The following is a 55,633-nucleotide window of genomic DNA, read 5'->3' as shown; positions in this document are numbered from 1 at the left end:
GCGGTGCGGGGGAGCGCCGTCCTCCTCGTCGTCGCGGAGGACTAGCGACGACTGGCGTTCCTTCAGTTCGTGGGACTTCCCGGCGGACAGCGTGGCGTGCAGCTGCTCGAAGCCGGTGGCCGATATCTGCCCGGCGCGCGCCGGATTCCGCCACGGCAGCAGTCCGGCCCGGCCGGCGCGCAGCAGCGCCTGGTCCAGGAACGCGACGGCGGTCAGCGCGATGACCAGCCCCGGCAGAGTCATGAAGACGGCGAACCCCATGCCCTCAGTGTCCCCGCACGCCGTCCGCCGGGAAAGCGCCGGGGGGCGGAGCCGGCACGGTCCGCGCGGCGACGACCCCGTCCTGTGCCGCGCGGGCAGGACCCTGGTGGACGCGGCCGGACCGGGCCGGGCGTTGTCAGCGGGCCAGGCCCGACTCCCAGGCCCAGGCGGCTATCTCGACCCTGTTCCGCAGTCCCAGCTTGGCCTGGATGTTGGTGAGGTGGGTCTTCACCGTGCCCGCGCTGATGTGCAGGGCGGCCGCGACCTCCGTGTTGGTGTGCCCGCGGGAGACGAGGACGGCGACCTCCGTCTCCCGCCGGGAGAGCGGTGACGGAGGGGCCGGGGCGGCCGCCGCGGCCGGGCGGGCGAACTGCCGGAGCAGCCGGACCGTGATGGACGGGCTGATCAGGGCCTCGCCGGAGGCGGCGGAGCGGACCGCCTCGGCCAGCAGCCGCGGGCCCGCGTCCTTGAGCAGGAAGCCGCAGGCGCCGTGGTGCAGGGCCTGGTGGACGTACTCGTCGTCGTCGAAGGTCGTCACCATGACGACCGCCGGGGTGTGCGCGGTCCCGGGACGGTGCAGGTGCCGCAGCGCCTCGATGCCGTTCAGGCGCGGCATGCGGATGTCCATCAGGACGACGTCCGGACGGTGCGACTCGGTCTGCTGGACGGCCTCGACCCCGTCGGCGGCCTGGGCGACGACCTCGATGTCGTCCTCGGCCGCCAGGATCATGGCCATGCCGGTGCGGACGATCGCCTGGTCGTCCGCGAGAAGGACACGGATGGTCACCGGTGCACCTGCCGCAGGGGGAGAGGGAGCCGGAGCGCGACCTGCCAGCCGCCCCCGGTGCCCGGCGCGCCGCCGTCGGGAGCCGGGTTCGCGGTCAGTGTGCCACCGGCCGCGTCGGCCACCTCGCGCAGGCCCCGCAGTCCGAAGCCGCCGCCCGTCCGGGCGGCCTGCCCCGGCCCGCCCGGCCGTCCGTCGTCGGTGATCCGGGCGGTCACCCGGCGGCGCGAGACGTCCAGGGCCACCTGGACGGCGGTGCAGTCACGGGCGTGCTTGCGGACGTTCGTCAGCGCCTCCATGACCACGCGCTCCACGAGGTGCGCCGCGTCCGCGGGCAGGTGGGCGGCGGGGCCGCTCTCGGTGTACTCCACCCGGGCGCCGGGCAGCAGGGCGCCCTCGGCCAGGGCGCGTATCGCCTCCGCGCCCGGGACGCCGGTGCGCGGGCCGGTGTCCTCGCGGAGGGCGCCGACCATCTCGCGCATCGCGGCCAGCGCCTGTGCCCCGGTGTCCTCGATCAGCGCCAGGGCGCCCGCCACGGCCTGCGGCTTCCTGTCGGCGATCGCCCGCGCGCCCTGCGCCTGCACCACGATGCCCGAGATGTGGTGGGCGACGAAGTCGTGCAGGTCGCGCGCGAAGGCGAGCCGCTGTTCGAGCCGGACCTGCTCCTCCCGCTGCCGCCGGGACGCGGTGACCAGCCGTCCGGTGAGGCCGGCGGCCAGGGCGCCGCTGGCCACCAGGGTCAGGACGAGGGCGACGATGCTGCTGCCCTCGTCCACGTCGATCGCCAGCGGACGCAGGACGACCGCCGTCATCAGCAGCGGCAGGCCGACGACGGTGCCGGTCCGGCTGCCGCGCCGCGCCGTCACGTACAGCAGCGTGATCAGGGCCGTCGGCTCGAAGAAGGCGTAGAGGTCGGAGGCCTGGTCGAGCACGGAGCCGGGGCCGGCCGCCGCGGCGCCGAGCCGGACCGAGCAGGCGAGCGACACCAGGGCCGCGCCGCAGGCCGCCCACGCCTGCGGCCCGCCGCGCAGCCGGAGGCCCACGACCGGGAGGACCACCGCCCCCGCCACACCGGCCGACAGGAGGAGGACCACCCCGGCGCCCGGCGGGTGGAGGGAACCGGCACCGAGGTCGGCCAGCAGCGCCAGGCCCAGGACGCAGAGCAGCAGCGCGCCGGCGGCGAACCGGCCGACGGCCGCCGCACGGGGTGATCTGAACATGTCGGTCACTCTAGGCAGGCCCCCGCGCGGACCGCCTCTGCCGAAAGTCGTAGCGCCCCCGGAGGAATGGATCCTTCGGCAGATCCGCCGGACCGGGCCCCGGAACGAAGCTGATCCGCGTCAGCGCCGCTCCTCCGACCGAAGGACCCGCCCCTCATGGACATCCGATTCGAAGTGGCCTCCACGCTCGTGCTCGGCCCGCTCCTCGTCGTGTTCGCCCTGTTCACCGGAGTCCAGGTGTGGCGGGACGCGTGGAACGTCCGCCGCGCGCTGCTCCAGACGGCCGTCGCCGTCTACGCCGCCGCCGTGCTGTCCCTGACGGTCTTCCCGCTGAACGTGACCTGGGGCGTGTACGCCAACCAGTCCCCCTGGGTCGGCCAGATCAGCTTCGTCCCGTTGATCGGGGCGGACGTCACCATGATCGCCAACGTGGTCATGATGATCCCGGCCGGCTTCCTGTTCCCGCTGCTGTCCCGGCGCGCCACCTCGGCGAAGCGGACGGCACTGCTGACGGGGCTGGTCAGCCTCGGTATCGAGGCCGCCCAGCTCCTGTCGTACATCGTCCTGAACAACGGCCGCTCCGTGGACGTCAACGACGTCCTCGCCAACGCGCTCGGCGGGCTCGCCGGTTACCTCCTGCTGACGGTCGCCCTGCGCTCCGAGGGCCTGCGCAGGCCGCTGCTCGCCGCCTCGCTGCCGCGGTCCGCGGCGCTCCAGGAGGACCGGCGGCGGATCGCCGTCCCCGCCGAGGCGCCGGCGGGCGACCCGGCGGTGGGCCGCGGCCGCTGAACGACGAGCGGCGGCCGGGGCGCACCGCCCCGGCCGCCGCCGCGCGTGGGTCCCGCGCTGGGTCCCGCGCGTCCCGCGTCAGTCCTCGCGGCGGTCGTCGGCGTCGTCGTCGCCCCGGCCGTCGTCGTCGCGGTCGCCCCGGCCGTCGCGGTCGTCGTCCCCGCCGAGGGCCGCCTTCCCGCTGCCGGCGTCGACGAGGATCTCGCGTTCGACGCCGTCCTCGCCGATCACCTCGACCTCCCAGGCCGGCGCACGGCCGCGGTCGTCGTCCCCGTCGTGCTCGAAGTCCACCGAGACGACGGTGCCGGGGACCTTCCTCAGAGCGACCCCGGCTGCCGCTTCGGCGTCGGTGCCGGCCTTGCGCAGGGCGACGGCCTCGTCGCGGTCGTCACGGTCGTCGTCATCGTCGGCACGGGTGTCGCCGAGCGCCCTGCCGTTGCCCGGGTCGATCAGCACCTCGGTGCGGGTGCCGTCCGTGCCGACGACCTCGACCTCCCAGACGGACCGGTCGCCGTCGCCGTCGTCGTCGAGCTCGGCCGAGGCGACGACGCCCTTCGCCTCCGCCAGCGCCGCGGTGACGGCGGCGCGTACGTCGGCCTTCACGGTCGTCGCGGTGGCCCCGGCGCCGCCCTCGTCGCGGCCGTCACGCTCGTCGCGGTCGTCGTCGCGGTCCGCGCCGTCCGGGCGGGCGGAGGAGGCGGAGGCGACCCGGTCGCGGTCGTCCCCGGAGACGGCGACCGCGGCGGCGGTGCCTCCGCCGACGAGGGCCGCCGCCACCAGGGCGGCGAGCGCGGCGCGGCGGCGGGACGGGGTGCGGTCGGCGGAACTCATGGGTCCTCCCGTGGATTCGGTGCGGCGTTCTCGACGCGGACCACTGTGGACGGGCGACGCTGAAGCGGCGCTGAAGGAAGCTGAAGACGCCTTCAGGAAGGCTCTGCGACGCTTGTCCGCATGCGCCTGCTGATCGTGGAGGACGAGAAACGCCTGGCCGTCGCCCTGGCGAGGGGACTGGCGGCCGAGGGGTTCGCGGTGGACGTCGCGCACGACGGCGTCGAGGGCCTGCACCGGGCCCGGGAGCACCCCTACGACCTGATCGTCCTGGACATCATGCTGCCCGGCATGAACGGCTACCGGGTCTGCTCGGCCCTGCGCGCGTCCGGCGACGAGACGCCGATCCTCATGCTCACCGCCAAGGACGGCGAGTACGACGAGGCCGAGGGGCTGGACACCGGCGCCGACGACTACCTGACCAAGCCGTTCTCCTACGTGGTCCTCCTCGCCCGGATCCGCGCCCTGCTGCGCCGCCGCACCCGGGGCGGCGCGCCCGTCCTGCGCCTGGGCGACCTGAGCGTCGACCCGGGGGCGCAGCGGGTACGGCGCGGCGAGCGGGAGATCGCGCTGACCACCCGGGAGTTCGCCGTCCTGGAGCAGCTGGCGCTGCGCGCCGGGGAGGTGGTCTCCAAGACCGAGATCCTCGACCACGTGTGGGACTTCGCCTACGACGGTGACCCCAACATCGTCGAGGTGTACGTCAGCGCGCTGCGCCGCAAGATCGACGCCCCCTTCGGGGTCCGTTCGATCACCACGGTGCGCGGCGCCGGCTACCGGCTGGAGCGGGACGGGGGGACGCCGTGCTGAAGGGGTGGTTCTCCTCGGTGCGCGCCCGTACCGCGCTGAGTGCCACCGCCGTCGTCGCCGTCGCCCTGGTCCTGGCGGGCCTGGCGGTGGTCGAGGCCCTGCGCGGCGGCCTGACCGACAACACCCGGCTGGTCGCCGAGTCCCGGGCCCGCGAGGTCGCCGTCCAGGTGGCGGTGGAACGCGCCCCGAAGGACGTGGCCGGGCTGGACACCGACGACCCGGTGCAGATCGTCGGAGCCGACGGCACGGTCCTCGCCTCCAGCGACGCCCTCGCCGGCGCCTCACCGGTCAGCGGTGCCGCCCGCCCCGCCCGCGCGCGGCCCGCCGACCCGGGCGGGGGGGAATCCGGCGGCGACCAGGGGGACTCCCGCGGCGGCGACCGGGGTGACGACGACGATGATGACGACCTCGCCGACGGCACACATGACGACGACGCAGGTGACGCGGACGCCGCGGACGACGACTCCCGCGCCGTCGGCGAGGTTGCCGGTGACGCCGTCTTCGACCGCGTCACCCTGACGGTGGACGACGAGGGCGAGGCGACCTCCGACCCGGGCGAGGCGGAGGGACGTGCCGACTTCACCGTCGCCGCCCTGCGTGCCGAGGCGGCCGACGGGACGGCGGTGACCGTCTACGCGGGGTCGTCGCTGGCGGTGCAGGAACTGGCGGTGACCGACACCGTCCGGGCGATGCTGGCCGGCCTGCCCGCGCTGCTGGTCGTCGTGGGGGCGGTGACCTGGCTGGTCACCCGCCGCGCGCTGCGCCCGGTGGAGGGCATCCGGGCGGAGATGGCGGAGATCACCGGCAGCCGCGACCTGTCCCGCAGGGTGCCGGTGCCGTCCTCGCGCGACGAGGTGGCCCGGCTGGCGGTCACCACCAACGGCACCCTGGCGGCCCTTCAGGAGTCGGTCGAACGGCAGCGCCGCTTCGTCGCGGACGCCTCGCACGAGCTGCGCAGCCCGATCGCCTCGCTGCGCACCCAGGTGGAGGTCGCCGAGGCGCATCCGGAGCTGCTCGAGGTCGGCGGGCTGCTGGAGGACGTGGTCCGGCTCCAGCACCTCGCCGCCGACCTGCTGCTGCTGGCCCGCCTCGACGCGGGGGAGGAGCCCCGCGCCGTGCGGGTGGACCTGGCGGCCCTGGTGCGTGAGGAGACGGCGCGCCGTCCGGAGCGGGTGGGCGCCGGGGAGGTGGAGGAGGCGGTCGTGGCGGGCAGCCGCGGTCAGCTGGAGCGGGTGCTGGGCAACCTGCTGGACAACGCGGAGCGCCACGCCCGGGAACGGGTCGTCGTGCGGGTGCGCACCGTGCCCGCGGGCGCGGCGGACACGGGACCGGGCGCGGGACCGGACACGGGACCGGGCGCGGCCGGGGGCCGGAGGCCCGGCTGGGCCGTGCTGTCGGTCGAGGACGACGGGCCGGGTGTCCCGGAGGGGGAGCGGGAGCGGGTCTTCGAACGGTTCGTGCGGCTGGACGACGCCCGTGCGCGGGACGACGGGGGCGCGGGTCTGGGGCTGGCGATCGTCCGCGAGATCGTGACCCGGCACGGGGGGACGATCGCGCTCGGCCGGGCCCCGGGCGGCGGCGCCCTCCTCACGGTCCGCCTGCCCCTGGCCGGCCCCGCCGGGGAGGACGCGGGCCGGGGCGGCGGCGCGCCCCGGCCCGCCGCCGCCCCGCTCGGCTGAGGCGGCCCCGCACCGGCACCGCACCGGCACCGTGCCGGTCCCGCACCGGTCCTGCCAGCGGCTCCGGCGCCCCGGTCCCGGCAGCAGCTCCGGCAACGCGAACGCCCCGGTGGCAGCGGCCACCGGAGCGTTCACGTCACATGCGGCGGGTTCCCGGCTCCCGGATCCCGGTTCATGGGACCCGGGCCGTGGGGCCTACAGGAAGGAGTTGATCTCGATCGTCTCGTCGCGGCCGGGGCCGACGCCGATCGCGGAGATCGGCGCGCCCGACATCTCCTCCAGCGCCTTCACGTACGCCTGCGCGTTCTTCGGCAGGTCGGAGAAGGACTTCGCCGAGGAGATGTCCTCGCTCCACCCCGGCAGGTACTCGTAGACCGGCTTCGCGTGGTGGAAGTCGCTCTGGGAGTAGGGGAGTTCCTCGACCCGCTTGCCGTCGATCTCGTAGGCGACGCAGACCGGGATCTGCTCCCAGCCGGTGAGCACGTCCAGCTTGGTGAGGAAGAAGTCCGTCAGCCCGTTCACCCTGGTGGCGTACCGCGCGATGACCGCGTCGAACCAGCCGCAGCGGCGGTCACGGCCGGTGGTGACACCGCGCTCGCCGCCGATGCGCCGCAGCGCCTCGCCGTCCTCGTCGAACAGCTCCGTCGGGAACGGTCCCGAGCCGACACGCGTGGTGTAGGCCTTCAGGATGCCGATGACACGGCTTATGCGCGTCGGACCCACGCCCGCGCCGGTGCAGGCGCCGCCGGCCGTCGGGTTGCTGGAGGTGACGAACGGGTAGGTGCCGTGGTCGATGTCCAGCAGCGTGCCCTGGCCGCCCTCGAAGAGCACGACCTTGTCCTCGTCGAGCGCCTTGTTGAGGACCAGGACGGTGTCGGCGACGTAGGGCCGGAGCTTGTCCGCGTAGCCCAGCAGCTCCTCGACCACCTGGTCGGTGGCGATGGCGCGGCGGTTGTAGAGCTTGGTCAGCATCTGGTTCTTGACCTCGAGCGCGGCCTCCACCTTCTGCTGGAGGATCGACTCGTCGTACAGGTCCTGAACGCGGATGCCGGTGCGGTTGATCTTGTCCGCGTAGGTGGGGCCGATGCCGCGACCGGTGGTGCCGATCTTGCGCTTGCCCAGGAACCGCTCGCTCACCTTGTCCGACGTGACGTTGTACGAGGTGATGATGTGCGCGTTGCCGCTGATCAGCAGCTTGGACGTGTCCACGCCCCGCTCGTTCAGACCGCTCAGCTCGGAGAGCAGCACCGAGGGGTCGACGACGACGCCGTTGCCGATGACCGGCACGCAGTTGGGGGAGAGGATGCCGGACGGCAGCAGGTGCAGCGCGTACTTCTGGTCGCCCACCACGACCGTGTGGCCGGCGTTGTTGCCGCCCTGGTAACGCACCACGTAGTCGACGGAGCCACCGAGCAGGTCGGTGGCCTTTCCCTTGCCCTCGTCACCCCACTGAGCACCGAGCAGCACAAGTGCGGGCACAGGCGTACACCCCTTCCGGGCGGGGCATGTCCTGGGTCGGGGCGCGCGGCACGACCATGCCGTGCCCCGTGCGCCCGGCGGCCCTCGTCGGCCGCGGTTCCCGTCGGACCGGATGCCCCGGAATAGACGAAGCCCCTGGCACGAGGAACGCGGCGCAAGGGGCTCTTGCACAAAGATGCTACCCGAGGACCCGAGGAAGCGAGGCATGACCGAGGTGGCTTCGGACCAGCTTCTCGTGGTCGTCGACCCGTTTGCCCGCAGGACGGACGGGGAGTCCGTCCGGATCGCCAAGGACGTGCTGTGCGCGGGCGCACGGGTGAAGTGGTGCCTGCCGGAGGGGCCGGAGGAGTTCGTCCGGGTGCTGGAGCGCCGCGGCTCGCGGCGTCCCGTGGTGGTCGGGGACGACCACGCGCTGCTGCGGGCGGTGGCCGTGCTGGAGCGGCACGGCGAGCTGGACGGCTGCGCGCTGGCGCTGGTGCCGGTGGGGGTGCGGCCGGCCACGCTGTCGGTGGGCCGCTCGCTCGGCGTGCCGTCCGGCACGGTGGCGGCGGCGCGCGCGGTGCTGGAGGGGGCGCCGCGGCGGCTGGACCTGCTGGCGGACGACGCGGGCGGGCTGGTGCTGGGGGCGCTGCGGATCCCCGCCGCGGACCCGGGGCCCGCCCGCGGGCGGGCCCCGGCGCGGCGGGGCCGGTACCGGTCGCTGGTCCTCGGCGCGCTGGTCCGCCCGGCGCGGGTCCTCGCGGACCCGGCGGGCGACGGCCCGGGCCCGTCCCGCCTGCGCGTCGAGACCGACGGGGCCACCCTGGTCGACCTCGACCAGCCGGTCCGCGCGGTCACCGTTGTGCCGGGTTCCACCGGCCGCGCCGACGTCGAGGTCCGCCCCGTCTCGGTGGGCGCCGAGGCCGCGCCGCTCCAGGCCGCCGCCCGCACCGTCACCGTCTCCGGCGCCGACTTCCGCTACCGCGCCGACGCCACCGTCGCGGGCCCGGTCCGCACCCGCACCTGGACGGTGCGCCCGGGGGCGTGGAACCTGACGCTTCCCACCTGACGGAGCGCTGCCCGCGTGCCGGGGCGTGGGTGAAAGGCGTGGGTGCCGAGGCATGGGTGCCGAGGCGTGGGTGCCGAGGCGTGGGTGCCGAGGCGTGGGTGCCGAGTGTGGGTGACGGCGTCCGCCCGAGGTCACCGGGGAGTGGCGCGGCGGTGCGGCCGCCCCGCCGGCACCCGCGGGCCGCCCGTCACGCCCCGTCCGCGGCGTCCCGCTTGTCCCGCCACCGCTGCATCATCTCGGTCAGCTCGACCTCGATGAACTCGAAGAACTCCAGGGTCTCCCGCAGCCGGTGCTCGGCCGGGGAACCGGGGCTCACGGCGCCGATGCCCTCACGGATCGCCGACTGCCAGCGGCGGAGCAGGGCCTCGCGGTTGGTGATCGCCTCGTACCACTGGTCGTTGTGGACCCGGTACCGCTCCCGGCGCGAGCCCGGCTCGCGCTCGCGGGAGACGAGGTGGGTCTGGGAGAGGTAGCGCACCGCGCCGGAGACCGCCGCCGGGCTGATCCTGAGCTGATCGCCCAGCTCCGCCGAGGTGAGGACACCGTCGTCGGATGCGAGCAGCGCGGCGAAGACCCGGGCGGGCATCCGGGCCATGCCGGCGTCGGTCAGCTGGCCCGCGAAGAGTTCCACGAACCGCGACACCGCCTCGGCGTCCCGTTCCTTCGCGGACGACCCGGCCTCCGTCATGCGCAACCTCTCTCCTCCGTGAGTCTCCGAGTTTATACGCTTCCTTAACTTCACAACTTTCTGAAGGAAGCTTAATTTCAGAAGCATGACGCAGGAACCCCTCGCGATCGAGGTATCCGGACTCCAGAAGTCGTTCGGCGCCACCCGCGCCCTCGACGGACTCGACCTGTCCGTCCGCACCGGGGAGGTGCACGGCTTCCTCGGCCCCAACGGGGCCGGCAAGTCGACCACCCTCCGCGTACTGCTCGGCCTGATGCGTTCCGACGCCGGCGCCGCCCGGGTCCTCGGCCTGGACCCGTGGGGCCGGGCCGTCGAGGTGCACCGGCGACTCGCCTACGTGCCCGGTGACGTCGAGCTGTGGCCCAACCTCAGCGGTGGCGAGGCCATCGACCTGCTGTCGCGGCTGCGCGGCGGCATCGACCGGCGCCGCAGGGACGAGCTGATCGACCGGTTCGACCTGGACCCGCGCAAGAAGGGCCGGGCCTACTCCAAGGGCAACCGGCAGAAGGTCGCCATCGTCGCCGCGCTCGCCTCCGACGCCGAGCTGCTGCTCCTCGACGAGCCCACCTCGGGTCTCGACCCGCTGATGGAGGTCGTCTTCCAGGACGTGGTCCGCGAGGCCAAGGAGGCCGGGCGGACGGTGCTGCTCTCCAGCCACATCCTGGCCCAGGTGGAGAAGCTGGCCGACCGCGTGTCGATCATCCGGCGCGGCCGGACCGTCCAGTCCGGCACCCTCGCCGAGATGCGCCACCTCACCCGCACCACCGTCGAGGCCGAGACCGAGCGGCCGGCCGCCGGCCTGGAGGCGCTGCCCGGCGTGCACGACGTCACCCTCGACGGGGCCCGGGTCCGGTTCGCGGTGGACGGCGGGCGGCTCGACGCCGCCGTGCGCGTCCTCGGCGAGGCCGGCGTCCGCAGCCTGGTCAGCCACCCGCCCACCCTGGAGGAGCTGATGCTCCGCCACTACGGCGACGAGCTCGCCGCCAACGGCCACCAGGGTGCCGACGGCCACCAGGGCGCCGACGCCCGGACCGACGCGGCCGACGCGGCCGGCACGGCGGACGGGACCGGCACGGCGGACGGGACCGACGGGACCGGCGCCGCCGGAGAGGCCGGGGCCGTCCGATGACCACCACCGCGACCCGCCCCGCGCCCGTGACCGCGGCCTCCGCCCCGGCCCTCCGGGCCGCGTTCACCGGCACCGGCACCCTGCTCCGCTTCGCCCTGCGCCGGGACCGGGTCCGCCTCCCCGTCTGGCTGCTGGCCCTGCTCACCGGCACCCTGGCCACCGCCAACAGCTACGCCACCCTCTACGACTCCCCCGAGGCCCGGGCCACCGCCGCCCGGACCATGGCGACCCCCGCCGCGCTGGCCATGACCGGCCCCCGCCACTACCTCGACGACTACACCTACGGCGCCATGCTCAGCCACGAGATGGTCGGCTTCATGGGCGTGCTGGTCGGCCTGATGAGCGTCCTGATCGTCACCCGCCACACCCGCGACGAGGAGGAGACCGGCCGCGCCGAGCTGATCCGCTCCACCGTCGTCGGACGCCACGCGCAGCTCGCCGCCGCGCTCGGCCTCGCCGTCCTCGCCAACCTGGCGCTCGCCCTGCTCCTCGCCGCGGGCCTGGCCGGCCTCGGCATCGAGTCGGTCGACCCGGCCGGCTCGCTCGTGTACGGCTCCACCCACGCCGCCGCCGGTGTCGTCTTCGCGGGCGTCGCCGCGATCACCGCCCAGATCACCTCCTCCACCCGCGGCGCCTCCGGGCTCGCCCTGGCGGTCATCGGCGCGGCCTACATCCTGCGGGCGGCGGGCGACACCGGGAACGAGGCGCTCTCCTGGGCCTCCCCGATCGGCTGGACCCAGCGCGCCTACCCGTACCTGGACGACCGCTGGTGGCCGCTGCTGCTCTGCGTGGGCGCGGCCGCCGCCTGCGCGGTCACCGGCTTCCTGCTCGCCGCCCGGCGCGACGTGGGCGCCGGACTGCGCCCCACCCGGCTCGGACGCGCCACCGCCTCCCGGGCGCTGACCAGCCCGGTCGGCCTCGCCCTGCGGCTCCAGCGCGGCCTGCTGGCCGGGTTCGGCGCCGGGCTCTTCGTGATGGGGGCGATGTACGGGTCGATCATCGGCGACATCGAGGACATGCTCGGCAGCGTCGACCAGATCCAGGAGGCCCTGGCCGAGATCGGCGGAGCCACCCTCGCCGAGTCCTTCGCGGCGATGGTGATGGTGGTCATCGCGGTGGTCTCCATGATCTACGTGGTGATGGCCACCCTCCGCGCCCGGGCCGAGGAGAGCGGCGGGCGCGCCGAGTCGCTGCTGTCCACCGGGATCACCCGGACCGCCTGGCTGGGCGGGCACCTGACGGTCGCCCTCCTCGGCGCCGTCGTCATGCAGTTGCTGGCCGGGCTCGGCTTCGGCCTCGCGGCCGCCGCCGCGACCGGCGACCACGCCATGACGGGCGACCTGATCGCCGCCGCCCTGGTCCACGTGCCGGCCCTGTGGACCGCGGCGGGCGTGGCCATGGTCCTGTTCGGCTGGCTGCCCCGGGCGACCGCGCTGGCCTGGGTGGTGCCGCTGTACGCCTTCGTCGTCGGCTACCTGGGACAGATCCTCCGGTTCCCGGAGTGGACCGCCGACGTGTCCCCGCTGGGCCACGTGCCCCAGCTCCCGGCCGCCGCCATGGACTGGACGCCGATGGCGGTGCTCACCCTGGTCGCCGCCGGCCTGTGCCTGACCGGATTCGCGGGTTTCCGCCGGAGGGATCTGGACACGAAGTAGAGACCCGGGGAAGACCCCGGGGCGGTGCTCCGCGCGATCTTCACGGCACCGGAACGGTCCGGGCTCCTTTAGCCTTGGACGTTCCGGTGCCGCCGCCGTGGCGGTACCCGGGGGAACGGCGATCAGAACGAGGAACCGAAGTAGGCCCATGCTGCGAGAGAATGCCGTGGGACCGGACTGGGAGAAGGAGTCCGCGCGGGTCGCGGCGGTGCGCCGCTACGAGATCCTCGACACGCCACCGGACGGTTCCTTCGACCGCGTCGCACGGCTCGCCGCCCGTGTCTTCCAGGTGCCCCTCGCCGCGGTGACCTTCGTCGACAGCGACCGCATCTGGTTCAAGGCACGGCACGGCATGGACGACGTCACGGAGGTGAGCCGCGCCGACGGACTGTGCGGCCTGGCACTCCTCCACGACGGCCCCATGGTCATCCCCGACACCCTGGTGGACCCGCTGACCGGGACGAACCCCATGGTCACCGGCCCGCTCGGGATCCGTTTCTACGCCGCCGCGCCGATCGTGACCGCCGACGGCCACAAACTGGGCACCGTCAGCATCCTCGACACCCGCCCCCGCACCCTCGGCGACGACGACGTCTCCGCCCTCCAGGACCTGGCCGAGGTCGTCCTGGACGAGATGGAGCTGCGGCTGACCGCGCTGCGCGCCCTGCGCAGGGAGCAGGAGCGGCGCCAGGCGGTGGTCCGCCAGGTGGAGGACGAGCGGGCCGCCCGGCTGCGCGCCGAGAAGGACCGCAGGGTGCTGGAGTCCCTGACCAGCACCCTCCAGCGGACCCTCCTCCCGCCGGCCCTGCCCGCCGTCCCCGGCCTGGAGCTGGCCTGCCACTACCACGCGGCCTCGGTGCACGACCTGGGCGGCGACTTCTACGACGTCTTCCCGCTCGACGGCGACCGCTGGGCGTTCCTGCTCGGCGACGTGTGCGGCAAGGGCCCGGACGCGGCCACCGTCACCGCGCTGGCCCGGCACACCCTGCGCGCCGCGGCCCACCACGCGCCGGACCCGGTGGCCGTCCTCGACACGCTGAACACCGAGCTGCTGGGCGACAGCCTGACCAGCAAGTTCTGCACGGCGATCTTCGGCGTCCTCACCCCGCGCGCGGAGGGCGGCTTCGACGTCGAGCTGGCCACCGGCGGCCATCCCCCGGCGTACCACGTGGGCAGCGGTGCCGACGGGGCGCCGTCGGTCAGTGCGGTGAGCCTGGAAGGAGGCATGCTGATAGGGGCGCTTCCGGAAGCCCGCTTCCGGTCCCGTACGGTCGTTCTGGCCCCGGGTGACGTGCTGCTGCTGTACACCGACGGGCTCATCGAAGCCAGGGCCGGCGAGGACAGACAGATGATCGGTGACGAGGGACTGTCGGCCTTCCTGGCGCGCCGCCGGGGCCTCGGCGGGGCCGCCGGGCTGGTGGAGGACATCGTGGACCTGCTGGACTCCCTTCCCGAAGGGGCGGAGGACGACGTGGCGCTCCTGGCGCTCTCGGTGCCCACAGCCGAGGACGCCGAGCGGCGGACGCCGGGCGTGACGTCCACCGCGCACACCACGACTTTGCCCACGGACGCTACGGACGAGGAGCGCTGAACGACGTGTCCGAGCAAGAGCTGCTCCTGACCGTGGAGGAGACCCACGGTCCGCTGGCCGTCGCCGCGGTCGGCGGCGAGATCGACTTCCACACCGCGCCGATGCTCCGTTCCCGGGTGCTCGAGCTGATCGAGCAGGGACGCGTCCGTCTCGTCCTGGACCTGTCACAGGTCGGGTTCTGCGACTCGGCCGGCCTCAACGCGCTCATCAACATCTGGCACGCCGCCCAGTCCCAGGGCGGCGCCATGGCGCTGGCCGCGGTGCCGGCCAGGCTGGACCGGATGCTCAAGCTGACCGGCCTCGACACGGTCCTGGCCATCCACCCCACCGCCGCCGACGCGATCGCCGCGGTCGGGCCGCGACCGGACGGTGACCAGGTCGCCGGCTGACCCGCCAGGACGCCCGGCCGCCCGGCCGACACGGGCGCGGCCCGGCCGGCCGGGGTGCCGACACGGCCGGGGTGCCGACACGGCCGGGGTGCCGGCGGACCGGGGTGCCGGCGGACCGGGGTGCCGGCCGACCGCGCCGCCGCCGGCTCCGGGGCGGTGGGGCCGGCCGTCTCAGCGGATCTCCACCCGCAGTTCCTCCAGGCCCCGCATGACCAGGTTCGGCCGCCGGACCGGCTCGGCGGCGAGCCGCATCCCCGGCGCGCGCTCCAGCAGCGCGGTCATCGAGGCGGCCAGCTCCATCCGGGCCAGCGGCGCCCCGATGCAGTAGTGGATCCCCGCGCTGAACGAGATGTGCGGGTTCTCCCGCCGGGCCAGGTCCAGCCGGTCAGGCCGTTCGAACGCCGCCGGATCGCGGTTGGCCGACCCGAACAGCAGCGCCAGCTCCGCGCCGCGCGGGATCACCGTGCCGTCGATCTCGATGTCCTCCAGCACCCAGCGTTCGAACAGCTGGAGCGGCGTGTCGAAGCGCATCAGCTCCTCCACCGCGGACGGCACCAGCGAGTGGTCCGCGCGCAGCGCCGCCAGCTGCTCCGGATGCGCGAGGAGCGCCGCCCAGGCGTTGCCCGTGCCGTTGACGGTGGCCTCGTGGCCCGCGTTGAGCAGCAGCACGCAGGTGGAGATCATCTCCTGCTCGGTGAGCCGGTCGCCCTCGTCGTGGGCGGCGACGAGCGCGGTGATCAGGTCGTCCCCACCGGGCCGGCGGCGGCGTTCGGCGATCAGTTCCCGCAGGTAGTCGCTGAACTCGACGGAGGCGCGGACGGCCGCCGCCGCGGTCTCCCCGGACGGGTTCAGCTCGTACATCCCGCAGATCGCCGCCGACCACGGCCGCAGCGGCGCCCGGTCGGCCTCCGGGACGCCCAGCATCTCGGCGATCACCGCCACCGGCAGCGGTTCGGCCACCTCCGCCAGCAGATCGCCACCGCCCGCGTTCGCCAGCCGCCCGGCCAGCTCCCCGGCGAGCGAGCGCACGTACGGCCGCAGCCGTTCCACGGTGCGCGGGGTGAACGCCTGGGAGACCAGCCGCCGGATCCGGGTGTGGTCCGGCGGCTCCAGGTCGAGCATGCCGTGGTCGTTGAGGGTGTGGAACGGCTCGTGCTCCGGCGGGGGAGGCGTGCGGCCGAACTCCGCGTCGGTGAAGCGGTGCCGGTAGGTCCGCCCGAGCCGCCGGTCGCGCAGCAGGGCGGAGACGTCGGCGTGGTGCGGCACCAGCCACTGGCCGGTCTCCTCGCACCACAGCACCCGGCCGCGCGCCCGCAGGGCGTCGTAGGCCGGGTACGGGTCGGCGACGAGGTCCGGGTCGGCGGGGGAGAAGATCTGGGCAACCGGGGGATTCACCCGTTCACCATGCCATCCGGACGCCCCCGTTCACCACGCCAGCTGGGCGATCTCCTCGGCCACCACGGCGCAGGCGTCGGCGGCCGGGTCGATCAGCGGGAAGTGGCCGACGCCCTCCAGCAGCGTCACGCCCACCACCTCGCCCGCGAGCGCCGCCGCCCGCGCGTACGACTCGGCGACCGGCGGCGGGACGTCGACGTCCTCGCGGCCCTGCACGACGGTGGTGGCGATGCCGCTGGGCACCAGCAGCACCGGGTCGGCGTGCGGGCGGCGCTCCTCGAAGAGGTCCGGGCCGCCCAGGAACTGCAGCGAGGCGTGACCGCAGACCTCCAGCTTCTCGGCGACCCGCAAATCGGCGATGGGCGCCAGCGCCACCACGCCGCGGATCCGCGCCGGGGCCCCGGCGCGCCAGGGGCTGCCCTCCGGCAGCAGGTGGCGGGCGGCCGCCCACAGGGCCAGGTGGCCGCCGGCCGAGTGCCCGGTGAGCACCGTGCGGCCGGCGTCCGCCCGGTCGCCGAGCGCGTCCGCGGTCAGCCGGGGCAGTGCGTCCAGCGCGGCGGCCACGTCGTCCAGCGTCTCCGGCCAGCGGCCCGCCTCGCCCTCCGCCGCACCGCCGCGCCGGTACTCGGGCACGGCCACCGCGAGACCGCGGCGGGCCAGGAAGCGGGCGAACGGAGTGACGTGCAGCCGGTCGTACGGGGCCCGCCAGGCTCCGCCGTGCACCACCACGACCAGCGGCGCGGGCGTCCGCCCGCCCTGCGGGGCGTAGAAGTCGACCACCTGGTCCGGGTGGTCGCCGTAGGCGCGGGTGGCGTCCGGGGCGACGGGCTCGTGTGAGAAGACGGATCTCTCCTCGGCCGCCGTCCGCTCCCGGGCGGCGGCCGTCCTCTCCTCGTCGGTCATGCGTTCCAACCTCTCTCGGGGCTGTCGTGGTGCGGATGTCGTGGTACGGGTTTCGTGGTGCGGGTTTCGTGGTGCGCGTGTCGTCGTGACGTCGTCGTGCGGTCGTCGTCCGGAAGGGTCCCACCAGGCGGGTATTGCCCGACCGGGGGATCATTGCGGAGGATTGCCGCGGGGACCGGGGCCCCCGTGCCGGTATCGGCAGGGGCGGACCGCTACCCGGAGTACAGCAGGAGACAGCGATGTCCCGACAGGCTCAGCAGACCCACGAGCCGGAGACCCCGCATCTCGAGTTCGACGGCTCGACGCCCTACGAGGACTACGTCCGGGCGGATGTGCTCACCCACCTCCAGCAGCTCCGCTCGGACGACCCGGGCGAGATGGTGTTCCTGGTGACCACCCAGGTCATGGAGCTGTGGTTCACGGTGATCGTCCACGAGTGGGAGACCGCCTCGCAGGCCCTGCGCCGCGACGACGTCCCCACGGCGGTCGACGCGCTCAAGCGCTCGGTACGGGAGCTGGAGGCGCTGAACGCCTCCTGGATCCCGCTGGGGCAGCTCACCCCGGCGCAGTTCAACTCCTACCGCGGCGCCCTCGGCGAGGGCTCCGGCTTCCAGTCGGCGATGTACCGCCGCATGGAGTTCCTCCTCGGCGACAAGTCCCGCTCGATGCTGGTCCCGCACCGCGGCACCCCCCGCGCCCACGCGGAGCTGGAGAAGGCGCTCGACGAACCCTCGCTCTACGACGAGGTGCTGCGGTTCCTCGCCCGCGGCGGCCACCCGGTGCCCGAGGCGGTGCTGCGGCGCGACGTCTCCGAGAAGTACGAGCCGTCGCCCGAGGTCGAGCGGGTGTGGACCGACATCTACACCCGTGACCAGAACGACCCGCTGGTCCGCCTCGGCGAGGCGCTGACCGACGTGGCCGAACTGGTCTGGCGCTGGCGCAACGACCACCTGGTCGCCACCCGCCGCGCCATGGGCTCCAAGACCGGCACGGGCGGCTCCGCCGGGGTGGCCTGGCTGGAGAAGCGGGCCCGCAACACCGTGTTCCCCGAGCTCTGGACGGCGCGCTCCCATGTCTGAACTCCTGTCGAAGGCCACCGAGCTGGACGCGGCCGACCCGCTGGCCGCCCTGCGCTCCCGGTTCGTGCTCGACGACGTCGTCTACCTGGACGGCAACTCCCTGGGCGCGCTGCCGACGGGTGTCGTGGAGCGGTTGCGGGACGTCGTGCTGCGCGAATGGGGCGAGCTGCGGATCCGGTCCTGGGAGGAGAGCGGCTGGTGGACCGCGCCCGAACGGATCGGCGACCGCGTCGCGCCCCTGATCGGTGCGGCGCCGGGGCAGGTCGTGGTGGGCGACTCCACCTCGGTCAACGTCTTCAAGGCGCTGGTCGCGGCGGTGCGGATCGCCCGTGAGGGCGACGGCGCGGTGGAGCGGGACGAGATCCTGGTCGACGCCACGACCTTCCCCACGGACGGCTACATCGCCGAATCGGCGGCGCGGATGACGGGCTGCGCGCTGCGGCCCGTGCTGCCGGACGAGGTCCCGGCGGCGCTCGGTCCGCGCACCGCTGCGGTGCTGCTCAACCACGTCGACTACCGCTCGGGACGGCTGTACGACCTGCCGGGTCTCACCGCCGCGGTCCACGCGGTGGGCGCGGTGGCCGTCTGGGACCTCTGCCACAGCGCGGGCGCGCTGGAGGTGGGGCTGGACGAGCACGGGGTGGACCTGGCGGTCGGCTGCACGTACAAGTTCCTCAACGGCGGCCCCGGCGCGCCGGCGTACCTGTACGTCCGGCAGGGCCTCCAGGAGCGGTTCGACACGCCGCTGCCGGGGTGGAACTCGCACGTCGAGCCGTTCGGGATGCGCCCCGACTACACCCCGGCCGCCGGTGCGGTGCGGGGGCGGGTGGGCACGCCGGAGATCCTCTCCCTCCTCGCCCTGGACGCGGCGCTGGACGTCTGGGAGGGCGTGGACATCGCAGCGGTCCGGCACAAGTCGCTCGCGCTCACCGACTTCTTCCTCGAGTGCGTCGCGCAATACGTGCCCGAGGGCGTGGTCGAGTGCGTGACGCCGCTCGCGCACGGGGAGCGGGGCAGTCAGATCGCCCTCCGGCACGACCGGGCCGGGGAGATCATGCGGGAACTGACCGCCCGCGGCGTGGTCGGCGACTTCCGCCACCCCGACGTCCTGCGCTTCGGCTTCACCCCGCTGTACGTGGGCTTCGCCGACACCGAGCGCGCCGCGCGGGTCCTCGCGGAGATCCTCTCCGCCTGACCCCACGACGGCCCGGCGGCCCGCGGGTACCTCCCGCGGGCCGCCGGGCCGGGCGGGTGCGGTTCCTCAGAGGGCCGGGTCCGGGGCGGGTGCGGGTGCCGCGGCCGGGGCCGGGGCCGGGGGGATCCGGCCCACCACGACCGGGGAGCCCCAGCGCGCCTCGACCAGGACGTCGCCGTCGAGCGGGTACGTCCAGAACTCGGGCCCGACATCCCACAGTTCGGACCCGCGTCGCACCGCGACCTCCACCGGCATCACCACCGTGGGGACCGACAGGTCGCCCCAGAAGACGACCACCGCGTCCGCCCCCGCGGCGTACCGCCGCAGCACCGCCGCGAACCCGGCCCCGTCGTCCCACTCCACGGACTCCAGCGGGGCAACCGCCGACCAGTCCAGGCTCACGCTGTTCCACGCCGGGAACCGCGAGAGGCTGAGCCGCGCCAGCTCCTGGGACTCCTCCCACCGCAGGACGACGACCTGCCGCCCGTCCTCGCCCCGCGCGTCGCGGACGAATTCCGGCAGCAGCTCCGGGTACCGCCCGTAGGCCCGGGCGGCCTCCGCCTCTCCCATCAGCTGAACACGATCATCGACCCCTGCCCCAGGCTCCGCACCGCCGCCGCGTGCAGCCCCAGCCACACGTGACGTTCGCGGGCGAACGGGCTCGGGTCGTACGGCGCCGGTTCCGCCGGCTGCTCCAGTTCCGTGGGCGCGGACGGCGGCGCGGGTGCGGCGGGCGGGTTGGCGGGATCGATGCCCAGCGCGGGCCCGATGAACTCCAGGTCGCGCAGCAGCCCGTGCGAGGACCCCAGCGGACCGCCGTTGTCGAGGAGTTCGTCGTTGACCAGCGGGTGCGGGAAGTCCACCGGGAGGTAGGCCCCGGCGTGGTCGTAGTGCCAGACCAGATGTGACTGCTGCGCCGTTCCCTCGAACATCTCCAGCAACTGCTCGTAGTCGCCGCCCAGTTCGTCCACCGGCGTCACCGGCAGCCCGCAGGCCTGGAGCAGGTAGACCCGCCGCAGGAAGTGCAGTGCCTCGTAGTCGAAGCCGGCGACCGGGGCGACGTCGCCGGAAATGCCCGGCATGTACTGGTGGATCGGCACCGGTTGCGCGCCGGTGGCCATCAACGCCCGGTCGTACAGGGCGAGTTCTTCGGCGAAGGGGTTGTCCGGGGTGTGGCACAACACGTCGACGAGCGGGACCAGCCACAGGTCACAGGCCAAAGGACGGCTCCTCGGGTCAGAGGTGGAACAGGAAGCGTAGTGGGTGCGGGGCGGGCCCGGACCGGCCCGTGCAGATGTGGTCCCCCGTGGAAGGGGCCTCTATCCGTCCCCGGGTGCCCGGGTGCCCCGCGCGTCGCCCGAGGCGGTGAGGCGTTCCACCAGTTCCAGGGAGAAGGAGTTGCTCTCCGCGACCAGCCGCCGCGACTCCGTGGTGTCGCCGCGCCCCAGTGAGTCCACCAGGGACGTATGCCCGGCCCACATGTGTTCACGCAGGTCGGAGAGCCTGCGCAGGTGCTGCACCGTGCACACCCACGCCTGCACGCGCAGCCGGTGCAGGAAGTCCGTGAGGTACGGGTTGCCGAAGAGGCTGCTCAACTCCCGCCAGAACCGGAGGTCGTAGCCGATCAGCACCGACAACTCCCCGGACTGCGCGGCCCGCTGGCACTCCTCGCCGCGCCTGCGGACCGCGAGCAGCGACGCCGCCTCCGCCTCGTCGGGGAAGGCGCGGGCGGCGGCCCGCGCCCGGGCGGTCAGCCGGTCGAAGATGCCGTCCGAGACCAGCACCCGCGCCTGCACGATGTACCGGAAGTCCTCGACGCTGAACGCCCGCACCTGGAACCCGCGGTGCTGCACCGCCTCCAGCAGCTCCTGCGCGGCCAGGTCGACCAGCGCCTCGCGGACCGGGGTGGCGGAGACGCCGTACTGCTCGGCGATCTCCTTGACGGTGAACTCCTCGCCGGGGTGCAGCCGGCCGGCCAGCACCTCGTCGCGCAACGCCTCGGCGATCTGCTGCCGCAGGGTGCTGCGGGTCACGGGGCCGGGTGCGCCATTCGCTCCCATCGGCGCTCTCCCTTCCCTGGTGCGCCCGCGGTACCTCCGCGGCGGGTCTGCGGTCACCTTAACCAGCGGCGGGAGAGCGGGCCTCCGACCCCCCGGCCCCCGGCCCCCGGCTCCCCGCCCGCCGGGGAGGGAGGTAGCGGGCCGGGGGCGCGGTGGGGACGGGGCGGGGCGGGGTGAGGCGAGGTGAGGTCACACGGTGTGGGTGTCCGCCACGGCCAGCGCGGCGTCCAGCGCGGCCAGCCCCTCCTTGAGCTCGCTCTCGGTGATCGTGCACGGCGGCGCCACGTGCGTCCGGTTCATGTTCACGAACGGCCACAGCCCGTTGGCCTTGGCCGCCGCGGCGAAGGCGGCCATCGGCGCGTTGTCCTCCCCGGTCGCGTTGTACGGCACCAGCGGCTCACGGGTCGCGCGGTCGCGGACCAGCTCCACGGCCCAGAACATGCCGACGCCGCGCACCTCGCCCACCGAGGGGTGCCGCTCCGCCAGCTCCCGCAGCCCGGGGCCCAGGACGTCGGCGCCCAGCCGCGCGGCGTTCTCCACGATGCCCTCCTCCTCCATCACCCGGATCGTCGCGACGGCCGCCGCGCAGGCCAGCGGGTGACCGGAGTAGGTGAGGCCGCCGGGGTAGGGGCGGCGCGCGAAGGTCTCGGCGATCTTCGCCGAGATCGCCACGCCGCCCAGCGGCACGTAACCGGAGTTGACGCCCTTGGCGAAGGTCATCAGGTCGGGCACCACGTCGAACAGGTCGGCGGCGAACCAGGTGCCGGTACGGCCGAAGCCGGCCATCACCTCGTCCAGGACGAACACGATCCCGTACCGGTCGCAGATCTCCCGGACACCCTGGAGGTAGCCCGGCGGCGGCACCATGATCCCCGCGCCGCCGGGGACCGACTCCAGGATCACCGCGGCGATCGTCGCCGGGCCCTCGAAGGCGATGGTGGTCTCCAGGTGCTCCAGCGCCCGGGCGCACTCCTGCTCCTCGTTCTCCGCGTAGAAGCGGGACCGGTAGAGGAACGGGGCCCAGAAGCGCGCCACGCCGGCCTGCCCGGTGTCGGAGGCCCAGCGGCGCGGGTCGCCGGTCACGTTCACCGTCTGCTGGGTGCCGCCGTGGTACGAGCGGTAGGCGGAGAGGACCTTGTGGCGGCCGGTGTGCAGGCGCGCCATCCGGATCGCGTGCTCGACGGCCTCGGCGCCCGCGTTGGTGAAGAAGATCTTGTCGAGGTCCCCGGGGGTGCGCTCGGCGATCAGCCGGGCAGCCTCCGAGCGGGCCTCCACGGCGAACGCGGGGGCGAACGTGGCGAGCTTCCCGGCCTGCTCCTGGATCGCGGCGACCACCTTGGGGTGCTGGTAGCCGATGTTGGTGAAGACCAGCCCGCTGGAGAAGTCCAGGTACCGCCTGCCGTCGTAGTCCCAGAAGTACGACCCCTCCGCGCCTGCCACGGCGAGCGGGTCGATGAGTTCCTGCGCGGACCAGGAGTGGAAGACGTGGGCACGGTCCGCGGCCTTGACGGCGGCGCCGGTCTCGGGGTCGGGCTGGGGGGTGTGCGGCGTCGTGGAGGTCATGCGGCAGAGCGTAGATCCACTGCGCCGGGCGGCGACAGGGCCGTCGACCGGGCGGCGTGGTGCCGTCGGTCCTGTTGCGCGGGCGTGCCCGGCCCGTGGCACGGCCGGGCAGAACCGCGGTTACCCTTCGGAATCACGAGCTGTCGGGGGCCGCGGGGCGCGGTGTCCGGTCCGGGGAGGGCGACGGCGATGGAGATGCTGGGTGCGGGCGACCCGGAGCGGATCGGGGCGTACCGGCTGCTGGCGCGGCTGGGCGCCGGCGGCATGGGGCGGGTGTACCTGGCACGGTCCGACCGGGGCCGCACGGTGGCCGTGAAGCTGGTGCGGGCGGAGCTCGCCGAGCGCGAGGAGTTCCGCGCCAGGTTCCGCCAGGAGGTGCGGGCGGCCCGGCGGGTCGGCGGGGACTGGACGGCGCCGGTGCTGGACGCCGACACCGAGGCCGCGGTGCCGTGGGTGGCCACCGGATACGTGGCGGGGCCGTCGCTGGAGCGGGTGGTCGGCCGGGACCACGGAGCGCTCCCGGAGCGGACGGTGCGGATCCTGGCGGCCGGACTGGCGCGGGCGCTGTGCGACATCCACGGGGCGGGGCTGGTGCACCGGGACCTCAAGCCGTCCAACGTGCTGATCACCATCGACGGGCCCCGGGTGATCGACTTCGGGATCGCGCGGGCGCTGGAGAGCGCGGACGACAGCGGGCTGACCCGGGCCGGCGCGGTGGTCGGGTCGCCCGGTTTCATGGCGCCGGAACAGGTCCGGGGCGAGCGGGTCACGGCGGCGGTGGACGTCTTCAGCCTGGGCTCGGTGCTGGCCTACGCGTCCACCGGGCGGCTCCCGTTCGGTGACGGGGCGGGCGGTGCGCACGCCCTGATGTACCGCATAGCCCAGGACGAGCCCGACCTCACGGACGTCCCCGAGGGGCTGTCCGGCCTGATAGGCGCCTGCCTCCGCAAGGACGCGGCGGCGCGGCCCTCGCTCGACGACGTGCTGCGGGAGGTGGCCGCCGGGCACGCGACGCTCGCGGGCGGGCGCACCCGCGACCCGTGGCTCCCGGCGGCGCTGGTCGCGCAGCTCGGCCGCCACGCGGCGGGGCTGCTGGACGTGGAGGACCCCGGGCCGCGGGCGGACCAGCTCCCCACGGTGGTGACGGGCCCGGGCGCACCGCCCCCGGCCGTGGCCCCCTCCCCGCCGGGTGCTGGCGCGCCTGTTCCTTCTGCGCCGGGTGCCGCCGGGCCGGATTCCGCCGCGCCCGTTCCTTCGGCACTGGGTGTTGCTGGGCCCACTCCTTCTGGGCCGGGTGCCGCCGGGCCGGGTGCCGCCGGGCCGCGTGCTGCCGGGCCGGGTTCCGCCGCGCCGGGTTCTGGCGCGCCTGTTCCTGGCGCGCCGGATGTGGTCGCACCGGAGTCCGGCGGGTCTGCTGCTTCTGCGCCGGGTGCAGCTGTGCCGGGTTCCGCCGGGCCGGGGCCCGGCGTGCCTGTTGCTTCGGCGCCGGGTGCTGCCGTGCCGGGGCCCGCCTGGCCTGCTCCTCCCGTGCCGGGTGCCGCGCCGGGTCCGGTGCCTGGGGCTCTCCCGCCGGGTGTCGCCGCGCCTGGGGGTGCGGCCCCGGACCCTTCGGTGCCGGCTGCCGCGCTCGGGTCTGCCGCACCTTGGGCTCCCGCGCCGGGTTCCGCCGTCCCGGGCCCTCCGGGATGGGGGACCGCCGCGCCCGGGGCACACCCGCCCGCGGCGTACGCGCCCGGCCCGTACGGTTCCGTGCCGGGCCTCACGGTGGTGGACGGCACCCCTCCGCCGGACCGCGACCGCAACGGCGGCGGCGCGCGGACCGCGGTGATCGTCGCGGCGGCCACGCTGGCCGTCGCGCTGGTCGCGGGAGGCGCGGTGTACGGCCTGATGCGCGGCGACGACCACCGGTCCCAGGGCGACCGGGGCACCGGGACCTCGGCCTCGGACTCCGCCTCCCGCTCCCCGTCGCCCTCCGCCTCCCGCACCGCTCCGGTACCGGCGGAGACCGGCGAGGCGACGCCGCCGCCGGGGGAGGGCGCGGTGCCGGAGACGCTCCTGGGCGACTGGAGCGCGGTGATCGAGAACGCGTCCGGGTCCAACCCGCGCCACATGACCCTGAGCCAGGGCGAGGTGGGCGACCCCGTGCTCCGGCTGGTGGCCGAAGGGCCGCTGGCGGGGACGTCGTCCTCCTACCGCTGCGTCTTCGAGGCCGACCTCGTCGAGGCGACGGGCGACGGGAGAGGCCTCCGTCTCGGTCCGTCCCGCGTCGTCGACGGCGCCCCCCTCAGCTCCTGTTCCCCGGGCGAGGCCTCCACGCTCACCCTCACCGCCGACGGCTCCCTCAACCGCAGCATGACCACCGGCGACACCCTCACCTACCACCGCTGAGCACCCTCCTGCGGGCGCGGGGCGGCGCCGTACGCGGCGAGCGGTCCGCGGCGTGCGCGGGCCCGGCCGGGCGGGCAGAGCTCAGGCCCCGCGGAGCGTGCCGTCACGTGCGCGCGTGCGCCCCGCGCCCACCCGTGCCGCCCTCGGCGGCACGGGTGCCCGCAGCCGGCCGCGACAGGCCGGGGCGCTCACCAGGGCCGGGCCGCTCACCGGGGCTCCGGCGGCCGCTGCCGCGGCATGTTCGGGCGGGCCGTGGCCAGGGAGAACCGCCCGGCGCCGCCCGCCGGCAGCGCCGCCTCCGCGCGGCCCCCATCGGCGATCCCCCGCGCCGCCGCGGGCACGTCACCCCGCCGGAACTCGCCCATCCAGTCCGCCGTCTCCGCCCGCACCAGTTCCGTCACGTCCTCGGAGAACCGCCGCAGCACCCCCAGGCACCGCTCCGCCGCCTCACCGGCCGTGCCCTCCGTGGGGCCCAGCACCTCGCGCACGTTCTCCGACGCCCAGTCGAACTGCAGCGCCTGCAGCCGCCGCTGCACCGCCTGCGCGGTGGCCATGTCCCGCATCCACCCCGAGGTCACCCCGAAGAACCGGTCGGCGCCCACGCAGGCCAGGGAGAACAGCAGCGACAGGTACCCCCACGGCGCCGCCCCGTCGACGACCTCGGCGAGGTCCAGCAGCGGCAGGCCCCCGGCCAGCACCGCGCCCGTCGCCGCCCCGCCCCGCAGGGCCCGGGCCGCGCGGCGCTTCCAGACCCGGTCGGCGAGGTACCAGGCGGAGGTCTCCAGCGCGCACCGCTCGACCCACCGGTACAGCTCGTCCAGCCGCCGGGCCGGCACGTCCCAGTCCCCCTGGGGGAACGGCCGTCCCAGCAGGTCCCCCGGCAGCCCGGGGCCGCCGCCCGCCCGGCCGCCGCCGGACCGTCCGAGGGCGGCCCGCGCCCCGGCCGCCGCGGTCGTGCCGCGGAGCCGCCCGCCGGCCCCCGGCCGTCCGCCCGAGCCCGACGGCCCCTCGGACCGCCCGCCCTCACGCGACGGCGACGACGGCGGCTCCTCGGACCCGCTCTCCGGCATCTCCGGCTGACTCACCCGGCCACTCCCCAACAACCCGTCCATCGATCACTGCGACCCACCGCGCCCGGGCCGGTGCGCTCGCCGGGACGGCCCCTTCGGACCGCCCCGGCGTCACGCGCCGGCCCGCACCCGCCCCCACGGCCCGGGTCGCCACCGGCCGCCGCCCGGTACGCTCCGTAACTCCGTGGTCACGTGGCGTGCTCCGGTGTCGGCAACCTTCCTACCCCCCAACGAGTGGTGCAGGCACCGGTTTGAAACCGGTAACCCCCCGGAAGTGGCCCGTCATCAGGTGGAGGACCGCCGACACGCTCACCCGAAAGTGTGACGGCGCGCCCTCCGCGTCGACCGCGTAGGCTCATTCAGGAGGGGTGAATCTTTCCGCCCGCTCAGGACAGACGTGTCGTTGGCGTGTGTCGTACGACCACAAGAGCAACGCGAGGACGACGCACACCGCGCACACCATGCACGTAGCCGACAAGCCCAGCGAGTTCAGGGAGCTGAATCGTGTTTCCCGGTGGTGGCCAGCCCAACATGCAGCAGCTGCTCCAGCAGGCCCAGAAGATGCAGCAGGATCTGGCCCGCGCCCAGGAGGAGCTGGCGAACACGGAGGTCGAGGGGCAGGCCGGCGGCGGCCTGGTCCGGGCCACGGTCACCGGCTCCGGTGAGCTGCGCGCCCTGGTGATCGACCCGAAGGCGGTGGACCCGGAGGACACCGAGACCCTCGCCGATCTGGTGGTCGCCGCGGTGAAGGCCGCCAACGACAACGCCCAGCAGCTCCAGTCACAGAAGCTGGGCCCGCTGGCGGACGGTCTGGGCGGCGGCAGCGGTATTCCCGGTCTGCCTTTCTGACCCGGTCGGCGGCGACTACGGTACGCAGGGAAGGCGGCTCCACCGGGAGCCCCGAGGAAGGCAGGCAGGGCGTTGTACGAGGGCGTGGTCCAGGACCTGATCGACGAACTGGGGAGACTCCCCGGCGTCGGTCCCAAGAGCGCGCAGCGCATCGCCTTCCACATCCTGCAGGCCGAGCCCACGGACGTCCGCCGTCTCGCCCAGGCCCTGATGGAGGTCAAGGCCAAGGTCCGCTTCTGCGTCACCTGCGGGAACGTCGCGCAGGAGGAGCAGTGCGCGGTCTGCCGTGACCCCCGCCGCGACCCTTCCGTCATCTGCGTGGTGGAGGAGCCGAAGGACGTGGTGGCGATCGAGCGGACCCGTGAGTTCCGCGGCCGGTACCACGTCCTGGGCGGCGCCATCAGCCCCATCGAGGGCGTCGGCCCCGACGACCTGCGGATCCGCGAGCTGCTCGCGCGGCTCGCCGACGGCAGCGTCACCGAACTGATCCTCGCCACCGACCCCAACCTGGAGGGCGAGGCCACGGCGACGTACCTCGCCCGGATGATCAAGCCCATGGGCCTCAGGGTCACCCGCCTGGCCAGCGGCCTCCCGGTGGGCGGCGACCTGGAATACGCGGACGAGGTCACCCTCGGCCGCGCCTTCGAGGGGAGACGACTCCTAGATGTCTGACGCGACGCTGCACTCCACCGCACTGGATCCCGGCGACTTCGCGGTCCAGATCGCCGACCAGATCGAGAGCTTCCTGGTCGCGGTCACCGAGGTCGCCCGGGGCGACGAACCGGACTCGGCGGTCCCGTTCCTCCTGCTGGAGGTCTCCCAGCTGCTGCTGGCCGGCGGCCGTCTCGGCGCGCACGAGGACATCGTGCCGGACGAGCCCTACGAGCCCGACATGGGCCCGGAGCCGGACGTGGACGAGCTGCGCGAGCGGCTGGCCACGATGCTGGAGCCGGTCGACGTCTACTCCGAGGTCTTCGACCCGTACCAGCCGCGGCGCGCGCCGGTGCCGGCCAGGATCTCCGACGACCTCGCCGGAGTCATCACCGACCTGCGGCACGGCATGGCCCACTACCGCGAGGGCCGGGTGTCCGAGGCGCTGTGGTGGTGGCAGTTCTCCTACCTCTCCAACTGGGGCGCGATGGCCTCCGGGGCCCTGCGGGCGCTCCAGTCCGTCGTGGCGCACGTCCGGCTCAACCAGCCCCTGGAGGCGCTGGACGGCCTGGACACCGACGAGCACCTCGAGGAGGAGGCGCTGGCGGAGGCCGCGGGCGAGGTCATGGTCCAGGAGATCGCCGGTCCGCTGGGCCTGCGCCGCGTGAAGTAGGCCGCCGCGGCCGGCCGAGTGAGCGCGTAGAGCCTGCTCAGGGGTTTACCGTCACCCGTTCGGGGGAGGTGCGCCTCGGCCGGGGTGGTGCGGGAGCCGCCCCGGTCGCCTGCGGGCGGCCGTACGCGAAGCAGTACGCAAAAAGGACATCTCATCATCCGGTTGACCGGATGGGATTTTCAGCCGCTCGTTAGACTGAATCGACCGCCGCACACCTGTGCGCGCGGAGAGAAACGAAGCGAGCGAGGAGCGCACGTGGGCCTTGTCGTGCAGAAGTACGGAGGCTCCTCCGTAGCCGATGCCGAAGGCATCAAGCGCGTCGCCAAGCGGATCGTGGAGACGAAGAAGAGCGGCAACCAGGTGGTTGTCGTCGTCTCGGCGATGGGCGACACGACGGACGAGCTGATCGATCTCGCCGAGCAGGTGTCACCGATCCCTGCCGGGCGCGAGCTCGACATGCTGCTGACCTCCGGAGAGCGGATCTCCATGGCCCTGCTGGCCATGGCGATCAAAAGCCTGGGCCAGGAGGCCCAGAGCTTCACCGGCAGCCAGGCGGGTGTCATCACCGACTCGGTCCACAACAAGGCGCGCATCATCGATGTCACGCCGGGGCGCATCCAGGCCTCCGTGGACGAGGGCAACGTCGCGATCGTCGCCGGTTTCCAGGGCGTCAGCCTGGACACCAAGGACATCACCACCCTCGGCCGCGGCGGCTCCGACACCACCGCCGTCGCCCTCGCCGCCGCGCTGAACGCGGACGTCTGCGAGATCTACACCGACGTGGACGGCGTGTTCACCGCCGACCCGCGCGTGGTGAAGAAGGCCCGGAAGCTCGACTGGATCTCCTTCGGCGACATGCTGGAGCTGGCCTCCTCCGGGTCCAAGGTGCTGCTCCACCGGTGTGTGGAGTACGCCCGCCGTTACAACATCCCGATCCACGTGCGGTCGTCCTTCAGCGGGCTGCCCGGCACCTGGGTCAGCAACGAGCCGTTCGTCCAGACGACGCAGCAGCAAGGGGAGCAGCAGGTGGAGCAGGCGCTCATCTCCGGTGTCGCCCATGACACCTCCGAGGCCAAGGTCACGGTCGTCGGCGTGCCCGACAAGCCGGGCGAGGCCGCCGCGATCTTCCGCGCGATCTCCGACGCGGAGATCAACATCGACATGATCGTGCAGAACGTCTCCGCGGCCTCCACGGGCCTGACGGACATCTCCTTCACGCTCCCGAAGTCCGACGGCCCCAAGGCCATCGAGGCGCTGGAGAAGGCGCGCACCGCGATCGCCTTCGACTCCCTGCGCTACGACGACCAGATCGCCAAGATCTCGCTCGTCGGCGCCGGCATGAAGACCAACCCGGGCGTCACCGCCGACTTCTTCGACGCGCTCAGCCGGGCCGGCGTCAACATCGAGCTGATCTCCACCTCGGAGATCCGCATCTCGGTGGTCACCCGCGCCGACGTGGTCAACGCCGCGGTGCGCGCCGTGCACAGCGCCTTCGGCCTCGACTCCGACAGCGACGAGGCCGTCGTCTACGGCGGCACCGGGCGCTGACGGGACCCGTTCGGTGACCCGTGGTGGACGGGCCGTGGAAGCGGCCTTCCCGCGGTGGAACTGAGAGCCCCCTCCTCCTCGTCCTTCCGGGCGGGGAAGAGGGGGTTCTTCCATGTCGACTCCGTGCCGACGGCGCGAAGATTCCCCTGGCCAGGGGGCGTTCGCTTTATATGATCGGGGTCGGACGTGTGCGGGGCCCCCCGAAGGCACTTGCCGGGGCCCCGGCCTCCGTCCGAAGATTCTCCTTCCCCCTCCGGTTACTCATGGAGCGGGAGCCGGGTGCGGTTCACGGGGACGCCGCGCTCTCCCGCTGTGAGGACGGTCGGGGCGGTGGGGGACGGTCGAGGACGTGAGGGGAAGAGCGGGGCGATGGAAAGTTTCGGGAAGCGGTCGACGAGGGCGTACAACCCTCACGGGGGCCGGGGCGTCCAACGGGCGTGGCAGACGTTCTCGACTTCCCAGCGGCGGCGCGTGGCGCCGGCCCGCGCCCTTACCGCCGGCCCGCCAGACCCGGCGGTACGCCGGGTGGCATGCCGGTGATCGCGCCCATGCCGTCGGCGCGCCGAGCACGTGTCCCCGCCCCCAGGAAGGGGGACGGCGGAGCCCTGCCGTCGCCCGCCGCCGGAACCGAGGCGGCGGCCCAGGCCGGCACCACGGTCGACCACCTGACCGCGACCTACCGGGAGCACTACCGTTCGCTGCTGCGCCTCGCCGCGCTGCTCCTGGACGACACCGCCTCCTGCGAGGACGTGGTGCAGGAGGCGTTCATCCGCGTCCACTCGGCGCGCCGCAGGGTGCGTGACCCCGAGAAGACGCTCGCCTACCTGCGCCAGACGGTCGTCAACCTCTCCCGTTCCGCGCTGCGCCGCCGCATCCTCGGCCTGAAGCTGCTGTCGAAGCCGATGCCCGACATGGCGAGCGCCGAGGAGGGCGCCTACGACCAGCTGGAGCGCGACTCCCTCATCAAGGCGATGAAGGGGCTGCAGCGCCGTCAGCGCGAGGTCCTGGTGCTGCGGTACTTCTCCGACATGACCGAGGCCCAGGTCGCCGAGACGCTGGGCATATCCGTCGGCTCGGTGAAGGCCTACGGATCGCGCGGCATCGCCGCCCTGCGGGTCGCGATGGGAGCGACCGCATGACCGGACCCGAGGGCATACCGGGGTCCGGTTCCGGCCGTTCACGGCCGTCCCGGGCCCGCAGGACCCGCCACTCCTGGCATCCTGTGCTACCGGAGGACGCCGAACAGCCGGCCGGCCAGAGCCACTTCAGCCCGCACGAACCGCATGGTGGGAACGAACCTGTGAACGAACGCCCCGACGAACAGAGCCTCGGGTCCGGGCTCGGTCCGGACGAGGCGGAGCTGCGGCGCCTGCTGCACCAGGCCGTCGACGACCTCCAGCCCAGGGACGACACCCTCGACTACCTCCGGCAGGCGGTGCCCGCGCGGCGGGCCCGCAAGCGCCAGGCACTGGTCGGCGTGGCCGCGGCGGCGCTCTTCGCCGGCACCGCCCTCCCCACCGCCCTGCACGTGTCCTCGGCGGGCTCCGCCGAGGACGTGCGGGCCGGCAGCGTGGCGGGCCGCACCGAGGCGCAGGGCGGCCAGGGCGACGACGTGGGCGCCGGCGCCGCCGGCGGGTTCGGCAGGGAACTGCCCGGCCTGCCCGGTGTGACCGAGGACGCCGACGCGAAGGGCTCCGGCTCCGAGGGGGCCAAGGACGGGGACAAGGCGGTCACCCCGGCCGGAGCGCCCGCCTGTACGGCGGGACAGCTGACGGTCTCGGGCACCGAGGTCGCCACGGCCGCCCAGGACGGCAGCGTCGCGGGCGTGTTCCGGATCTACAACTCGTCGATCGCGGGCTGCGCGGTGAGCGACCCGGGCACCGTCTCGGCCACCGCCCAGGGCGCGGCCGACCCGGCCCGGATCGTCGTGACCCGGCAGGACGCCGACCAGGAGGTCGACCGGCTGCTGCTCGGTCCGGGCGCGACCTACGAGATCCGCTTCACCTGGGTGCCGTCCGCCTCCTGTCCCACCGGCAGCGACCCGTCCGTTCCGCCGACGTCGGGCGGTACGGACGGCGGCAGCCCGACGGGCGGCGGCGATGGGAGCACCACCACGCCCCCCGCCACGGAGGGCACCACCGGGGAGAAGGGAACCGGCCCCACGGGCGGCGAGACCACCGCGGACGGTGTGACGACGCAGCTGGGCATCGCGCAGACGAGCACCGACGGCAGCGTGGCCGTGACCTACCGCCCGCAGGGCGCGGACGGCGCCGGCACGCCGGCCACGGTCACCGTCTCCGGGGCCTGCGCGGGCACCGTCCACCGGACGGGCATCCTCGCGGGCGCGTGACACCGGGCCCCGGCCCGGGGGCCGGGAGCCGGGCGATGCCCCGGGTTCCGGGCGGGTCAGGGCCGGTGTCCTGGGCTCCGGGCGGGCCGTGTCGGTGTCCCGGGTTTCGGGCGGGTCAGGATCGGTGTCCTGGGCTCCGGGCAGGCAGGGCGGGTGTCCCGGGTTCCGGGCGGGTCAGGATCGGTGACCGGCCGGGCGGGGCGGGGCCTGTCGCGGGACCCGGGCGGGTCGAGGCCGACCCCGGATCGATCCTCGCGTGCGTCTGACACCGGGTCACGGCCTGGCGGGGGACCGGGCGGGGGACCGGGCGGGGTCCAGGATTCGGACGGTCGGGGCCGGTGTCCCGGGGCCTGGAGGGTCGGGGGCGCTCTCGGGGCCCGGGCGGTCAGGCCCGGAGACCGGAGCCGGGCCGAAGCAGGGGCCGGGCCGCCCAAGGCGCCGCGGGAGTCACCTGGGACGGGGCAGGGAACCGGGCCTCAGGAAGCGGCGGGAGCGGACTCCCGCCGCTCCGGCGTCTCCGGGAGGACCTCCGCGGCCTCGCCGTCGCCGCCGGCCGGGGCGCTGCCGTCGCCGTCCTCGGGCAGGATGCCCAGCTCGGCGTCGCGGGCGAACTCCACCTCACGCCGCAGCAGCCGGAACCACATGAAGACCACGAAGCCGGCGAAGACGAACCACTCGCCGGTGTAGCCGAGGTTCTGGAACGCCTTCAGGTCCAGCCCGCTGTCCGGCGCGGCCGCCGGCGGCACCGCCTTCATCCCCGCGTCGCCCTCGTTGAGCGTGACCCAGGCGTCGTGCACCTCGTACGGCACCAGGTTCACCAGCGACGCGGCACTGATCGCGCCGGTCTGCCCCGAGGGCAGCCCGCCCGCGGCGGGCACGCCGTTCTGGCCGGGCACCTCGGAGACCTGCAGCGCCCCCGTCACCGTTACCTCGCCCGCCGGCGGAGCCGGCACGGCCGCCGGATCGGGGTCCCCGGGCAGCCACCCGCGCACCACCGGCAGCGCCTTGCCGTCGTCGGCGCGGAGCATGGTCAGCACGTAGTAACCGCGCCGCTCGTCCACCTCGCGGTCCGGCACCAGCAGCTGCTCCGCGTACCGGCCGGTGACGGTGGCCTGGTCGCCGACCGTCTCCTTGTCCACGGGCAGCAGCTCGTCCAGCGGACGCGCGGTGCTCGGATCGGCCTCGCGGTCCTCGGCGGCGCGCGCCGTGGCGTCACGGTGGCCGTCGACCCGGGTCTCGAACCGGTCCAGCTGCCATGTCCCCATGAACACGCAGAACGGCACGGCGAGCAGCAGGAAGACGTTGATCCCCCACCAGCGGGGCGTCAGCAGAAACCGGTACACGCCGTCCACGGTACCGGTGCGCCCATTGGCCCCACCCTCCGCCCTCCGCGCCGCCGGCCCACCGCCGCCCGAGGGGGAAGGGCAGGAGGGCATGTACCTGGCGGGAGTTGTCCACAGGCGGGGGCGGAAGGCCGCACGTCACCCGCCGAGCAGGCACCATGGGGCCATGACTGACAGCAACGGGCCGGCCGACGCGCCGACGAGGACGACGCCGCAGACCATGCCGGCGTGGGAGAAGCGATTCAGGGCCCCCCGGGTGTCCCTGCCCGACTGGGCGGAGGACGCCCCGGACCGCTCCCTGTTCGTCTCCAACGCGACAGGAACCTACGAGCTGTACGCCTGGGACCGCGCGACCGGCACCCAGCGCCAGGTCACCGACCGCCCCAACGGCACCACCGACGGCGTGCTGACCCCGGACGGCGCCTCCATCTGGTGGTTCGACGACACCGACGGCGACGAGTTCGGCGTCTGGCGCCGCCAGCCCTTCCAGGGCGGCCCCGACGAGGAGGCCGTCCCCGGCCTGGAGCCCTCCTACCCCGCCGGTCTCGCCCTCGGCAGGGACGGCCGCACCGCCGTCGTCGGCCGCTCCGTCGACGAGGAAGGCACCACCGTCCACCTCGCCCGCACCGGCGAGGAGACGGTCGAGATCTACCACCACGCCGAGTCCGCCGGCGTCGGCGACCTCTCCCACGACGGCTCGCTGATCGCCATCGAGCACACCGAGCACGGCGACGCCATGCACTCCGCCCTGCGCGTGCTGCGCCCCGACGGCACCACCGTCGCGGAGCTCGACGACACCAAGGGCGGCACCGTGGAGCTGGGCCTGGAGGTCCTCGGCTTCGCCCCGGTCGACGGCGACACCCGTCTCCTGGTCGGCCACCAGCGCCGTGGCCGCTGGGAGCCCATGGTCTGGGACGTCGCCACCGGCGAGGAGACCGACCTGGCCCTGGAGCTGCCCGGCGACGTCAGCGCCGAGTGGTACCCGGACGGCTCCGGCCTGCTGATCGCGCACAGCTTCGAGGCCCGCAGCGAGCTGTTCCGCCACGACCTGGCGACCCGCTCCCTCCTGGAGATCGCCACCCCGCCCGGCACCGTCTCCGGAGCCACCGCCCGCCCCGACGGCAGCGTCGAGTACCTGTGGTCCTCCGCCGCCGAGCCGCCGGCGGTGCGCTCCACCTCCGGACGTGTGGTGCTGGACCCGCCCGGCATGAAGGCGCCGGCGTCGGTGCCGGTGGAGGACGTCTGGGTGGAGGGCCCCGGCGGCCGCATCCACGCCCTGGTGCAGAAGCCGGCCGGCGCGAGCGGCCCGCTGCCCACCGTCTTCGAGATCCACGGCGGTCCCACCTGGCACGACAGCGACTCCTTCGCCGCCGGCCCGGCCGCCTGGGTGGACCACGGGTACGCGGTGGTCCGGGTCAACTACCGCGGCTCCACCGGCTACGGCCGGGAGTGGACGGACGCCCTCAAGCACCGGGTCGGCCTGATCGAGCTGGAGGACATCGCCGCGGTCCGAGCGTGGGCGGTCTCCTCCGGTCTCGCCGACCCGCGCCGCCTGGTCCTCACCGGTGGCTCTTGGGGCGGCTACCTCACCCTCCTCGGCCTGGGCACCCAGCCGGAGGCGTGGGCCCTGGGCATCGCCGCCGTCCCGGTCGCCGACTACGTGACGGCGTACCACGACGAGATGGAGGCCCTGAAGGCGATGGACCGCACCCTCCTGGGCGGCACCCCGGAGGAGGTCCCGGAGCGCTTCGAGGCGTCCTCCCCGATCACCTACGTGGACCAGGTGAAGGCGCCGGTGTACCTCTCCGCGGGGGTCAACGACCCGCGGTGCCCGATCCGGCAGGTCGAGAACTACGTCAAGCGCCTGGAGGCGCGCGGCGCGGTCCACGAGGTCTACCGCTACGACGCGGGCCACGGCTCCCTGGTGGTCGACGAGCGCATCAAGCAGGTCCGGCTGGAGCTGGACTTCGCGGCGCGGTACCTGCCGGCGGCGGACTGACCGGCCCGGACGGATCGGCCCGGACGGTCTGGCCCGGGTGGTCCGGCCCGGTCCGGTCCGGTCGACCGACCGGTCGCCGGGAGACGACCGGCCGGTCGCCGGCCGCCCGGCAGAACGCCCGTCTGCCGGGCGGGGGGACGGCCTTCGCCGCCCTCCCGCCCGGCGGGCCGTCATGATCCGTTTTCTCCCCATCTGCGACTGTGGGTAGCGGTCAGGGACGCATAGGTATACGGAAGGTCACGATTCCTTCACTCTCCGATGCGTCAACGCCCCCGGGGTGGGATACGGATAGGCCGTGCTCACAGATACGACCAGCTCCAACGACATCCCCCGGCGGCGTGCCCCCGAGCGGTACCTGCCGGTGGCCGGGGGCGCCGGGGCCCCGGAACCGCAGGTCTTCGCCGCCCAGTTCAGGTCATCGCCCCGTGGGGCCCGGCAGGCGCGGCACTGCGCGGTACGCCGGCTCGCCGAGTGGGGCCACCCCCCGGCCTCCGACCTGTCCTGCACGGTGGCCCTGCTGGTCGGTGAGCTCGCCGCCAACGCCGTCCGCCACGGCCGGGTCCCCGGTCGGGACTTCGCGCTCCGCCTGACCGTCGACGAGCCCGCCGGTCTGGCCCGCGTGGAAGTGGTCGACGCCTCCGAGACCCCGCCCCCGGCCCCGGGCCGGGCCCCGGTGGACGAGGAGTCGGGCCGCGGCCTGGTCCTGGTCGACGCCCTCGCCACCCGCTGGGGCTGCTGTCCCCGCGAGCCCCTCGGCAAGACCGTCTGGGCGGAGCTCAAGATCGGCTGACACCGGACCACGCCCGTCGGCGGCGCTCAGGCAAGCGCCGCCGCCACCACCACGACCACCACCAGGACCGCGCACGCCAGCAGCCCGGCGGAGAGGCCGGCCCAACGCCGTGCCGGGACCCGCACGACCTCGGGCCGCCCCGCCCCGCCGGGCCAGACGTAGTAGACGCCGCGCCGGTCCTGCGCCACGGTCGCCCGCGCCATGGGCATCGTGCGGACCGAGGCCTCCTGGAGCAGTTCGTTCTCGACGGGGCGCAGCCGGGCGGCAATCGCCGCCCGCGTACCGTCCGTCAGTTCCGCGGGCAGCGCGGGGTCCTCGCCGACGAGCCGGGTGGTGCGCCAGCTCCCCCGTGCGGAGGCCTGCCGGCGCACCCGCTCCGGGACCTCCTGCGAGGACGGCCAGTGGATCCTCTCCGGATCCGTGCGGTCCCACCGGATCGACGCCTCCCGGTAGACGGTCCAACGCCCGGTGCCCTCGCACTCCTTGTGCCTGCGGATCCCGTTCTCGCACTTCGCGCAGTCCACCACCTGGCTGCGGTCGCAGCGCGCGCAGCCGGCCCGCCCGTGTCCCGCGCAGACGGGGCAGGCGGCGCGGGACCTCCCGCACGCGCCGCACCTGGTCCGTCGCCTCCTGTCCTCCTCGGACAGCCTCACCCGCCGCGGGCGCTCCTTGCGGTCGCCGGACCCTCCGCAGGCGGTGCACGGCGTCGTCGCCTCGCAGGCCGCGCACTTCACCGCGTCGCAGGGCCGGCAGTCCAGCACGCCCGATCCCCCGCAGTGCGGGCACTTCTGCCAGCCGTCGGAGCAGGTGACGCAGCCCTCCTCCCGCTCCGACCCCTCCCGCACCAGGTTCCAGGTACGCGGGGCGGAGCCGAGGTCCGTCGCCGGTTCCGTCTTGTACAGCGCCAGCGACGTGTACCGCGGCAGCGCCGACAGGTCCACGCTGCCGGGCTTCCTGGTCGGCCTCTCACGCTCCGTGCGGGTCTCCACGAGCCGCTCGACGCGGAACCCGGCGAGGTCCCACCGCCCGGTGACCTCGGGAACCGCGGTCCCCGCCCAGGCCGGGGTCCTGCGCCAGAACCGCCGCGGCCGGCTGACGAACTCCCGCACCGCCTCCCGCACGACCTCGTCACCGAGCCCGCCCATGCCCTCCCCCTCTCGCCTGGGCAAGACCTACCCACCGGGGGCCGACGCCGATCCACCTTCCGCGACCCACCGCGCCAGCTCCTCGGCCGTGCGCGGAACCGGGCGCCGCGCCGGCACCGGCCGCCGCGAACGCAGGGCCGCCGCCACCGCCACCCCCCACGGCAGCCGCAGCCCCGCCTCCCTCAGCACGTCCGCCCGCGCCAGCAGCTCCCCGGCCTCTCCGGTCCGCACCCCGCCAGGTGTCAGCAGCGCCACGTCGTCGGCCCACCGCAACGCCAGGTCCACGTCATGGGTGGCCATCACCACCGTCGTCCCCGTGCTCCGCAGCGCCTCCAGCGTGACGAGCAGCCGTTCCTGCCCCTCCGGGTCGAGCCCCGCCGTCGGCTCGTCGAGGACCAGGACCCGCGGCCGCATCGCCACCGCCCCCGCGATCGCGGCCCGCTTGCGCTGCCCGTAGGACAGCAGGTGCGTGGGCCGGTCGGCCACCCCCGTGATGTCCAGCGCGGTCAGCGCCTCGTCGACCCGTGCCCTGACCTCCTCCTCCGGCAGGCCCAGGTTCAGCGGACCGAACGACACGTCCTGCGCGACCGAGGCCGCGAACAGCTGGTCGTCCGGGTCCTGCACCACCAGCTGCACGGTGGTCCGCAGCCGCGTCAGCCCCGCCCGGTCGTACGACACCGGCCGGCCCGCCAGCTCCACCCGCCCCGCCCGCGGCCGCAGCCCGCCCGCGAGCAGCCGCATCAGCGTCGTCTTCCCGCTGCCGTTGCGTCCGAGCAGCGCCAGCGTCCGCCCCTCACGGACCTCGAGGTGAAGGCCGTCGAGGACCAGGGGCCCGTCCTCGTAGCCGAAGCGGACGCCCCGCAGGGCGGCCGGCGGCGGGGGCGTCGCGCCCGCCTCGGTCCCGTTCACGACCACGGTCCTTCCAGCACGGTGCTGAGCACCACGATCACCGCCAGCACTGCGAGACTCCCGCCCACGAACCCGCCGGACACCCGCGTCGGCGGCACCAGGACCCGCAGGGTCCCGTCGTACCCCCGCCCCGCCAGGCCGGACTGCAACCGCCCCGCACGGTCGAAGGCGCGGGTGAAGGCGGTGGCGCCGAGTCCGCCCAGCGACCGCCACACGGCGGTTCGCGTGGTGTGTCCGAGCCGAGCGGCCTGCGCCTGGCGGACCCGCCGCACCGCGTCGAGCAGCAGGAACGCCATCCGGTACGTCACCACCGCCACGTCCACCACCGCCGCCGGGACGCCCGCCCGCACCAGCCGGGGCAGCAGGTCCGACATCGGCGTGGTGAACGCGAACACCAGCACCCCCAGCGAGGCCGCCGAGCTGCGCAGCAGCAGTTCACCGGCCCGCGCCGCCCCGCCGGGCGCCAGTCCCACCGCGTCCGGGCCGCCGACCCGCACCAGTACCGCCACCGCTCCGGTGAGGCAGAAGCCCAGTGGCACCCGGTAGGCACGCCACAAACGCCCGGCCGGCACCCGCGCGGGCCCCAGCAGCACCGCCAGCGCCGCCACCAGCACCAGCGCCGCCCCCGGCCACGGCGGCAGCACCACGGCCAGCAGCGTGAGCCCGAAGCCGAGCACCGCCTTGTCCACGGGGTGACGGCGGCGCCAGCGACTGCTGTGCGCCGCCGCGTCGATCGACAGCACCGGCGTCAGACCCGCCCGGAGTCCGCGCCGCCCGCGGACGAGGAGCCGCCGCCGGCCGGGTGCGCCTCGCCGCCGGCCAGGCTGCCCGCCGAGCCGCCGGCCGCCCTGCGGGCCTCGCCGTTGCCCGCGCTGCCCGCCTCGTCGTTGGCCGCGCCGTCATGTGTGCCGCCGGGCAGGCCACCGGCCGTGCCGTCGGCCGCCCCGCCGCCCGCCGCGGAGGCCCGTGCCTCACCCTGGCGCCGGCCACGCCACAGCCCCAGGCAGTAGGCGACGACCCCCGCGCCCACCGCCGCCTGCAACGCGAACAGTCCCGACTCGATCTCCCCGGACGGCGGTTCGTAGACCGGCGAGAACCAGGGGCGGTAGTCCGGATCGATCTTCGTGATCGCCGTCTCCGCCTCCGCGTCGGCCCCGGCGAACGGCTCGGCCTTGTGGTCCCCCATTCCGAGCGCCACCGGCAGCACGGCGAGCAGTACGACGGCCAGCAACAGCAGCACGTTGACGCGCGCGCCCCGCCTCATCGGGCCACCGCCCCGGCGCCGGCCTTGCCGCGCACGCCCGCCCGCAGGCCCAGCCGGGCCAGCTCGCCCGCGTTCGACTGAAGGAGCAGCCGCACGACGAGCACCGTGAGCAGCCCCTCGCTCACCGCCAGCGGGACCTGCGTCACGGCGAAGATGGACCCGAACTTGCCCAGGGCGCCCAGGAATCCGCTCACCGGGTCCGGGAACGCCAGCGCCAGCTGCACGCTGGTCACGCAGTAGGTGCCGAGGTCGGCGACGAACGCGGCGCAGAACACCGCCACTTCCAGCCGCGCCCCCAGCCCGCGGGCGAGCCGGTACACGCCGTACCCAGCCCACGGGCCCACCACGGCCATCGAGAAGACGTTGGCCCCGAGCGTGGTCAGGCCGCCGTGCGCGAGCAACAGGGCCTGGAACAGCAGCGTGACGGTGCCGAGCACCGCCATCACCGGGGGCCGGAACAGCACCGCCCCCAGCCCGCTCCCGGTCGGATGCGAGCAACTCCCGGTGACGGACGGCAGTTTCAAAGCGGACAGGACGAACATGAACGCACCCGAAGCGCCGAGCAGCAGCGTGCTCTCCGGATGTTCCCGCACTTCACGGGTGAGTTGACGAACTCCGTGGACGACGAACGGCGCGGACGCGGCAACCCAGGCGATCGCGTGCGCCGGAGGAAGGAAACCCTCGGCTATGTGCATGGCTCAGCAGACCCTCTCCAGCACCTCGTGGATGGACGACGCGCCTTGGCCGGTCTCCTGGCTGACGGGTACCACACGCCCGTGCTCCGCCTTCCCGGGTCCGTGAGGACCCAGTGGCTGCCCGCGAGGGCTGGAGCCGGACTTCCCGATCACAGTGGCGAGGGCCGCACCGGCATCACACCGGATTTCCCGTTCACCAAGGCCTGGTGACAGTAATCCGGCATCCCGCCCACTGACAAGCGACCCCTTTCGGACCGCCGGCCCGCCGGAGGCGTGCCCGCCCGCCGCGCGGGTCCTTCGCGACCGCACACGGAACGGACCCGCGGCGCAAGCCCGTTGCGCCGCCGGGGCGGGTCGGTCGCGCCGCCGGCGCAGACCTGCCGCGCCGCTTGGGCGGGTCCGTCGCACCGCCGGTGCGGGTCCGCTTCAGTCGCCGTCCCGGTCCAGCCCCCAGGTCTGCAGGGCGTACGGCCGCCCCTTCTCCACCCCTGTGATCAACGGCACGTCGAGCAGCCGGAACCCGGCCCGGGTCGCCACGGCGACGCTCGCCCCGTTCTCCGCCTCCAGTTCGAGGATCACCCGTTCCGCCCCCAGCTCCTCGAAGGCGTACCCGGCCATCACCCGCACCGCCCGCGCCGCCAGCCCCTGTCCCCGGTGCGCCGGACCCACCGCGTATCCCAGCTCCGTCCCCTCGGGGGCCCGCCGCAGCATCACCTCGCCGAGCGGTGCCCCGCCGTCGACCGTGATGGCGAGCAGGACGGCTGTCCCCTGTTCCCGCAGCTCCCGGGTCCGCGCCAGCCGTGCCCGCCCCGCCGCCCCGTCGAACGGCGAGACGATCGGCGTCCAGTACGCGATGTCCGGGTGGTCGAACAGCGCGGGCATCGCCGCCAGGTCGTCCTCGGTCCAGTCCCGCAGGACGAGCCCTTCGCCGCGCAGCTCCAACCGTGCGGGGAAGGACGACGTGTCGTTGCTCATGCGGGGCGACCTCCTGGCCTGAAAGGCGCGTGCGCGCCGGAACCGGACTGTCCGCACATCCTTTCGTCCACCGGTGAGGGCTGTCAGCCGGGTATCGGCGGCGTCACCGCAGCTCGCTGAACCGCTCCGTCGCCCGCTTGGAGCCGGCGACGATGACCGTGTCCGACGGCCCCACGACGGTGGCGGGCGTGGCGACGGTGAAGCCCAGCCCGGGACGTTTGACCGCGACGACGGTGACGCCGTGGCGGTCACGGACACCACTCCCGCCGAGCGCGGTGCCGACGATGTCGGGGGGCGGGTTCGTCTTCACCATCGTGAAGTCGTCCTCCCACTCGACGTAGTCGAGCATGCGGCCCCGCACCAGGTGGGCGACGCGCCGGCCCATGTCGTGCTCGGGGAAGACCACGTGGTGGACGCCCAGCTGGGACAGGATGCGGCCGTGCTCCTCGCTGATGGCCTTGGCCCAGACGTGCCGGATGCCGAAGGAGACCAGCAGGGAGGCGGTGAGGATGCTGGCCTCCAGGTTGGAGCCGATGGCCACGACGGCACGGTCGAACTCGTTGACGCCCAGCTGCCGCAGGGCGTCCTCCTTGGTGGAGTCGGCCCGCACCGTGTGGGTGAGGGAGCCGGACAGGACCTGGACGACCTCGCGGCTCGAGTCGACGCCCAGCACCTCGGTCTCCGAGTCGGCCAGCGCCCTGGCGACGGAGCTGCCGAAGCGGCCGAGGCCGATCACCACGACGGCGTCCCGGGGGCCGGCGCGGTGCCGCTTGGAGGTGAACTTCCTAACCAATGACGGGACGCTCCTCGGGAAGGTCGTACAGGCGGACGCGCCGCCGCAGCGCGAGGGCGGAGGCGACGGTGATCGGACCGAGCCGGCCGACGAACATCAGCGCGATCAGGAGCACCTGGAGCCCGACCGGCAGGTGGGCGGTGATCCCGGTGGACATGCCGGTCGTGGAGAAGGCCGAGACGACCTCGAACAGCGAGCGGTCGAGGCCGTGGTCGGAGAAGATCATGAACGCCACGGTGGAGACGACCACGGCGGCCACCGACAGCAGCGCCACGGTCAGGGCCTGGCGCTGCAGCGGGGCGGACAGGCGGCGGCCGAAGGCGTTGACCGAGCCCTCGCCGCGGATGTCGGCGTAGAGGACGAAGAACAGCACGGCGAAGGTCGTCACCTTGATGCCCCCGGCGGTGCCCGCGCTGGAGCCGCCGACGAACATGAGCACGTCCATGCCGAGCCAGCTCACCGGGCGCATCGCGGCGATGTCCACGCTGCTGAACCCCGCGGTGCGGGGGATGACGCCCTGGAAGAACCCGGCCAGCAGTTTCCCCGGGACGTCCAGGGGGCCCATGGTGGCGGGGTTGGTCCACTCGACCGCGGTGACGAAGGCGCAGCCGCCGAGCAGGAAGGCGCCGGTCCCGCAGAGCGCGATCTTCGTGTGCGTGGACCAGCCGCGCGGACGTCGCGGCCGGCGGCGCAGCTCGAAGAGCACGGGGAAGCCGAGGCCCCCGGCGATGATCGCGAGCGCCACGGGGACGCAGATCCACGGGTCGGTGACGAAGGACATCAGGCTGTCCGAGTACAGCGCGAACCCGGCGTTGTTGAACGCGGAGACGCCGTGGAAGACACCCAGCCACACCGCGCGCGGCCAGGACTCGCCGTAGGCGGTCGCGAACCGCAGCGTCAGCACCAGCGCGGTGAGCGCCTCGATCAGCAGGCTGGCCTTCACCACGCCGGTCACCACCGCGCGGATGTCGCCCAGCCCCAGCGTCTTGGTCTCCGTGGCGGCCGTCATCCGCGCCCTCAGCCCCATCCTGTGGGACACCAGCAGGACCAGCACGGAAGCGGACGTCATGATTCCGAATCCGCCGATCTGGACGAGGCCCAGGATCACCACGTGCCCGAAGCCGCTCCAGTACACGGCGGTGTCCACCACGACCAGGCCGGTCACGCACACGGTGGAGGTGGCGGTGAACAGCGCCTCCAGCACACCGGCCCCGCCCGGCCCCGCCTTCGCGGCCGGCAGCATCAGCAGCGCGGTGCCGAGGGCGATCGCCACGGCGAAGGCGACCACGACCACCTGGGCCGGGTGCCGCAGCCGGGGCAGCAGCCGTGAGGGCGGGCCGGGCCGCCACTTCACCACGGCCGACGGCCCGCCGCCCGCGCGCACGGGCACCGCAATCCTTCGCACCCGGCGACGGTAGCCACACCCCCGCCCCCGCCTCCCCCGGTGACCTGCCGTCTGCCACGCCATGTCCCCCGAGGGGGTCACCACCCCCACCCGACCACCCACCGCCCGCCCCTCGGGCCGTCACCCCGCCGGGCCCTCGGACCGCCGGGCCCGTCATCCCGCCGGGCCCTCGGGCCTTCGGGCCGCCGGACCCTCGGGCCCTCGGCCCGCCCGCCCCTCACCCCGCCCGCCCCTCGGGCCGTCGCCCCACCGGGCCGTCGGACCGCCGAGCCGTCAACCCGCCGGGCCCCCGGGCCTTCGGGCCGCCGGACCCTCGCCCCGCCGGGCCGTCACCCCCTCGGACCCTCGGACCGCAGGACCGCCGGGCCGCCGGGCCGTCAACCCGCAGGGCCGCCGGGCCGCCGGGCCGAGCGGCCGTCGGCGGAACCCCGGCCGGGCCGGGGTGAGCCGGGGCGTCGGGCCGCGGCGGGGCCCGGCGGGGCCGGTTTCACGGGCCTGACCGGCGGATCGGCTTCACCTCCCGGTCGAGGGCCCCGCCGCGCCATGTTCCCCGGGGGTCACCACCCCCATCCGGCCACCTACCGCACGCCCCTCACCCCGCCAGGCCGCCTGGCCGCCTGGCCCTCGGGTCCTCACCCCGTCGCTATGCCGGGCCCTCGGGCCGTCGCCCCCTCAGGCCGAGAGGCTGTCGGCGTCACCCCGGCCGGGCCGGGCCGGGGCGAGCCGGGCGGGCCTTCGGGCCGCGGCGACCCGAGGGCCCGGCGGGGCCGGTTTCACGGGCCTGACCGGCGGATCCGCTTCACTTCCCGGTCGAGGGCCCACGCGTCGGCGACCGGCCCGAGGTGGCCGAGCTTGTCGGGGTTGATGACCGCGCGGACGGTCTGGATCTGCCCGTCGAGCACGTCGAGGACCAAGGCGTGCAGGACCCTGCCGTCCCGGTCGCGGAAGACCGCCCCCGGCTGCCCGTTGACCTCGTGCCGCTCGAAGGTGATGTCGACCCGCGCCATGAGCGGGTACACGGCGGCGAGCAGCCGGGCCGCCTTCTCCGCGCCGACCACGGCCTTGGCCAGCTGCGGCGCCTTCCCGCCGCTGTCGCCGACCATCCGCACGTCCGCGGCGAGCAGCTGCCGCAGCCCGGCGACGTCGCCCCGGGACAGCGCCCCGAAGAACCGATCCGCCAGCTCCTGCCGTTCCCGCCGGTCGGCCTCGAACCGGGGCCGCCCCTCCTCCATGTGCCGCCGCGCCCGCACCAGGAGCTGCCGGCACGCCGCCTCGGAACGCCCCACCGCCGAGGCGATCTCGCCGAACCCGAAGGCGAACACCTCACGCAGCACGAACACCGACCGCTCCAGCGGACTGAGCCGTTCCAGCAGCAGCAGCGCCGCCATCGACACCGAGTCGGCCAGTTCCGCGGCACGGGCCGGGTCCTGGTACGGGTCGTTCAGCAGGGGTTCCGGCAGCCACGGCCCGACGTACCGCTCCCGCCGCACCCGCGCGGAGCGCAGGACGTCGATGGAGATCCGGGTGACGGTGGCCGACAGGAACGCCCTGACCGAGTCCGGCCGGGTCGTCGAGGCGTCGAAGCGCAGCCACGCCTCCTGCACCGCGTCCTCCGCCTCGCCGACGCTGCCCAGGATGCGGTAGGCGATCGAGAACAGCAGCGGCCTGAGCTCCTCGAACTCCGCGACCCTGCCCTCGGCCCCGCCGTTCTCCCCGATGACGTTCACATCCGGCTCCCCTCGTCGCGACGGACGCGGCTCAGTGGAACTGGCCGGCCTGGTAGTCCCCGGCCGGCTGCCGGGTGACGATGTTCAGCCGGTTGGCCGCGTTCATGAACGAGACCTCCAGCACCAGGGCGGCCAACTGGTCCTCGTCGAAGTGCCCGGCGGCCCGCGCCCACACCTCGTCGCTGACACCCTCCCCCGCGTCGGCGACCCGCGTCGCCTGCTCCGCCAGCTCCAGCGCCGCCCGCTCGGCGGCGGTGTAGACGGTCGCCTCGCGCCACACCGCGACCAGGGCGAGCCGCACCGCCGACTCCCCGGCGGCAGCGGCCTCCTTGGTGTGCATGTCGACGCAGACCGCGCACCCGTTGATCTGGCTCACCCGCAGGGCCACCAGTTCCTGCAGCGTGGCTGGCAGCGGCGAGTCCTTGAGCTGCCTGCCCGCCGCCATGAAGTGCTTGAGGACCTTGCCGGCGCTCGGGTTGCCGAGGAAGTCCAGTCGCGCGTCCATCGTGTGCTCCTCCGTGCTCGTCGGTGGGTGGTTCCGTTCCCTGGACGAGACGGCGGGGCTCCCTGTGACATCCCGCGGCCTGTGACCTACGTCTCCGCCCTCACGGAGCGGACGGCGGGGCCGGCCGGGGCTGCGGGGCCGGCGCGGGGGACTGCCGCGGCGCGCCCCCCGGTTCCGCGGCGTGGTCGGAGGACGCCGGAAGCACCTCGCCCTGGATGACCCGGGGGGAGGTGTCCGCCCCCGTGGCGTGCGGTTCCGCCGGTGCCTGCGGCTCCGCCTGCGCCTGCGCCTGCTGCGCCTGCGCCGGAGCCTGGGCCTGCCTCTGCTGCTCCTCCTCCTTCATGGCACGGGCCTCCGCCTTGAGGATGCGCGCCGACTTGCCCGCCGAGCGCGCCAGTTCGGGAAGCTTCTTGGCGCAGAGGAAGGCGATCACGACGATGAGGATGATGGCCAGTTCGCTGAGACCGAGCATGGTGTCAGTGCTCCTTGGGAGTGCCCGGGCGGGCCGGTGGAGGGGAGGGGCGAAGGCGCCCGAGGCGGGCGAAGGGGCCCGTGGCGCCGGGTCAGCCCCGGGTACGGCCGAACAGCAGCCGGTAGGCGATCAGCAGCACCAGGGCGCCCGCGATCGCCGACCCCCAGGTCGCGAGGTCGAAGAACGCGCGCTGCACGGGACGGTCGAGGAGTCCGGCGGAGAGCCAGCCGCCCAGGAAGGCCCCGGCGATGCCGATGGCGGTCGTGCCGAGGCAGCCGCCCGGATCACGTCCGGGCAGGACGGCCTTGGCGATGGCCCCGGCCAGCAGGCCCAGCACCAGCCATGCGATGACGCCCATGTCGTACGCGCTCCTTCCGGTCCCGGCCGGGCCCCTCGTGGTCCCTATCGGGCCCGTCGTGCACCCCGGGCGGGCGCGCCCTGGGGAACGAGCCGAATCTACATGCATGTAGAACATCGGTCGAGGGGGTGTCCGCCGGGCGGTGAGGTTCCGCGGCGCGGCCGGGGGCCCGGCGGGGGTCTATACGATGTCGGCCCGGGAACCGGGCGGTGGCGGAAGGGAGACAGGGCGTGGCGGAGCAGCGGGGATCCCGTCGACGGGGGCAGGGAGAGCTGGAGGCCCTGGTCCTGTCCGCCTTGCAGGAGGCGGACGGCCCGGCGACGGCCGGCTGGGTGCAGGAGCGCCTGGGCGGCGGCCTCGCCTACACCACCGTGGTCACCATCCTGACCAGGCTGCTGGCCAAGGGCGCGGTCACCCGGGAGCGTGCGGGCCGGTCGTTCGCCTGGACCCCGGCCTCGGACCACGCCGGCCTGGCCGCCCGGAAGATGCGCCGGGTGCTGGACGCGGAGAACGACCGGGAGGCCGTCCTGGCCAGCTTCGTCACCGGTCTCGGACCGGACGACGAGCGCCTGCTGCGCGAACTCCTCGGCCGGCCGGGGAGCGAAGGGGACGACTGACCTGATGGGGGTGTTCGTCTTCCTGCCGCTGGTGCTGCCGCTGACGGCGTGGCCGGTGGCGCGCCTCGCCGAGCAGCGGCTGCACCCGCGGACCGCGACACGGCTGCTGACCGCGGTCGCCGCGGTGATGGCGGCCTGCAGCGCGGTCTGCCTGGGGCTGCTGATGGTGGTGGGCACCGCCCAGCTGCCCGGGAACCCGCTGCCGGACGGCTGGTCGGACCCCGAGGTGCGGGAGGCGGTCCCGTACGACGAGGTCGCCGGTAAGGCGGCTATCCCCGCCCTGTGCGCCGTGCTCGTCCTCTGCGGCCGGACCCTGTGGCGGCACGGCCGGACCAGGCGCCGCGCCCACCGGGCGCTGACCGGGCTGCGGGGCACGCAGGTGGCGGTGCTGCGGGACGACGTCCCGTACGCCTACGCGCTCCCCGGCCGGCAAAGGGGCCGCGTGGTGGTCACCACCGCCCTCCTCGACAGTCTCGAACCCGCGGAGCGCCGCGCCCTGTTCGCCCACGAGCGGTCGCACCTGACGGCCCGCCACCACCGCTTCCTCCTCGCGGTGCGCCTGGCGGCGCAGGCCAACCCGTTCCTGCGTCCGCTGCGCACCGCGGTGACGTACACGACGGAGCGGTGGGCGGACGAGGACGCGGCGCAGGCGGTCGGCAGCCGCCGCACCGTGGCCCACGCCATCGGCAAGGCGGCCCTGCTCTCCCGCGGCGCCGCACCGGCCGCCCTGGCCGGCTTCGCCGTCGCGGGACCGGTGCCGCGACGGGTGGCGGCCCTGCTCGGCCCCGCTCCGGTCGCGCGCCGCTGGCCGTCACTGTTCACCACGGTCGGGCTCGCGGCCTGGGGAGCGGCCGCGGCGACCGCCGTGTCGGCGATGTCCTCCGCCAACGCGGCCGTCACCATGACCCTCATCCTGTACGCCGCCACCCCTCTGTGACCGCCCTGCCCGGCCGGGACGCGCGGCCCTGGCCCCGGGGCGGTCCGCCGGGTCAGAGGTCGAACTCGTGCGGCGGCAGCCCCAGGGCGTAGCAGGCGTCGCGCACCACGGCCTGCTCGTCCTTGTCGAAATCCCCGTCCGCTCCGCCGATCACGATGCCGATCTGGACGACGGCGCGGGCCTCGGCCGGCTTGCGCTTCGCCTTGGCGACCTCCTGCAGCACGGCGACCCGGCCGAAGTCGGCGTCGGCGGCCAGGCGGTCGAGGTTGGCCTCGAAACGACGGCGCAGGTCCTCGACGTCGAAGTTGCGGAGCACCTCGTTGGCGGCGATGAGCTGGGCGACCCGCTGCCGCTCGGACGCGTCGACGGTGCCGTCCGCCGCGGCGACCAGCGCGCACATCGCCATCGCGGCATCCCGGAAGGCGCCGCTGGTGAGCTCGTTCTTCTTCGCCGTCAGCTGGGTCTGCATCGTCGATGCGGACTCCCTGATGCGGTCCCACAGGGCCATGGAGAACTCCGTACGTGTCGGGGACGTGCTGGAGGGGCGCCGGTCCGGGGAGCTGCCCCGGACCGGCTTTGTTTCTACACCACTGTAGAAGTCCTCCGGGGGGCGGCGGCCGTCACGCCTCGTCGTCCCCGTCCTCCCCGTACGCCTCGTCCTCCTCCTCTCCCTCGAAGAGGTCCCCGATCTCGTCGACGACCTCGGCCGCGACCATGCCCCCGGCCACGCCCACCGCCAGTCCCGCGGCGCCGACGGCGACGGCGGTGCCCGCGCCGGGTCCGGAACCGTGGTGGCCGTGGTCGTGGTGGCCGTCGTGGCCGTCGTGGCCGTGCCGGTACGCGTGGTGGTCGGGGTCCGGGTGGGGCGCCGCGTGGTCGTACCCGCCGTGCGGGGCGTATGCCGCCCGGTGCTCCAGGAGCTGCCGGATCCAGCCGTCGACCTCGGCCTCCCAGTCGCGGGCGTCGTGGTGGCCGACGGTGAAGCGGGTGAGGGAGTCGTGGCCGGGGGAGAGGAAGCCGCCGCGCTTGTCGGCCTCCAGGACGACCTCCACGCCGCCGGGGTTCGCCAGGAAGGTGACCTCGATCTCGTTCACCTGGTGCGCGTGGCCGGGCGGCGGGGCGATCTCGATCTCCTGGTAGAAGGGCAGCTGCTGCCCCGTGCCGCCGATGCGCCCGTACTCCAGGTCGGCCGAGCGGAAGACGAAGCCCAGCCGGCCGAGGGCCTCGAGGATCGCCTCCTGGGCGTGCAGCGGGCCCACGGTCAGGGGGTCGAGGTCGCCCTTGTCCCGGGCGCCCGCCACCGCCAGCTCCGTGCGCACGCCCAGCACGATGCCGAGCGGCTGTCCGTACAGCTCCGTGACCGGCGTCTCCCACGGCAGCGTCACGCTGAACGGCAGGCTCCGCCGCTCGCCCGCCGCGAGCCGGAAGCCCCCGCCGACGGTGTACCGCGCGAACGTGACGGTGCCCTCGCTCTCCCCTTCCGCGTGCTCCGCCTCGACGCGGGCCACCAGTTCCAGCGAGACGTGCTCGACGTCGAAGTCGGCGCCGCCGCCCTCGAGGTGCACCTGCCCGGTGAGCTCCGAGCCGGGCAGGGCGGGCCCGGGGGTGAGAACCGTGTCGACGGTGGGTCCGCCCACGCCGAGCGAGCCGAGCAGTCGTCTGAACACCATGCGCGCGTCCACTTCCTCTGGGGTGTCGTTGTGATGTCGCCGTTCGCCCGGACAGGGCGAATGAACGGCGGTTCGCCCGCCGCCCTATCTTCTACAGGCGAGTAGAAGCATAGGATGACCTGGCGTGGAGCGGAGCCCGCTCCACGCGGAAGCGGAGGGACGGCCGGGAACACAGGACCGGTCGCGACCGTTGTCCCGGTACATCCCGGAAGAAAGAAGGAGCCACCCCTTGTCCGCCAGACCGACGGACCCCCCGGGGCACAGTCCCCGACCATCCCGCCAGGCACTTCCTGAGCACGGCACGCGGCGGGATGGTGTTCGATGAGTGCCGTCGACGCCGTCCTGGGCCTGCTGGCCGTCTTCGTGCTGACCGCGGGCACCGGATACTTCGTCGCCCAGGAGTTCGCCTACGTTTCGGCCGACCGGATCGCGCTGGCCCGTGACGCCGAGAGGGGCGACAGGAAGGCCGCCCGCGCGCTGAAGGTGCTGGAGCGGCTGTCGTTCATGCTGTCGGGCGCCCAGCTCGGCATCACCGTGACCGGACTGGTCGTCGGCTTCATCGCCGAGCCGTCCGTCTCCACGCTGCTCAGGCCCGCGCTGTCCGGCCTCGGCCTCCCCGACGCCGCGGTGAGCGGAATCTCCGTCGTGCTGGCCTTCGTGCTGGCCACGGTCGTGCAGATGGTGCTGGGCGAGCTGGCCCCGAAGAACCTCGCCATCGCCGTGCCGGAGCGCCTGGCCAAGTCCCTGGCGGGCTCCACGCTGCTCTACCTGAGGATCGTCGGCCCGCTCGTACGGATCTTCGACGGCGCCGCGAACCGGCTGCTGCGCAGGGTCGGCATCGAGCCCGTCGAGGAACTGCACCACGGCGCCACGCTCGAGGAACTCGGCCACCTGATCGGCGAGTCGCACGAGCGGGGAGCCCTGCCCGAGGACACCGCCGCCCTCCTCGACCACGCCCTGGAGTTCTCCGACCGGACCCTCCACCAAGTGATGGTCCCGCGGGTGGACGCCGTCTTCGTCCGCGAGGACGCCACGGCCGCCGAGGCCGTCGACCTGATCGCCCGGCACGGCCACTCCAACTACCCGGTGCTGGGCGACCACCCCGACGAGATCATCGGTGTGCTCGGCGTCAACGAGCTGATGCGCGAACCGGCCGTCCGCCTCCAGGGCGCCACGGCCGGCGCCCTCGCCCGGCGGCCGCTGTTCCTCCCGGACACCCTGCCGCTGCCCGACGCCGTCACCCAGATGCGCGAGCGGGACGACGAGTTCGCGGTCGTCCTCGACGAGCACGGCGGGGTGGCGGGCATCGTCACCTACGAGGACATAGCGGAGGAACTGATCGGCGACATCGCGGACGAGACCGACACGGTCACCGCGGTCGCCGTGGCGGACGCCGGCGGCTGGCTGGTGGACGCCGGACGGCGGCTGGACGAGGTGGCCGAGGTCACCGGCGTCGAGCTGCCCGAGGAGGAGGACTACGACACCGTGGCCGGCCTGGTCGTCGACCGCCTCGGCCGCTTCCCGGCTGTGGGGGACCGGCTCACCGTCGACCTGCCCGAGGGCGGCGAAGCGCTGATCGAGGTCCGCACCCTCGACCGCCACGTGCCCGACCGCGTGCGGATCGAACTGCCCGAAACCGAGGCGGAGACGGAGGTCCCGGCATGAGTTTCCCCATGGCGATCTTCGTCACCGTCCTGCTGTTGATCGGCAGCGGCTTCTTCGTGGCCGCCGAGTTCGCCCTGGTCGCCGCCAAGCGGCACCGGATGGAGAAGGCGGCCGCCGAGAACCGGCGCGGAGCCGGGGCGGCCCTGGCCGGCATGCGGGAGCTGTCCCTGATGCTGGCCGGCGCCCAGCTGGGCATCACCGTCTGCACCCTGGGCCTCGGCTCGGTGTCCAAGCCCGCGATCTCCCACGAACTCGACCCGCTGCTCCACCGCCTGGGCCTGCCCAGCGGACTCAGCTACGGCATCGCGTTCGCCGTGGCGATGATCGTGGTGGTGTTCCTCCACATGGTGGTCGGTGAGATGGCGCCCAAGTCCTGGGCCATCGCCCACCCGGAGCGCTCCGCCATGCTGCTCTCCCCGCCCTTCCGGGCCGTGGTGAAGGTGGTCCGGCCGCTGATCCGCCTGCTCAACGCCATGAGCAACGCCCTGGTGCGGCTGTGCCGGGTCACCCCGCGCGACGAGCTGGCCTCCGTCCACAACCGGGAGCAGCTCACCCACCTGGTGGCGGAGTCCGAGCGGCTCGGCCTGATCAGCGAGACCGATTCGGAACTGCTGACCCGTTCGCTGACGGAGCCCGAGACCCCGGTCGCCGAGCTCCAGGTACCCACCGCCCGCATCACCTCGGTCGACGCCGACGCCGACGTCGACGAGATCCTGCGGGTCGCGGCGGCGAGCGGCCGCTCCCGGCTCCTGGTCCGCGCGCAGGGCACGTTCGTCGGCTCGATCCACGCCCGCGACGCCATGGTCGCCCGCTCCCGCGGCCGCGTCACCGACGCGCGCGCCCTGGCCCGCCCGGTGCCCGAGCTGCCCGGCCACGCCACCGTGGGCGACGCGATCGAGCTGCTGCGCCGCCACCGCGCGTCGCTCGCCGTGGTCCGCGACGCCTCCGGCGACGCCACCGGCATGGTCAGCCTGGACGACCTCCTGGCCCGGCTCCTCCAGCCCCAGCCCGCCTGACGCCCGGCTCGGCCCCCGTCCTTCGACGGGGGCCGAGCCGGGCTCGAACCCCCCGTCGAAGGACGGGGGCCCGGGGCTGATCGACAACACGCCAAAGGGCCTGGTGCGCAAGTTGCACACCAGGCCCTTTGATCACTGTCGGGGTGGCGGGATTTGAACCCACGACCTCTTCGTCCCGAACGAAGCGCGCTGCCAAGCTGCGCTACACCCCGATCATCTCCGCGTTCCCGCGGCGACGTCGTTTACTTTAGCCCACCGGTGGCCTGAGGCGAAATCCGGTTTTCGGGCGGCTGCGGACCACCCCGGGGCAGAGGTGGTCGACGGCGATCAGGAGGACGCCGAGGCCGTAGCAGGCGAGGGCGGCCAGGAGGGTGTTGCCGACGGTGCCGAGGGTGCCGTTGCGGGTGGCGTCGAGGAACGGGAAGGGTGCGCGGCCGGGCGCGTCGGCGGGGAGCAGGACGGCACGGGCCAGGGTGAGGCCCAGGTAGGTCAAGGGGTAGAGCAGCCAGGCCGTGGCGTGACGCAGCCGGAGGGTGCGCGGGGCGGTGAGCAGGAGCCAGTCCAGCAGGGCGGCCGACGGGACGACCACGGTGAGCAGCAGGGCGGCCACGGTGGCCCAGGGGGCGCCGGGCCCGGGGTCGGAGAAGGAGGGGCGGCCGGGGACGGCGAAGGCGTGGAGCAGGGCCGCCAGCAGGACGTAGAGGAGCGCGGCGCCGGTGAGGGCGGGCCGCACGGGACGGCCGGCGCTCCAGGCGCGCTGGGCGGAGACCAGGAGGACGGCCGCCAGCAGGATGTTGGCCTGCACGGTGAAGTGGGTGAGGGCCTGGAGGGGGCGGCCGAGTGCCAGGCAGATGGCCACGCCGCCCGCCGCGGCCATGGCGGTGAACAGCCGGAACAGCGCGGTGAGGGGGCGGCGGGCCGGGGGTATGACGGCTGTCGGGGGGACGTACGAGGGCGTCAGCTTGGCCCTGCCCGGCACCGGGGGGAGGTCCGGGATGTCCCTGGGTAGGGGAGCGGTCATGCCCCCACGCTAGGCAGAACGGGGCATACCGGGCGATCTCGCGGGGCTGAACGGGGGACACGGGATCGGTCCCGGTCCGCGGTCCGGTGTATCGCCGGGCCTGGCCGGGGTCTCCCGGGGCGGCCTTGGGCGGCCTTGGGCGGGTGGGCGGCCGCGGGCCCGCGGGGGCGGAAGGCGCCGCTCCCTGGGGTGCCGGGAGGTCCCCGGGAGGGGCCGGCCCCCGGAAGGGCCGGCCCTTTGGCCCGGTGGCGTCAGAGTGCCCAGTCGCTGCCGACCAGCGTCAGCAGCGTCGCCTCCGGCGGGCAGGCGAAACGGAACGGGGTGTACCGGTTGGCCCCGCAGCCCGCCGAGACGTGCAGGTAGGACGTGTTGCCGTCGGCCGTGTGGGTGGAGAGGCCCTTCACCCGGTCGGTGTCCAGGTCGCAGTTGGTGACCAGGGCGCCGTAGAACGGGATGCAGAGCTGCCCGCCGTGCGTGTGGCCGGCCAGGATCAGCGGATAGCCGTCGGCGGTGAACGCGTCCAGCGACCGCAGGTACGGGGCGTGCACCACACCCAGGGAGAAGTCGCCGGAGCCGGTCGGGCCGCCCGCGACCTCGTCGTACCGGTCCCGCTTGATGTGCGGGTCGTCCAGACCGGTCAGCTCGACCGAGACGCCCTCGACCTTCAGCGTGCCGCGGGTGTTGGTGAGGTTCAGCCAGCCCGCCTCGTCGAACGCGTCCCGCAGCCCCTCCCAGGGGTTGTGGACCGCGCCGGTCACCGGCTCGTTCCCGTTGAGCCCGTGTTTGCCCTGGACCTTCTCCACCAGGTACTTGGCGGGGTTGCGCAACCGCGGTCCGTAGTAGTCGTTGGAGCCGAAGACGTAGGCGCCGGGGAACTCCATCAGCGGTTCCAGCGCGTCCAGCACCTCCGGCACGCCCTCGGTGTCGGAGAGGTTGTCGCCGGTGTTGATGACGAAGTCGGGCCGCAGGCCGGCCAGCGAACGCAGCCAGCGCTGCTTCTTGCGCTGTCCGCTCACCATGTGGATGTCGGAGACCTGGAGGACGCGCAGCGGGCGCATTCCAGGGGGCAGGACGGGAACGGTCACCCGGCGGAGCCGGAAGGAACGGGCCTCGAACCCGGCGGAGTAGACGAGACCGGCGGCGGCGGCCGCCGTGACGCCGAGGGGGACCTTGTAGAGCGCGCGCATGCCGTCCATCGTGTCAGGGTGCCCCGAGGACCGTAAATCAAGGGGCATTCGCTGCGACACACCTGCGACAATCAAGCCATGACCACGCTCAAGTCGAAGCTGCAGGAAGACCTCAACGCGGCGATCAAGGGGCGCGACGAGCTGCGCTCCTCGACGCTCCGGCTCACCCTGACCGCGATCACCAAGGAGGAGGTCGCGGGTACCGAGAAGCGCGAGCTCTCCGACGACGAGGTCCTCAAGGTGATCACCCGTGAGGCGAAGAAGCGCCGCGAGGCCGCGGAGGCGTTCGCCCAGGGCGGTCGCGCCGAGAGCGCCGAGCGGGAGAAGGCGGAGGGCGAGCTGCTCGCCGGGTACCTGCCCCAGCAGCTGAGCGACGACGAGCTGAACGCGCTGGTGGACCAGGCGCTCGAGGAGGCCCGGGCGGCCGGCGCCGAGGGGCCGAAGGCCATGGGCCAGGTCATGAAGATCGTGAACCCGAAGGTGGCCGGACGCGCCGAGGGTGGCCGGGTGGCCGCCGCGGTGAAGAAGCGTCTGCTGGGCTGACGGCCTCCGGTCGCCCCGGCACAGCACTGGGCCCCCTCCCCGCGCGGCGCGGGGAGGGGGCCCAGTGCTGTGTCCACGAGGTGTCAGGGGCCGTTGCCGCCGCCGTTGTCGTTGCCCTGCACGAAGCCGCCGGTGGTGGCGCCCCCGTTGAGGTCGCCCGTGGTTCCCCCGGTCAGGTCCCCGCCGGTCAGGCCGCCCAGGGTGAGGCCGCCGTCGGTGGTCACGCCACCGTCGGCGCCGGCGGTCGTGGCGCCGCCGTTGCCGTTCCCGCCGGTGAACAGGCCGGAGATCAGTCCCTCGCCGGGCCGGCCGTCACCGCGGCCCTTGTCCTTGTCGTCGTCCTTGGGCTTGTCGGCCGGGATCTCGACCCTGTTGAAGGCCGGGGCCTCCTTGCCCAGGAGAGCGCCGGACATCGCCTGCCGCCATATCGGGCCGGGGCCCGCGCCGCCGGAGACCTTGGCGAAGTACGTGCCGCCGATGGTGATGTTCACCATCTTCACCTGCTGCATCGGGTCGCCGAGCC

General features: G+C 74.4%; 55 protein-coding genes, 1 tRNA gene, 1 pseudogene and 1 riboswitch (2 of these 58 only partly in view). Of the genes and pseudogenes, 25 read left to right on the top strand and 32 right to left on the bottom strand.

What is annotated here, in order from left to right; translation table 11 throughout:
* From GBN72_RS21195 to GBN72_RS21185, 3 genes are all read right to left on the bottom strand, one after another.
* A protein-coding gene (locus tag GBN72_RS21195; protein WP_151773463.1) for a DUF6191 domain-containing protein crosses the window boundary here: on the bottom strand, positions 1-261 show its 5' portion. The gene continues 81 nt to the left of window position 1, outside the view; 261 of the gene's 342 nt are visible here — the first part of the coding sequence; it begins with the start codon at positions 259-261; its stop codon lies beyond the left edge, outside the window.
* Positions 262-397: 136 nt separating this feature from the next.
* Positions 398-1,048, bottom strand: coding sequence for a response regulator transcription factor (locus GBN72_RS21190; RefSeq protein WP_151773462.1), 651 nt, complete (start codon positions 1,046-1,048; stop codon positions 398-400).
* On the bottom strand, positions 1,045-2,265 hold the full coding sequence (locus tag GBN72_RS21185) for a sensor histidine kinase (protein WP_151773461.1): 1,221 nt from the start codon (positions 2,263-2,265) through the stop codon (positions 1,045-1,047). The genes GBN72_RS21190 and GBN72_RS21185 overlap by 4 nt, the downstream gene beginning before the upstream one ends.
* 156 nt (positions 2,266-2,421) lie before the next feature.
* On the opposite strand from GBN72_RS21185, the gene GBN72_RS21180 reads away from it, so the two are divergent.
* Positions 2,422-3,054 carry a VanZ family protein gene (locus GBN72_RS21180; RefSeq protein ID WP_151773460.1) on the top strand — a complete coding sequence of 211 codons (633 nt, stop codon included), beginning with the start codon at positions 2,422-2,424 and terminating at the stop codon, positions 3,052-3,054.
* 78 nt (positions 3,055-3,132) lie between these two features.
* On the opposite strand, the gene GBN72_RS21175 is transcribed toward GBN72_RS21180, so the two are convergent.
* Entirely contained in the window at positions 3,133-3,885 is a 753-nt protein-coding gene (locus GBN72_RS21175; RefSeq protein ID WP_151773459.1) for a PepSY domain-containing protein, read from the bottom strand.
* Positions 3,886-4,005: 120 nt separating this feature from the next.
* Here GBN72_RS21175 and GBN72_RS21170 point away from each other — a divergent pair, with 120 nt between their 5' ends.
* The 3 genes and pseudogenes from GBN72_RS21170 to GBN72_RS36185 all read left to right on the top strand — a co-directional run bounded on the left by GBN72_RS21170 (position 4,006) and on the right by GBN72_RS36185 (position 6,371).
* On the top strand, positions 4,006-4,692 hold the full coding sequence (locus GBN72_RS21170; protein WP_151773458.1) for a response regulator: 687 nt from the start codon (positions 4,006-4,008) through the stop codon (positions 4,690-4,692).
* A gap of 689 nt (positions 4,693-5,381) precedes the next feature.
* Positions 5,382-5,780, top strand: a pseudogene (locus GBN72_RS36190) (histidine kinase dimerization/phospho-acceptor domain-containing protein); the annotation flags it as partial.
* Between the two features lie 27 nt (positions 5,781-5,807).
* On the top strand, positions 5,808-6,371 hold the full coding sequence (locus GBN72_RS36185; RefSeq protein WP_439959799.1) for a sensor histidine kinase: 564 nt from the start codon (positions 5,808-5,810) through the stop codon (positions 6,369-6,371).
* A 195-nt stretch (positions 6,372-6,566) separates the two neighbouring features.
* Here the strand turns inward: GBN72_RS36185 and GBN72_RS21160 are convergent, their stop codons facing one another.
* Positions 6,567-7,850: an adenylosuccinate synthase gene (locus GBN72_RS21160; protein ID WP_151773457.1), complete on the bottom strand. Its 1,284-nt coding sequence runs from the start codon at positions 7,848-7,850 to the stop codon at positions 6,567-6,569.
* A gap of 205 nt (positions 7,851-8,055) precedes the next feature.
* Between GBN72_RS21160 and GBN72_RS21155 the strand changes: the two genes are divergently transcribed.
* Entirely contained in the window at positions 8,056-8,898 is an 843-nt protein-coding gene (locus GBN72_RS21155; protein ID WP_151773456.1) for a diacylglycerol kinase family protein, read from the top strand.
* A gap of 187 nt (positions 8,899-9,085) precedes the next feature.
* Here GBN72_RS21155 and GBN72_RS21150 read toward each other — a convergent pair whose 3' ends face one another.
* Positions 9,086-9,586 carry a GbsR/MarR family transcriptional regulator gene (locus GBN72_RS21150; protein WP_151773455.1) on the bottom strand — a complete coding sequence of 167 codons (501 nt, stop codon included), beginning with the start codon at positions 9,584-9,586 and terminating at the stop codon, positions 9,086-9,088.
* An 85-nt stretch (positions 9,587-9,671) separates the two neighbouring features.
* Here GBN72_RS21150 and GBN72_RS21145 point away from each other — a divergent pair, with 85 nt between their 5' ends.
* The 4 genes from GBN72_RS21145 (at position 9,672) to GBN72_RS21130 (ending at position 14,350) form a co-directional block, all read left to right on the top strand.
* On the top strand, positions 9,672-10,715 hold the full coding sequence (locus GBN72_RS21145) for an ABC transporter ATP-binding protein (RefSeq protein ID WP_151773454.1): 1,044 nt from the start codon (positions 9,672-9,674) through the stop codon (positions 10,713-10,715).
* Positions 10,712-12,370: an ABC transporter permease gene (locus GBN72_RS21140; protein ID WP_151773453.1), complete on the top strand. Its 1,659-nt coding sequence runs from the start codon at positions 10,712-10,714 to the stop codon at positions 12,368-12,370. Before GBN72_RS21145 ends, GBN72_RS21140 begins: the two co-directional genes overlap by 4 nt.
* 148 nt (positions 12,371-12,518) lie before the next feature.
* Positions 12,519-13,961 (top strand): PP2C family protein-serine/threonine phosphatase, encoded by a 1,443-nt coding sequence (locus tag GBN72_RS21135; protein ID WP_151773452.1) that lies wholly within the window; start codon positions 12,519-12,521, stop codon positions 13,959-13,961.
* A gap of 5 nt (positions 13,962-13,966) precedes the next feature.
* Positions 13,967-14,350 carry an STAS domain-containing protein gene (locus GBN72_RS21130; RefSeq protein WP_246212728.1) on the top strand — a complete coding sequence of 128 codons (384 nt, stop codon included), beginning with the start codon at positions 13,967-13,969 and terminating at the stop codon, positions 14,348-14,350.
* A 171-nt stretch (positions 14,351-14,521) separates the two neighbouring features.
* Here GBN72_RS21130 and GBN72_RS21125 read toward each other — a convergent pair whose 3' ends face one another.
* Positions 14,522-15,745, bottom strand: a complete 1,224-nt coding sequence (locus tag GBN72_RS21125) for a cytochrome P450 (RefSeq protein ID WP_151773451.1) — start codon at positions 15,743-15,745, stop codon at positions 14,522-14,524.
* A 30-nt stretch (positions 15,746-15,775) separates the two neighbouring features.
* Positions 15,776-16,648, bottom strand: coding sequence for an alpha/beta hydrolase family protein (locus GBN72_RS21120; RefSeq protein ID WP_151773450.1), 873 nt, complete (start codon positions 16,646-16,648; stop codon positions 15,776-15,778).
* A 239-nt stretch (positions 16,649-16,887) separates the two neighbouring features.
* Between GBN72_RS21120 and GBN72_RS21115 the strand changes: the two genes are divergently transcribed.
* Entirely contained in the window at positions 16,888-17,727 is an 840-nt protein-coding gene (locus GBN72_RS21115; RefSeq protein WP_151773449.1) for a tryptophan 2,3-dioxygenase family protein, read from the top strand.
* Positions 17,720-18,922, top strand: coding sequence for a kynureninase (gene kynU, locus GBN72_RS21110; protein ID WP_151773448.1), 1,203 nt, complete (start codon positions 17,720-17,722; stop codon positions 18,920-18,922). The genes GBN72_RS21115 and kynU overlap by 8 nt, the downstream gene beginning before the upstream one ends.
* Before the next feature lie 66 nt (positions 18,923-18,988).
* On the opposite strand, the gene GBN72_RS21105 is transcribed toward kynU, so the two are convergent.
* From GBN72_RS21105 to GBN72_RS21090, 4 genes are all read right to left on the bottom strand, one after another.
* Entirely contained in the window at positions 18,989-19,492 is a 504-nt protein-coding gene (locus GBN72_RS21105) for a hypothetical protein (RefSeq protein ID WP_151773447.1), read from the bottom strand.
* The gene (locus GBN72_RS21100; protein ID WP_151773446.1) at positions 19,492-20,142 is read right to left on the bottom strand and encodes a putative DNA-mimic protein; all 651 of its coding nucleotides are present in this window, start codon (positions 20,140-20,142) and stop codon (positions 19,492-19,494) included. Before GBN72_RS21100 ends, GBN72_RS21105 begins: the two co-directional genes overlap by 1 nt.
* Positions 20,143-20,241: 99 nt before the next feature.
* On the bottom strand, positions 20,242-20,982 hold the full coding sequence (locus GBN72_RS21095; protein WP_151773445.1) for a GntR family transcriptional regulator: 741 nt from the start codon (positions 20,980-20,982) through the stop codon (positions 20,242-20,244).
* Between the two features lie 189 nt (positions 20,983-21,171).
* On the bottom strand, positions 21,172-22,545 hold the full coding sequence (locus tag GBN72_RS21090) for an aspartate aminotransferase family protein (protein WP_151773444.1): 1,374 nt from the start codon (positions 22,543-22,545) through the stop codon (positions 21,172-21,174).
* Positions 22,546-22,734: 189 nt separating this feature from the next.
* Here GBN72_RS21090 and GBN72_RS21085 point away from each other — a divergent pair, with 189 nt between their 5' ends.
* Positions 22,735-24,933 carry a serine/threonine-protein kinase gene (locus GBN72_RS21085; RefSeq protein ID WP_151773443.1) on the top strand — a complete coding sequence of 733 codons (2,199 nt, stop codon included), beginning with the start codon at positions 22,735-22,737 and terminating at the stop codon, positions 24,931-24,933.
* A 206-nt stretch (positions 24,934-25,139) separates the two neighbouring features.
* On the opposite strand, the gene GBN72_RS21080 is transcribed toward GBN72_RS21085, so the two are convergent.
* Positions 25,140-26,018, bottom strand: a complete 879-nt coding sequence (locus GBN72_RS21080) for an SLATT domain-containing protein (protein ID WP_246212724.1) — start codon at positions 26,016-26,018, stop codon at positions 25,140-25,142.
* Between the two features lie 489 nt (positions 26,019-26,507).
* On the opposite strand from GBN72_RS21080, the gene GBN72_RS21075 reads away from it, so the two are divergent.
* From GBN72_RS21075 to GBN72_RS21050, 6 genes are all read left to right on the top strand, one after another.
* A complete protein-coding gene (locus GBN72_RS21075; protein ID WP_151773442.1) occupies positions 26,508-26,852 on the top strand; it encodes a YbaB/EbfC family nucleoid-associated protein in 345 nt (114 codons plus the stop codon).
* Positions 26,853-26,924: 72 nt separating this feature from the next.
* Positions 26,925-27,524: a recombination mediator RecR gene (recR, locus tag GBN72_RS21070; RefSeq protein ID WP_151773441.1), complete on the top strand. Its 600-nt coding sequence runs from the start codon at positions 26,925-26,927 to the stop codon at positions 27,522-27,524.
* Positions 27,517-28,176 (top strand): DUF5063 domain-containing protein, encoded by a 660-nt coding sequence (locus GBN72_RS21065; RefSeq protein ID WP_151773440.1) that lies wholly within the window; start codon positions 27,517-27,519, stop codon positions 28,174-28,176. Before recR ends, GBN72_RS21065 begins: the two co-directional genes overlap by 8 nt.
* Positions 28,177-28,431: 255 nt before the next feature.
* On the top strand, positions 28,432-29,724 hold the full coding sequence (locus GBN72_RS21060) for an aspartate kinase (protein ID WP_151773439.1): 1,293 nt from the start codon (positions 28,432-28,434) through the stop codon (positions 29,722-29,724).
* 437 nt (positions 29,725-30,161) lie between these two features.
* Positions 30,162-30,863: a SigE family RNA polymerase sigma factor gene (locus GBN72_RS21055; protein WP_151773438.1), complete on the top strand. Its 702-nt coding sequence runs from the start codon at positions 30,162-30,164 to the stop codon at positions 30,861-30,863.
* Positions 30,864-31,024: 161 nt separating this feature from the next.
* Positions 31,025-32,074 (top strand): hypothetical protein, encoded by a 1,050-nt coding sequence (locus GBN72_RS21050; RefSeq protein ID WP_246212721.1) that lies wholly within the window; start codon positions 31,025-31,027, stop codon positions 32,072-32,074.
* A gap of 476 nt (positions 32,075-32,550) precedes the next feature.
* Here the strand turns inward: GBN72_RS21050 and GBN72_RS21045 are convergent, their stop codons facing one another.
* Entirely contained in the window at positions 32,551-33,417 is an 867-nt protein-coding gene (locus GBN72_RS21045) for an SURF1 family protein (RefSeq protein ID WP_246212719.1), read from the bottom strand.
* A 166-nt stretch (positions 33,418-33,583) separates the two neighbouring features.
* Between GBN72_RS21045 and GBN72_RS21040 the strand changes: the two genes are divergently transcribed.
* Positions 33,584-35,416: a S9 family peptidase gene (locus GBN72_RS21040; RefSeq protein WP_151773436.1), complete on the top strand. Its 1,833-nt coding sequence runs from the start codon at positions 33,584-33,586 to the stop codon at positions 35,414-35,416.
* Positions 35,417-35,711: 295 nt separating this feature from the next.
* Positions 35,712-36,206: an ATP-binding protein gene (locus tag GBN72_RS21035; protein ID WP_151773435.1), complete on the top strand. Its 495-nt coding sequence runs from the start codon at positions 35,712-35,714 to the stop codon at positions 36,204-36,206.
* 26 nt (positions 36,207-36,232) lie between these two features.
* Here the strand turns inward: GBN72_RS21035 and GBN72_RS21030 are convergent, their stop codons facing one another.
* The 12 genes from GBN72_RS21030 to GBN72_RS20975 form a co-directional block, all read right to left on the bottom strand.
* Positions 36,233-37,351: a hypothetical protein gene (locus GBN72_RS21030; RefSeq protein ID WP_151773434.1), complete on the bottom strand. Its 1,119-nt coding sequence runs from the start codon at positions 37,349-37,351 to the stop codon at positions 36,233-36,235.
* Positions 37,352-37,378: 27 nt separating this feature from the next.
* Positions 37,379-38,260, bottom strand: a complete 882-nt coding sequence (locus tag GBN72_RS21025) for an energy-coupling factor ABC transporter ATP-binding protein (RefSeq protein WP_151773433.1) — start codon at positions 38,258-38,260, stop codon at positions 37,379-37,381.
* Complete coding sequence (gene cbiQ, locus GBN72_RS21020) at positions 38,257-39,003, bottom strand: cobalt ECF transporter T component CbiQ (RefSeq protein WP_151773432.1); 747 nt, start codon at positions 39,001-39,003, stop codon at positions 38,257-38,259. The genes GBN72_RS21025 and cbiQ overlap by 4 nt, the downstream gene beginning before the upstream one ends.
* Positions 39,004-39,008: 5 nt before the next feature.
* Positions 39,009-39,524, bottom strand: coding sequence for an energy-coupling factor ABC transporter substrate-binding protein (locus GBN72_RS21015; protein ID WP_151773431.1), 516 nt, complete (start codon positions 39,522-39,524; stop codon positions 39,009-39,011).
* Positions 39,521-40,219, bottom strand: a complete 699-nt coding sequence (locus GBN72_RS21010) for an energy-coupling factor ABC transporter permease (RefSeq protein ID WP_151773430.1) — start codon at positions 40,217-40,219, stop codon at positions 39,521-39,523. The genes GBN72_RS21015 and GBN72_RS21010 overlap by 4 nt, the downstream gene beginning before the upstream one ends.
* Before the next feature lie 30 nt (positions 40,220-40,249).
* Positions 40,250-40,435, bottom strand: a riboswitch (cobalamin riboswitch).
* A 210-nt stretch (positions 40,436-40,645) separates the two neighbouring features.
* Positions 40,646-41,194 carry a GNAT family N-acetyltransferase gene (locus GBN72_RS21005; RefSeq protein WP_151773429.1) on the bottom strand — a complete coding sequence of 183 codons (549 nt, stop codon included), beginning with the start codon at positions 41,192-41,194 and terminating at the stop codon, positions 40,646-40,648.
* A gap of 103 nt (positions 41,195-41,297) precedes the next feature.
* Positions 41,298-41,987, bottom strand: a complete 690-nt coding sequence (locus tag GBN72_RS21000) for a potassium channel family protein (protein WP_218042066.1) — start codon at positions 41,985-41,987, stop codon at positions 41,298-41,300.
* Positions 41,980-43,392: a TrkH family potassium uptake protein gene (locus GBN72_RS20995; RefSeq protein ID WP_369695897.1), complete on the bottom strand. Its 1,413-nt coding sequence runs from the start codon at positions 43,390-43,392 to the stop codon at positions 41,980-41,982. Before GBN72_RS20995 ends, GBN72_RS21000 begins: the two co-directional genes overlap by 8 nt.
* A 773-nt stretch (positions 43,393-44,165) precedes the next feature.
* Positions 44,166-45,119 carry an RNA polymerase sigma-70 factor gene (locus tag GBN72_RS20990; RefSeq protein ID WP_246212717.1) on the bottom strand — a complete coding sequence of 318 codons (954 nt, stop codon included), beginning with the start codon at positions 45,117-45,119 and terminating at the stop codon, positions 44,166-44,168.
* A gap of 31 nt (positions 45,120-45,150) precedes the next feature.
* The gene (locus GBN72_RS20985; protein WP_151773427.1) at positions 45,151-45,624 is read right to left on the bottom strand and encodes a carboxymuconolactone decarboxylase family protein; all 474 of its coding nucleotides are present in this window, start codon (positions 45,622-45,624) and stop codon (positions 45,151-45,153) included.
* 100 nt (positions 45,625-45,724) lie between these two features.
* Positions 45,725-46,096 carry a twin-arginine translocase TatA/TatE family subunit gene (locus GBN72_RS20980; RefSeq protein ID WP_151773426.1) on the bottom strand — a complete coding sequence of 124 codons (372 nt, stop codon included), beginning with the start codon at positions 46,094-46,096 and terminating at the stop codon, positions 45,725-45,727.
* A gap of 91 nt (positions 46,097-46,187) precedes the next feature.
* Positions 46,188-46,454, bottom strand: a complete 267-nt coding sequence (locus GBN72_RS20975; protein ID WP_151773425.1) for a GlsB/YeaQ/YmgE family stress response membrane protein — start codon at positions 46,452-46,454, stop codon at positions 46,188-46,190.
* Positions 46,455-46,684: 230 nt separating this feature from the next.
* Here GBN72_RS20975 and GBN72_RS20970 point away from each other — a divergent pair, with 230 nt between their 5' ends.
* Positions 46,685-47,071, top strand: a complete 387-nt coding sequence (locus tag GBN72_RS20970) for a BlaI/MecI/CopY family transcriptional regulator (protein ID WP_151773424.1) — start codon at positions 46,685-46,687, stop codon at positions 47,069-47,071.
* 4 nt (positions 47,072-47,075) lie between these two features.
* A complete protein-coding gene (locus GBN72_RS20965) occupies positions 47,076-48,008 on the top strand; it encodes a M56 family metallopeptidase (RefSeq protein WP_151773423.1) in 933 nt (310 codons plus the stop codon).
* 52 nt (positions 48,009-48,060) lie between these two features.
* Here GBN72_RS20965 and GBN72_RS20960 read toward each other — a convergent pair whose 3' ends face one another.
* On the bottom strand, positions 48,061-48,516 hold the full coding sequence (locus GBN72_RS20960; RefSeq protein WP_151773422.1) for a tellurite resistance TerB family protein: 456 nt from the start codon (positions 48,514-48,516) through the stop codon (positions 48,061-48,063).
* A gap of 112 nt (positions 48,517-48,628) precedes the next feature.
* The gene (locus GBN72_RS20955; protein ID WP_151773421.1) at positions 48,629-49,678 is read right to left on the bottom strand and encodes a sporulation protein; all 1,050 of its coding nucleotides are present in this window, start codon (positions 49,676-49,678) and stop codon (positions 48,629-48,631) included.
* A gap of 321 nt (positions 49,679-49,999) precedes the next feature.
* On the opposite strand from GBN72_RS20955, the gene GBN72_RS20950 reads away from it, so the two are divergent.
* A complete protein-coding gene (locus GBN72_RS20950; protein ID WP_151773420.1) occupies positions 50,000-51,343 on the top strand; it encodes a hemolysin family protein in 1,344 nt (447 codons plus the stop codon).
* On the top strand, positions 51,340-52,359 hold the full coding sequence (locus GBN72_RS20945) for a hemolysin family protein (RefSeq protein WP_151773419.1): 1,020 nt from the start codon (positions 51,340-51,342) through the stop codon (positions 52,357-52,359). Before GBN72_RS20950 ends, GBN72_RS20945 begins: the two co-directional genes overlap by 4 nt.
* A gap of 138 nt (positions 52,360-52,497) precedes the next feature.
* On the opposite strand, the gene GBN72_RS20940 is transcribed toward GBN72_RS20945, so the two are convergent.
* The 3 genes from GBN72_RS20940 to GBN72_RS20930 form a co-directional block, all read right to left on the bottom strand.
* Positions 52,498-52,571 (bottom strand) — tRNA-Pro (locus tag GBN72_RS20940).
* Positions 52,572-52,606: 35 nt separating this feature from the next.
* Positions 52,607-53,380 (bottom strand): Pr6Pr family membrane protein, encoded by a 774-nt coding sequence (locus GBN72_RS20935; RefSeq protein WP_151773418.1) that lies wholly within the window; start codon positions 53,378-53,380, stop codon positions 52,607-52,609.
* 251 nt (positions 53,381-53,631) lie between these two features.
* Positions 53,632-54,567, bottom strand: coding sequence for a metallophosphoesterase (locus GBN72_RS20930; RefSeq protein WP_151773762.1), 936 nt, complete (start codon positions 54,565-54,567; stop codon positions 53,632-53,634).
* A gap of 78 nt (positions 54,568-54,645) precedes the next feature.
* Between GBN72_RS20930 and GBN72_RS20925 the strand changes: the two genes are divergently transcribed.
* Entirely contained in the window at positions 54,646-55,110 is a 465-nt protein-coding gene (locus GBN72_RS20925; protein WP_151773417.1) for a GatB/YqeY domain-containing protein, read from the top strand.
* A gap of 83 nt (positions 55,111-55,193) precedes the next feature.
* Here GBN72_RS20925 and GBN72_RS20920 read toward each other — a convergent pair whose 3' ends face one another.
* Positions 55,194-55,633: the end of a transglycosylase domain-containing protein gene (locus GBN72_RS20920; RefSeq protein ID WP_151773416.1), read on the bottom strand. The gene runs 1,891 nt beyond the window's last position; the window shows 440 of its 2,331 coding nt (coding positions 1,892-2,331); the start codon falls outside the window, past its right edge — the gene reads right to left on this strand; its stop codon occupies positions 55,194-55,196.

The sequence above is a fragment of the Streptomyces abyssomicinicus genome (assembly GCF_008974245.1).
GTDB classification, from domain to species: domain Bacteria; phylum Actinomycetota; class Actinomycetes; order Streptomycetales; family Streptomycetaceae; genus Streptomyces; species Streptomyces abyssomicinicus.
Note: the sequence above shows the minus strand (reverse complement) of the source record. Positions and strands in the feature narration are given on the sequence as shown.

Excerpts from the sequence above, each read along its gene's own strand:
- GBN72_RS21185 (WP_151773461.1), bottom strand. The coding sequence starts at position 2,265 with ATGTTCAGATCACCCCGTGCGGCGGCCGTCGGCCGGTTCGCCGCCGGC.
- GBN72_RS21180 (WP_151773460.1), top strand. The coding sequence starts at position 2,422 with ATGGACATCCGATTCGAAGTGGCCTCCACGCTCGTGCTCGGCCCGCTC.
- GBN72_RS21175 (WP_151773459.1), bottom strand. The coding sequence starts at position 3,885 with ATGAGTTCCGCCGACCGCACCCCGTCCCGCCGCCGCGCCGCGCTCGCC.
- GBN72_RS21170 (WP_151773458.1), top strand. The coding sequence starts at position 4,006 with ATGCGCCTGCTGATCGTGGAGGACGAGAAACGCCTGGCCGTCGCCCTG.
- GBN72_RS21155 (WP_151773456.1), top strand. The coding sequence starts at position 8,056 with ATGACCGAGGTGGCTTCGGACCAGCTTCTCGTGGTCGTCGACCCGTTT.
- GBN72_RS21150 (WP_151773455.1), bottom strand. The coding sequence starts at position 9,586 with ATGACGGAGGCCGGGTCGTCCGCGAAGGAACGGGACGCCGAGGCGGTG.
- GBN72_RS21145 (WP_151773454.1), top strand. The coding sequence starts at position 9,672 with ATGACGCAGGAACCCCTCGCGATCGAGGTATCCGGACTCCAGAAGTCG.
- GBN72_RS21140 (WP_151773453.1), top strand. The coding sequence starts at position 10,712 with ATGACCACCACCGCGACCCGCCCCGCGCCCGTGACCGCGGCCTCCGCC.
- GBN72_RS21135 (WP_151773452.1), top strand. The coding sequence starts at position 12,519 with ATGCTGCGAGAGAATGCCGTGGGACCGGACTGGGAGAAGGAGTCCGCG.
- GBN72_RS21120 (WP_151773450.1), bottom strand. The coding sequence starts at position 16,648 with ATGACCGACGAGGAGAGGACGGCCGCCGCCCGGGAGCGGACGGCGGCC.
- GBN72_RS21115 (WP_151773449.1), top strand. The coding sequence starts at position 16,888 with ATGTCCCGACAGGCTCAGCAGACCCACGAGCCGGAGACCCCGCATCTC.
- kynU (WP_151773448.1), top strand. The coding sequence starts at position 17,720 with ATGTCTGAACTCCTGTCGAAGGCCACCGAGCTGGACGCGGCCGACCCG.
- GBN72_RS21105 (WP_151773447.1), bottom strand. The coding sequence starts at position 19,492 with ATGGGAGAGGCGGAGGCCGCCCGGGCCTACGGGCGGTACCCGGAGCTG.
- GBN72_RS21095 (WP_151773445.1), bottom strand. The coding sequence starts at position 20,982 with ATGGGAGCGAATGGCGCACCCGGCCCCGTGACCCGCAGCACCCTGCGG.
- GBN72_RS21090 (WP_151773444.1), bottom strand. The coding sequence starts at position 22,545 with ATGACCTCCACGACGCCGCACACCCCCCAGCCCGACCCCGAGACCGGC.
- GBN72_RS21085 (WP_151773443.1), top strand. The coding sequence starts at position 22,735 with ATGGAGATGCTGGGTGCGGGCGACCCGGAGCGGATCGGGGCGTACCGG.
- GBN72_RS21065 (WP_151773440.1), top strand. The coding sequence starts at position 27,517 with ATGTCTGACGCGACGCTGCACTCCACCGCACTGGATCCCGGCGACTTC.
- GBN72_RS21040 (WP_151773436.1), top strand. The coding sequence starts at position 33,584 with ATGACTGACAGCAACGGGCCGGCCGACGCGCCGACGAGGACGACGCCG.
- GBN72_RS21030 (WP_151773434.1), bottom strand. The coding sequence starts at position 37,351 with ATGGGCGGGCTCGGTGACGAGGTCGTGCGGGAGGCGGTGCGGGAGTTC.
- GBN72_RS21015 (WP_151773431.1), bottom strand. The coding sequence starts at position 39,524 with ATGAGGCGGGGCGCGCGCGTCAACGTGCTGCTGTTGCTGGCCGTCGTA.
- GBN72_RS21010 (WP_151773430.1), bottom strand. The coding sequence starts at position 40,219 with ATGCACATAGCCGAGGGTTTCCTTCCTCCGGCGCACGCGATCGCCTGG.
- GBN72_RS21005 (WP_151773429.1), bottom strand. The coding sequence starts at position 41,194 with ATGAGCAACGACACGTCGTCCTTCCCCGCACGGTTGGAGCTGCGCGGC.
- GBN72_RS20985 (WP_151773427.1), bottom strand. The coding sequence starts at position 45,624 with ATGGACGCGCGACTGGACTTCCTCGGCAACCCGAGCGCCGGCAAGGTC.
- GBN72_RS20980 (WP_151773426.1), bottom strand. The coding sequence starts at position 46,096 with ATGCTCGGTCTCAGCGAACTGGCCATCATCCTCATCGTCGTGATCGCC.
- GBN72_RS20975 (WP_151773425.1), bottom strand. The coding sequence starts at position 46,454 with ATGGGCGTCATCGCATGGCTGGTGCTGGGCCTGCTGGCCGGGGCCATC.
- GBN72_RS20965 (WP_151773423.1), top strand. The coding sequence starts at position 47,076 with ATGGGGGTGTTCGTCTTCCTGCCGCTGGTGCTGCCGCTGACGGCGTGG.
- GBN72_RS20960 (WP_151773422.1), bottom strand. The coding sequence starts at position 48,516 with ATGGCCCTGTGGGACCGCATCAGGGAGTCCGCATCGACGATGCAGACC.
- GBN72_RS20955 (WP_151773421.1), bottom strand. The coding sequence starts at position 49,678 with ATGGTGTTCAGACGACTGCTCGGCTCGCTCGGCGTGGGCGGACCCACC.
- GBN72_RS20950 (WP_151773420.1), top strand. The coding sequence starts at position 50,000 with ATGAGTGCCGTCGACGCCGTCCTGGGCCTGCTGGCCGTCTTCGTGCTG.
- GBN72_RS20945 (WP_151773419.1), top strand. The coding sequence starts at position 51,340 with ATGAGTTTCCCCATGGCGATCTTCGTCACCGTCCTGCTGTTGATCGGC.
- GBN72_RS20935 (WP_151773418.1), bottom strand. The coding sequence starts at position 53,380 with ATGACCGCTCCCCTACCCAGGGACATCCCGGACCTCCCCCCGGTGCCG.
- GBN72_RS20930 (WP_151773762.1), bottom strand. The coding sequence starts at position 54,567 with ATGCGCGCGCTCTACAAGGTCCCCCTCGGCGTCACGGCGGCCGCCGCC.
- GBN72_RS20925 (WP_151773417.1), top strand. The coding sequence starts at position 54,646 with ATGACCACGCTCAAGTCGAAGCTGCAGGAAGACCTCAACGCGGCGATC.